This window comes from Erythrobacter rubeus, assembly GCF_014705715.1.
In the GTDB taxonomy this organism is placed as follows: Bacteria; Pseudomonadota; Alphaproteobacteria; order Sphingomonadales; family Sphingomonadaceae; genus Erythrobacter; species Erythrobacter rubeus.
This window is the reverse complement of sequence record NZ_JACXLC010000001.1, coordinates 1967196-2024288: the sequence shown is the minus strand read 5'-3', so window position 1 is coordinate 2024288 and position 57093 is coordinate 1967196. Positions and strand designations below refer to the sequence as shown.

49 protein-coding genes (2 of these 49 running past the window's edge) are annotated in these 57093 nt (G+C 61.0%); 28 read left to right on the top strand and 21 right to left on the bottom strand.

Translation table 11 applies throughout. From position 1 onward, the window contains the following. The 3 genes from gatA to gatB form a co-directional block, all read left to right on the top strand. On the top strand, nucleotides 1-1437 hold the 3' portion of the coding sequence (gene gatA / locus IB285_RS09950) for an Asp-tRNA(Asn)/Glu-tRNA(Gln) amidotransferase subunit GatA (protein WP_190788027.1). It extends 45 nt beyond the left edge of the window; the window shows 1437 of its 1482 coding nt (coding positions 46-1482); its start codon lies off the left edge, out of view; its stop codon occupies nucleotides 1435-1437. Beyond that, nucleotides 1438-1638 carry a hypothetical protein gene (locus tag IB285_RS09945; RefSeq protein ID WP_190788026.1) on the top strand — a complete coding sequence of 67 codons (201 nt, stop codon included), beginning with the start codon at nucleotides 1438-1440 and terminating at the stop codon, nucleotides 1636-1638. 92 nt (nucleotides 1639-1730) lie between these two features. After that, on the top strand, nucleotides 1731-3230 hold the full coding sequence (gene gatB, locus IB285_RS09940; RefSeq protein WP_190788025.1) for an Asp-tRNA(Asn)/Glu-tRNA(Gln) amidotransferase subunit GatB: 1500 nt from the start codon (nucleotides 1731-1733) through the stop codon (nucleotides 3228-3230). Nucleotides 3231-3254: 24 nt separating this feature from the next. Here gatB and IB285_RS09935 read toward each other — a convergent pair whose 3' ends face one another. Continuing rightward, on the bottom strand, nucleotides 3255-4823 hold the full coding sequence (locus IB285_RS09935; RefSeq protein ID WP_190788024.1) for a winged helix-turn-helix domain-containing protein: 1569 nt from the start codon (nucleotides 4821-4823) through the stop codon (nucleotides 3255-3257). Nucleotides 4824-5024: 201 nt separating this feature from the next. On the opposite strand from IB285_RS09935, the gene IB285_RS09930 reads away from it, so the two are divergent. Beyond that, entirely contained in the window at nucleotides 5025-5420 is a 396-nt protein-coding gene (locus IB285_RS09930; RefSeq protein ID WP_190788023.1) for a UrcA family protein, read from the top strand. Nucleotides 5421-5519: 99 nt separating this feature from the next. Here the strand turns inward: IB285_RS09930 and IB285_RS09925 are convergent, their stop codons facing one another. The 3 genes from IB285_RS09925 to IB285_RS09915 all read right to left on the bottom strand — a co-directional run bounded on the left by IB285_RS09925 (nucleotide 5520) and on the right by IB285_RS09915 (nucleotide 11223). Next, nucleotides 5520-5825, bottom strand: a complete 306-nt coding sequence (locus tag IB285_RS09925) for a hypothetical protein (protein WP_190788022.1) — start codon at nucleotides 5823-5825, stop codon at nucleotides 5520-5522. A 224-nt stretch (nucleotides 5826-6049) separates the two neighbouring features. Beyond that, a complete protein-coding gene (locus IB285_RS09920; RefSeq protein WP_407925607.1) occupies nucleotides 6050-8926 on the bottom strand; it encodes a M16 family metallopeptidase in 2877 nt (958 codons plus the stop codon). Between the two features lie 74 nt (nucleotides 8927-9000). Further along, nucleotides 9001-11223 (bottom strand): acylase, encoded by a 2223-nt coding sequence (locus IB285_RS09915; RefSeq protein ID WP_407925621.1) that lies wholly within the window; start codon nucleotides 11221-11223, stop codon nucleotides 9001-9003. Nucleotides 11224-11356: 133 nt separating this feature from the next. Between IB285_RS09915 and IB285_RS09910 the strand changes: the two genes are divergently transcribed. Then, a complete protein-coding gene (locus IB285_RS09910) occupies nucleotides 11357-12799 on the top strand; it encodes a helicase HerA domain-containing protein (RefSeq protein WP_190789069.1) in 1443 nt (480 codons plus the stop codon). Nucleotides 12800-12975: 176 nt separating this feature from the next. Further along, nucleotides 12976-15564, top strand: a complete 2589-nt coding sequence (gene clpB, locus IB285_RS09905; RefSeq protein WP_190788020.1) for an ATP-dependent chaperone ClpB — start codon at nucleotides 12976-12978, stop codon at nucleotides 15562-15564. A gap of 89 nt (nucleotides 15565-15653) precedes the next feature. Here clpB and IB285_RS09900 read toward each other — a convergent pair whose 3' ends face one another. Together IB285_RS09900 and IB285_RS09895 are read right to left on the bottom strand one after the other, a co-directional pair. Beyond that, nucleotides 15654-18803, bottom strand: a complete 3150-nt coding sequence (locus IB285_RS09900; protein WP_190788019.1) for a TonB-dependent receptor domain-containing protein — start codon at nucleotides 18801-18803, stop codon at nucleotides 15654-15656. Nucleotides 18804-19106: 303 nt separating this feature from the next. Further along, nucleotides 19107-22157 carry a TonB-dependent receptor domain-containing protein gene (locus IB285_RS09895; protein ID WP_190788018.1) on the bottom strand — a complete coding sequence of 1017 codons (3051 nt, stop codon included), beginning with the start codon at nucleotides 22155-22157 and terminating at the stop codon, nucleotides 19107-19109. Between the two features lie 396 nt (nucleotides 22158-22553). Between IB285_RS09895 and IB285_RS09890 the strand changes: the two genes are divergently transcribed. Further along, nucleotides 22554-23135 carry a hypothetical protein gene (locus IB285_RS09890; protein WP_190788017.1) on the top strand — a complete coding sequence of 194 codons (582 nt, stop codon included), beginning with the start codon at nucleotides 22554-22556 and terminating at the stop codon, nucleotides 23133-23135. On the opposite strand, the gene IB285_RS09885 is transcribed toward IB285_RS09890, so the two are convergent. Then, complete coding sequence (locus tag IB285_RS09885) at nucleotides 23128-24402, bottom strand: 2OG-Fe(II) oxygenase family protein (RefSeq protein WP_234033113.1); 1275 nt, start codon at nucleotides 24400-24402, stop codon at nucleotides 23128-23130. The two genes, IB285_RS09890 and IB285_RS09885, sit on opposite strands and share 8 nt — an antisense overlap. A 159-nt stretch (nucleotides 24403-24561) precedes the next feature. Between IB285_RS09885 and IB285_RS09880 the strand changes: the two genes are divergently transcribed. Further along, complete coding sequence (locus IB285_RS09880; RefSeq protein WP_190788015.1) at nucleotides 24562-25734, top strand: acetyl-CoA C-acetyltransferase; 1173 nt, start codon at nucleotides 24562-24564, stop codon at nucleotides 25732-25734. Between the two features lie 27 nt (nucleotides 25735-25761). Further along, complete coding sequence (locus tag IB285_RS09875; RefSeq protein WP_190788014.1) at nucleotides 25762-26547, top strand: SDR family NAD(P)-dependent oxidoreductase; 786 nt, start codon at nucleotides 25762-25764, stop codon at nucleotides 26545-26547. An 88-nt stretch (nucleotides 26548-26635) separates the two neighbouring features. Here IB285_RS09875 and IB285_RS09870 read toward each other — a convergent pair whose 3' ends face one another. Then, the gene (locus IB285_RS09870; RefSeq protein ID WP_328705878.1) at nucleotides 26636-27442 is read right to left on the bottom strand and encodes an SDR family NAD(P)-dependent oxidoreductase; all 807 of its coding nucleotides are present in this window, start codon (nucleotides 27440-27442) and stop codon (nucleotides 26636-26638) included. Between the two features lie 99 nt (nucleotides 27443-27541). Between IB285_RS09870 and IB285_RS09865 the strand changes: the two genes are divergently transcribed. Further along, entirely contained in the window at nucleotides 27542-28453 is a 912-nt protein-coding gene (locus IB285_RS09865) for a LysR family transcriptional regulator (protein WP_190788013.1), read from the top strand. A gap of 65 nt (nucleotides 28454-28518) precedes the next feature. Here the strand turns inward: IB285_RS09865 and IB285_RS09860 are convergent, their stop codons facing one another. After that, nucleotides 28519-28983, bottom strand: coding sequence for a PaaI family thioesterase (locus IB285_RS09860; protein WP_190788012.1), 465 nt, complete (start codon nucleotides 28981-28983; stop codon nucleotides 28519-28521). Between the two features lie 79 nt (nucleotides 28984-29062). On the opposite strand from IB285_RS09860, the gene IB285_RS09855 reads away from it, so the two are divergent. The 3 genes from IB285_RS09855 (at nucleotide 29063) to IB285_RS09845 (ending at nucleotide 31055) form a co-directional block, all read left to right on the top strand. Next, on the top strand, nucleotides 29063-29401 hold the full coding sequence (locus IB285_RS09855) for a winged helix-turn-helix transcriptional regulator (RefSeq protein ID WP_190788011.1): 339 nt from the start codon (nucleotides 29063-29065) through the stop codon (nucleotides 29399-29401). Between the two features lie 237 nt (nucleotides 29402-29638). Next, entirely contained in the window at nucleotides 29639-30511 is an 873-nt protein-coding gene (locus tag IB285_RS09850) for a crotonase/enoyl-CoA hydratase family protein (protein WP_190788010.1), read from the top strand. A 58-nt stretch (nucleotides 30512-30569) separates the two neighbouring features. Continuing rightward, nucleotides 30570-31055: a MarR family winged helix-turn-helix transcriptional regulator gene (locus IB285_RS09845; protein ID WP_190788009.1), complete on the top strand. Its 486-nt coding sequence runs from the start codon at nucleotides 30570-30572 to the stop codon at nucleotides 31053-31055. A 78-nt stretch (nucleotides 31056-31133) separates the two neighbouring features. Here IB285_RS09845 and IB285_RS09840 read toward each other — a convergent pair whose 3' ends face one another. From IB285_RS09840 to IB285_RS09810, 7 genes are all read right to left on the bottom strand, one after another. Beyond that, nucleotides 31134-32129 (bottom strand): type II secretion system F family protein, encoded by a 996-nt coding sequence (locus tag IB285_RS09840; protein ID WP_190788008.1) that lies wholly within the window; start codon nucleotides 32127-32129, stop codon nucleotides 31134-31136. Nucleotides 32130-32147: 18 nt separating this feature from the next. Beyond that, nucleotides 32148-33119 (bottom strand): type II secretion system F family protein, encoded by a 972-nt coding sequence (locus tag IB285_RS09835; protein WP_190788007.1) that lies wholly within the window; start codon nucleotides 33117-33119, stop codon nucleotides 32148-32150. Between the two features lie 130 nt (nucleotides 33120-33249). Beyond that, nucleotides 33250-34533, bottom strand: coding sequence for a P-loop NTPase family protein (locus IB285_RS09830; protein WP_190788006.1), 1284 nt, complete (start codon nucleotides 34531-34533; stop codon nucleotides 33250-33252). Next, entirely contained in the window at nucleotides 34533-35189 is a 657-nt protein-coding gene (locus tag IB285_RS09825; RefSeq protein WP_190788005.1) for a CpaD family pilus assembly protein, read from the bottom strand. The genes IB285_RS09830 and IB285_RS09825 overlap by 1 nt, the downstream gene beginning before the upstream one ends. Before the next feature lie 19 nt (nucleotides 35190-35208). After that, nucleotides 35209-36864 carry a type II and III secretion system protein family protein gene (locus IB285_RS09820; RefSeq protein ID WP_190788004.1) on the bottom strand — a complete coding sequence of 552 codons (1656 nt, stop codon included), beginning with the start codon at nucleotides 36862-36864 and terminating at the stop codon, nucleotides 35209-35211. 80 nt (nucleotides 36865-36944) lie between these two features. Then, nucleotides 36945-37976, bottom strand: a complete 1032-nt coding sequence (gene cpaB, locus IB285_RS09815; protein WP_190788003.1) for a Flp pilus assembly protein CpaB — start codon at nucleotides 37974-37976, stop codon at nucleotides 36945-36947. A gap of 88 nt (nucleotides 37977-38064) precedes the next feature. Beyond that, nucleotides 38065-38547: an A24 family peptidase gene (locus tag IB285_RS09810; protein WP_190788002.1), complete on the bottom strand. Its 483-nt coding sequence runs from the start codon at nucleotides 38545-38547 to the stop codon at nucleotides 38065-38067. Between the two features lie 110 nt (nucleotides 38548-38657). Between IB285_RS09810 and IB285_RS09805 the strand changes: the two genes are divergently transcribed. From IB285_RS09805 to IB285_RS09795, 3 genes are all read left to right on the top strand, one after another. Further along, the gene (locus tag IB285_RS09805; protein ID WP_190788001.1) at nucleotides 38658-39650 is read left to right on the top strand and encodes an alpha/beta fold hydrolase; all 993 of its coding nucleotides are present in this window, start codon (nucleotides 38658-38660) and stop codon (nucleotides 39648-39650) included. Between the two features lie 5 nt (nucleotides 39651-39655). Then, nucleotides 39656-40780, top strand: a complete 1125-nt coding sequence (locus IB285_RS09800) for an NAD(P)/FAD-dependent oxidoreductase (RefSeq protein ID WP_190788000.1) — start codon at nucleotides 39656-39658, stop codon at nucleotides 40778-40780. Between the two features lie 64 nt (nucleotides 40781-40844). Continuing rightward, nucleotides 40845-41021 (top strand): YegP family protein, encoded by a 177-nt coding sequence (locus tag IB285_RS09795; RefSeq protein ID WP_190787999.1) that lies wholly within the window; start codon nucleotides 40845-40847, stop codon nucleotides 41019-41021. Nucleotides 41022-41074: 53 nt separating this feature from the next. On the opposite strand, the gene rnhA is transcribed toward IB285_RS09795, so the two are convergent. From rnhA to ispH, 3 genes are read right to left on the bottom strand one after another with little or no spacing between them, the layout of a single operon-like run. Further along, a complete protein-coding gene (gene rnhA / locus IB285_RS09790) occupies nucleotides 41075-41539 on the bottom strand; it encodes a ribonuclease HI (protein ID WP_190787998.1) in 465 nt (154 codons plus the stop codon). Nucleotides 41540-41561: 22 nt separating this feature from the next. Continuing rightward, the gene (thrB, locus tag IB285_RS09785; RefSeq protein ID WP_190787997.1) at nucleotides 41562-42536 is read right to left on the bottom strand and encodes a homoserine kinase; all 975 of its coding nucleotides are present in this window, start codon (nucleotides 42534-42536) and stop codon (nucleotides 41562-41564) included. Between the two features lie 19 nt (nucleotides 42537-42555). Next, a complete protein-coding gene (gene ispH / locus IB285_RS09780) occupies nucleotides 42556-43545 on the bottom strand; it encodes a 4-hydroxy-3-methylbut-2-enyl diphosphate reductase (protein ID WP_190787996.1) in 990 nt (329 codons plus the stop codon). 105 nt (nucleotides 43546-43650) lie between these two features. Here ispH and IB285_RS09775 point away from each other — a divergent pair, with 105 nt between their 5' ends. From IB285_RS09775 to tatC, 9 genes are all read left to right on the top strand, one after another. After that, the gene (locus IB285_RS09775; RefSeq protein WP_190787995.1) at nucleotides 43651-44301 is read left to right on the top strand and encodes a hypothetical protein; all 651 of its coding nucleotides are present in this window, start codon (nucleotides 43651-43653) and stop codon (nucleotides 44299-44301) included. A gap of 151 nt (nucleotides 44302-44452) precedes the next feature. Continuing rightward, complete coding sequence (gene argS, locus IB285_RS09770) at nucleotides 44453-46201, top strand: arginine--tRNA ligase (protein ID WP_190787994.1); 1749 nt, start codon at nucleotides 44453-44455, stop codon at nucleotides 46199-46201. 51 nt (nucleotides 46202-46252) lie between these two features. Then, nucleotides 46253-46957 (top strand): SPOR domain-containing protein, encoded by a 705-nt coding sequence (locus IB285_RS09765; protein WP_190787993.1) that lies wholly within the window; start codon nucleotides 46253-46255, stop codon nucleotides 46955-46957. 105 nt (nucleotides 46958-47062) lie between these two features. After that, the gene (nagZ, locus tag IB285_RS09760) at nucleotides 47063-48085 is read left to right on the top strand and encodes a beta-N-acetylhexosaminidase (RefSeq protein ID WP_190787992.1); all 1023 of its coding nucleotides are present in this window, start codon (nucleotides 47063-47065) and stop codon (nucleotides 48083-48085) included. Next, the gene (locus IB285_RS09755; RefSeq protein ID WP_190787991.1) at nucleotides 48082-48942 is read left to right on the top strand and encodes a segregation and condensation protein A; all 861 of its coding nucleotides are present in this window, start codon (nucleotides 48082-48084) and stop codon (nucleotides 48940-48942) included. The genes nagZ and IB285_RS09755 overlap by 4 nt, the downstream gene beginning before the upstream one ends. A 110-nt stretch (nucleotides 48943-49052) precedes the next feature. Beyond that, the gene (gene scpB, locus IB285_RS09750; protein ID WP_190789067.1) at nucleotides 49053-49637 is read left to right on the top strand and encodes an SMC-Scp complex subunit ScpB; all 585 of its coding nucleotides are present in this window, start codon (nucleotides 49053-49055) and stop codon (nucleotides 49635-49637) included. A 91-nt stretch (nucleotides 49638-49728) separates the two neighbouring features. Continuing rightward, a complete protein-coding gene (locus IB285_RS09745) occupies nucleotides 49729-49968 on the top strand; it encodes a twin-arginine translocase TatA/TatE family subunit (protein ID WP_190787990.1) in 240 nt (79 codons plus the stop codon). Between the two features lie 41 nt (nucleotides 49969-50009). Further along, nucleotides 50010-50465, top strand: a complete 456-nt coding sequence (tatB, locus tag IB285_RS09740; protein WP_190787989.1) for a Sec-independent protein translocase protein TatB — start codon at nucleotides 50010-50012, stop codon at nucleotides 50463-50465. A gap of 9 nt (nucleotides 50466-50474) precedes the next feature. Next, the gene (tatC, locus tag IB285_RS09735) at nucleotides 50475-51290 is read left to right on the top strand and encodes a twin-arginine translocase subunit TatC (protein WP_190787988.1); all 816 of its coding nucleotides are present in this window, start codon (nucleotides 50475-50477) and stop codon (nucleotides 51288-51290) included. A 6-nt stretch (nucleotides 51291-51296) separates the two neighbouring features. On the opposite strand, the gene IB285_RS09730 is transcribed toward tatC, so the two are convergent. Next, nucleotides 51297-52943 (bottom strand): amidohydrolase, encoded by a 1647-nt coding sequence (locus IB285_RS09730; RefSeq protein ID WP_190787987.1) that lies wholly within the window; start codon nucleotides 52941-52943, stop codon nucleotides 51297-51299. A 5-nt stretch (nucleotides 52944-52948) separates the two neighbouring features. Next, nucleotides 52949-53881 carry an NAD(P)-dependent oxidoreductase gene (locus tag IB285_RS09725; RefSeq protein WP_190787986.1) on the bottom strand — a complete coding sequence of 311 codons (933 nt, stop codon included), beginning with the start codon at nucleotides 53879-53881 and terminating at the stop codon, nucleotides 52949-52951. 160 nt (nucleotides 53882-54041) lie between these two features. On the opposite strand from IB285_RS09725, the gene IB285_RS09720 reads away from it, so the two are divergent. From IB285_RS09720 to IB285_RS09710, 3 genes are all read left to right on the top strand, one after another. After that, complete coding sequence (locus IB285_RS09720) at nucleotides 54042-55307, top strand: threonine ammonia-lyase (protein ID WP_190787985.1); 1266 nt, start codon at nucleotides 54042-54044, stop codon at nucleotides 55305-55307. Between the two features lie 180 nt (nucleotides 55308-55487). Continuing rightward, the gene (locus IB285_RS09715; protein WP_190787984.1) at nucleotides 55488-56333 is read left to right on the top strand and encodes an arginyltransferase; all 846 of its coding nucleotides are present in this window, start codon (nucleotides 55488-55490) and stop codon (nucleotides 56331-56333) included. A gap of 18 nt (nucleotides 56334-56351) precedes the next feature. Further along, nucleotides 56352-57093, top strand: partial view of a BamA/TamA family outer membrane protein gene (locus IB285_RS09710; RefSeq protein WP_234033112.1) — the start only. The gene runs 1481 nt beyond the window's last position; the window shows 742 of its 2223 coding nt (coding positions 1-742); it begins with the start codon at nucleotides 56352-56354; its stop codon lies beyond the right edge, outside the window.

Here is a 57093-nt window from a genome sequence, read left to right as displayed (position 1 = left end):
GTGCGTGCAGGAGATTTTACCGCACGCGAAGTCGCGGAAAGCTTCAACAGCGCGGTGGCCGCCGCTGCCGAACTGAACGCGTTCATCGTGACCACACCCGACCACGCGCTCGCCGCTGCCGACGCCGCCGACAAAGCGCGCGCCGATGGCAAGAAGCTGGGCGCGATGGCCGGGGTGCCGATCGGCATGAAGGACCTGTTCGCCACCCACGGCGTCCAGACGACCGCTGCGAGCCACATCCTCGAAGGGTTCGAACCGCAGTACGAAAGCACCGTGTCCCAGAACCTGTGGGATGCAGGAGCGGGCATGTTGGGCAAGCTCAATCTCGATCAGTTCGCGATGGGCTCGTCCAACGAGACCTCGTATTTCGGCAATGTTGCCTCGCCGTGGCGCAAGGATGGCACCAACGCAGCGATGAGCCCGGGCGGCTCTTCGGGCGGTTCGTCCAGCGCTGTCGCTGCTCGCATCGCGCCCGCCGCCACTGGAACCGATACCGGCGGTTCGATCCGTCAGCCCGCGGCCTTTACCGGGATATGCGGGATCAAGCCGACCTACGGCCGCTGTTCGCGCTGGGGCGTGGTGGCGTTTGCTTCCTCGCTTGATCAGGCCGGGCCGATGGCGCGCAGCGTCGAGGATTGCGCGATCATGCTCGGCGCGATGGCAGGCTTCGATCCCAAGGATGCGACCAGCCTTCAGATGGACGTGCCCGACTGGGAAGGCGCTTTATCGGCAGACCTGAAGGGCAAGAAGGTCGGCATTCCCAAGGAATACCGGATGGAGGGAACCGATCAGGCGATCCTCGATAGCTGGGAGCAGGGCAAGGCATGGCTCAAGGATGCAGGCGCCGAAATCGTCGACATCTCGCTGCCGCACACCAAATACGCGCTGCCCGCCTATTACATCATCGCGCCTGCCGAAGCTTCCTCGAACCTCGCGCGCTATGACGGTGTTCGCTACGGCCTCCGCGACCTGCCGGAAGGCGCTGGATTGCAGGACATGTACGCCGAGACCCGCGCCGCCGGGTTCGGGGACGAGGTGAAGCGCCGCATCCTGATCGGCACCTATGTGCTGAGCGCAGGCTTTTACGATGCCTATTACAACCAGGCGCAAAAGGTCCGCGCACTGGTCGCGCGCGATTTCGAGCAGGCCTGGGCGGAGTGCGACGTCATCCTCGCGCCCACCACGCCGACGGCAAGCTTCCCGCTGGGATCGCTCGAGGACGATCCGCTGACGATGTATCTGAACGACGTCTTCGCGGTCCCCGCATCGCTCGCTGGCCTGCCCGCAATGAGCGTGCCTGCGATGCTGAATAGCGACGGCCTGCCGCTCGGCCTGCAACTGGTCGGCAAGCCCTTCGATGAGCAGACCGTGCTCGATGCAGGTCTTGCGATCCAACAGCGCGCCGCATTCGATCACGCGCCGGAGAAGTGGTGGTAGATGACCTTCACCGTCGTCTTCGCGACCATCTTTCTCGTCGCCTTTGTCATCATTGGCGGCGTCGTGATGTACCTTTCGAAGACGATCGACCACGGCGAAGCGCGCTTTGACAGCAGCGGTCAAGAGATCAAGGATGAGCCGGAGCGCGACCGGCCTGTGCGGCCAGCGCGGCGGCTCGGCGATGAAGATGAGCGCCAGTGAGCTCCGGGCTTGACCCGGAGCCCAGCGAGGCAAGAGGCTAAGAATGGAACTGGACTCCTGCTTTCGCAAGAGATCACGAAGGTAGACGAAAGATGAGTAATTACCGCATTCAGGGACAGACCGGCGATTGGGAGGTCGTGATCGGCCTTGAGGTGCACGCGCAGGTCACCTCCAGTGCCAAGCTGTTTTCGGGCGCCTCGACCGCGTTCGGCGCGGAGCCGAATTCGCAGGTCAGCCTCGTCGATGCGGCGATGCCGGGGATGCTGCCGGTGCCGAACCGCGAATGCATTCGTCAGGCGGTGCGCACCGGCATGGCGATCGAGGCGGAGATCCACAAATGGAGCCGGTTCGACCGCAAGAATTACTTCTATGCCGATCTGCCGCAGGGTTACCAGATCAGCCAGCTCTACCACCCGATCGTCGGCGAAGGGCAGCTGACGATCGAAGCGGATGACAAGAGCGGCATCCCAGAGGACAAGGTGATCGGGATCGAGCGCATCCATGTCGAGCAGGATGCGGGCAAACTGATGCACGATCAGCATCCGACCATGTCCTATGTCGATCTAAATCGCAGCGGCGTCGCGCTGATGGAAATCGTGTCGAAGCCCGACATGACCTCGCCTGCCGAGGCCGGGGCCTATGTCCGCAAACTGCGGTCGATCCTGCGCTATGTCGGAAGCTGCGACGGCAACATGGAAGAAGGCTCGATGCGCGCCGATGTCAACGTCTCGGTGCGCAAGGTTGGGGCGGAAGAGCTTGGCACGCGGACCGAAACGAAAAACGTGAACTCGGTGCGCTTCGTCATGCAGGTCATCGAATACGAGGCGAACCGCCAGGTCGATGTGCTCGAAAGCGGCGGGACGGTCGACCAGGAAACGCGGCTGTTTGACGTTGCAACCGGCACGACCCGCACGATGCGTTCGAAGGAAGACGCGCACGATTACCGATACTTCCCCGATCCCGACCTGCTGCCGCTGGTGCTGGAAGACGACTTTCTGGCCGATTGCCGCGCCAGCCTGCCGGAACTGCCCGATGCCAAGCGCACGCGGTATGAGCAGGAATTGGGCCTCACGCCGTACAATGCGCGCGAGCTCACCGCAGAGGTCGAAACTTTCGGCCGATTCGAGACTTTGCTGGCGGTCACGGCAGCGAAGATCGGCAAGCCCGAAGCCAAGGTCGCAACGCAAGTCGCCAACTGGGCGCTTTCGGTCGCGCCAGGCGTGGTGAAGGGGCTGGGCGAAGAAGCGAACCTCGCAAACTCGACGCCCGAGGCGCAGGCGACGATCCTCGCAATGCAGGACAAAGGCGAGATCAGCGGCGGTCAGGCCAAGGAAATCTACGAGATCGTGCTGCGCGAAGGCGGCGACCCTGAAACAATCGCCGATGAAAAGGGCTTGAAGCAGGTCAGCGACACGGGCGCGATCGAAGCCGCGATCGATGAAATCCTCGCGAACAATCAGGACAAGGTCGAGCAGTACAAGGGCGGAAAGGACAAGCTGTTCGGCTTCTTCGTCGGCCAGACCATGAAGGCGATGCAGGGCAAGGCGAACCCGGCGGTCGTGAACCAGATCCTGAAAGACAAGCTCGGCTAGAGCGCGTGCAGTCCGCGCCTCGCGCTATCCCAGCGCGGCGAGGATGACCGGCCAGCGATCAGGCGTCGTCCCGGTCTGCTCCCAATAATCGGTGAGACCGATTTCGCCGAGGATTTCCATGTAACGCGGATTTGCGAACATCGGCCTGCATGCCGGGGCGAGCAGGAACCCGGTACGCGGCGCGGAGACATAGACGCTGGAATGCTTGCCGGCACGGCTGGCATCCATGAAGAAGCGCGGATCGAAGAAGTAGGACTCCGCCAAATCGAACGCGGTCGAAGTCTGGCCGAGTTCACACGCGACTTCGATGGCGGACTCGCAGAATCTGCGGCCTTGCCTTGCCGCGGCCAGATTGGCCGCCATCGCAGCCTCGATCGCCCCCGGCGTGCGCTCGGCATAGGCGGTGGCGGTCGCGCGCAATCGCTCGAACTCGCTATCGGGAATACCCAGAGGGCGGGCGCTTTCATCGGAGATCAGGGCGAGCGCGCGCGCTTCCTGACCTGATCTCAGGAAGATCCAGAACTGCCTGAACCACGTGGCCGTGTCGCGCGGGCGGTCGGCGAGCGCCTGCTCTATCACCATTTGCGCTTCGTCGGTCCGGCCCGCATCCCAATACAATTGCGCGAGCGTGTGCGGACGATTGACGGCGGCGGCATAGGGCGCGAGCTCCTCCGCCGCGTCGCGCGTCCGCCCGACTTCATAAAGCACCCAGGCCAGCCCCCAGCGGGCCACAGCGAGCTCATCGAAATGGGCGATCAGCGCGCGCCATTTCTCCTCGGCATCGGCCCAGTTGCGAAACACCGGTTCGCGCCAGGCAAGCGCGGCGCTGGCCGCAGGATTGTCGGTATCGAGCGCGAATGCGCGGTCGGCAGCGGAGCGGATGCGCATTTCGGCAGCGTCCTGCTCCTCGTCGGGCTGGTACGAGCTGCCGAACTGGTATGCGAGCGCGAGCATGCCCCACCCGTCTGCATATTCGGGCGCGACCCTTACCGCTTCGCGAAACTGGCTGGCGGCGTAGGGATATTGCGGGCCGTCATCCTCCCGCATCGCCTGCATTCCGCGTTCGAAGAATTGCTGCGCCTCGCGCGGGACAGAGCGATTGCCGAACGCCGCATACCCGGCGCCTGCCAGCCCGACGGCGCACACTGCCGCGATGCCGCCGATCAAGGCCTTGCGGCGGTCGATTGCGCCATTGCCCGCGCCCACACCGCCAGCGCCGCTTTCATCCGCCGTGTTCGTCTCCGCGACGAGGCGATAGCCGACCTTGGGCACGGTCTCGATCGAGAACGCCGCATGCGGCATGTCGCCTGCGAGCGCGCGCAGCAACGAGATGGCGCGGTTGATGGCACCGTCCCCGACAACCTGGCCGCCCCAGCACCTCGCGATCAAATCATCGCGCGAGACGATCGAGCCGCGCGCTTTCGCCAGTTCGACCAGCACCTGCATTACCCGCGGCTCAAGCACGACCTCTTCGCCCGTTTCGGACGTGACGACCCGCAGGGACGGGCGGACTTCCATCGCTCCGATACGGAAATCGGGCTCGTGCGCCAGATCGGTCGGGCGCGGGCTGCCGGTTACCTGATCCTGATACATCCTGTGACCCCTCCACATAATGTGAGTCGCACCAAGAATAGCGGGCAGGGGCTCGCAATCCAGCCACATAACCGAGCCGTAAGCATAACATCGCAGCTCGATCATGCCTCCATCACATCGAGGCTGTGTTGCGTAAGGCCCCGTGGGCGCACTCTTTTTCCGGCGGCGCGATCAGGCGTCGACACGAAAAGGAGAGGTTTGATGAAGAGCAGCATATGGACCGGCAATCGGCGTTTTCCTGCGATATGCGCGGCTTTCGTGCTGCTGGCCGGCGTGGGCGCCGTGCAGGCGGAAGCTCCCGCCAGTGCGGGCGAGCCGCAGCAGATGGCCATCGCCTACGATGATCTCGACCTTACGAATGCAGAGGGCAGGGCGGCGCTCCAATCGCGTGTCGATCGCGGGATCGACAAAGCATGCCTGATGAACCGCAGCGCGCCGAGCCTGCGCCAATATATCGAGCAGAAGCGCGCAGCCCAGCGGTGCAAGGAGCGCGCGCAGATGCAGGCGAAGGCGCATATGCGGCTCGCTGTCGAAGCTTCGCAGGCCAAGGCGCGCCTCGCCTCGGCAGATGCCATCAAGGTCGATCTGCCCGAATAAGCCAACCGAATTGAGCTCGCCGTCTAGTGGAAGCGGCGTAAAAGAAAGGCCGCCGGAAGGAGCCCCTCCGGCGGCCTTTCGATGTCTTGGAAAGAAGCCTTAGGCTTTCTTAGTGCCCGTCAGCGGCATGGCGCCGAACGCGCCTGCATTGACGTTACCGGCCAGCGTGTCGCCTTCTACGGTGGCTTCGCAATCGAGCGTCATCGGCATCGGGACGGTCATGTTCATCTTCCAGGTAAGGGTGTTGCCATCGACCTTGCCTTCCTCGACGTCCATCGAGCCCATTCCGCCTTCCATCTTGCCGGAAAAGCTGCCGTCGCCGTTGTCGACCACGGTGAAGGTGCCGCTCTGGTCGCCCATCGGGCTTTTGACGGTGGTGTCGTAGGAACCGGAAATATCAGACATTCAAGATCTCCATGTTGCGCAGGACATTGAACCGTCCCGCATTGGTTTTCGAGCGTGGTCGGCCCGCGTGGCCGCGAAACTCTTGGCGCCGTTGTTTACACGTGTGTCAGTGCCATTCAACCTCAATCCGGCGCTGGAATGCGAAGGGCGGAAGCAGGTCATGCCCGCTCCCGCCCCCCTGATTTGCACCAGGGCTTTGCAGCCCTAGCGTCAATCGTTGTTGCTCACTCGTCTTCTGGCAGTTCGCGCACTTCGACCGGCATGCCGAGACCTTCGAGCTGGCTTTGCACCTGGCTCGCATCGCCGACGACAACCCAGACGAAATTGTCCACGTTGAGAGCGCCGCGCGCTGCGGCATCGAGGCTTTCGGCGGTCTGCGCTTCGTATTTGGCGACGAGCCCTTCGTAATAGTCATCCGAACGGCCATAGAGCGCGTTGCTCTGCATCGCCCTCAGGACCGCCGGCGAGGTTTCGAAGCGTCCGGGCAATTCGCCGATTTCAGCCGCCACGTTGCGGGAGAGTTCTTCCGCGGTCACGCCGTTCGTGCTCAGGAATTCGCCGGTTTCACGGATGAGTTCCGCAACCGAGTCGCCCGTGCGATCGGCCTGGACGCCGCCTGAGATGGTGTAGACCACCGCATTTTCGCGCTCCTGCGGAGCGCCGCGGACGCCATAGCTCCAGCCCTTTGTCTCGCGCAGGTTCATGTTGAGCCGTGCGAGGAAGTTGCCGCCGAGCGAATTGTTGGCGTTGGCGAAGTCGATATAGCTGTCATCGCTGGCATTGAGCGGCGTCAGCTGCGCGCCGAGGATAAAGCTCTGCGGGCTGTTCGGACGGTTGATCAGGATGATGCGGTTGCCGTTATCCGGGGCTCCGTCGAGCGAGAAGCTCTTGGTTCCCTTATCCGCAGCGGGTGCCTCCCAATCGCCGAAGACGCCGTTCAGCGCGGCCACGATTTCGGCCATCGGACGGTCGGAGATTACGAACACTTCGCCATTGTCCGGACGGATCCAGGTGTCCTTGAAGGCGACCAGATCATCGCGGCTGATCGCGCTGACGCTTTCGACGGTGCTGCTGCCGCCATAGGGGCTTGCAGAGCCGAACACTTCGGGCGCGATCGAGCGGAAAGCGATGCCTTGCGGCGTCGTCATCTGCTGCTTGATCCCGGTGATCGTCTGAGCGCGGACACGCTCCAGATCGGCGGGGTTGAAAGCCGGTTCGCGCACGACGCTGCTGAGCAGTTCGAGCGACGGCGTCAGGTTCGATGACAGCGCCGAAAGCGTGAAAGTCGAACGGTCAGCGCCGCCGCCTGTCGCAATCGTTGCGCCCAGACGCTCACGCTCCTCGGCGATTTCCTGGCTGGTCATGTCGGCCGTGCCTTCATCGAACAGCGCCAGGGTGAGGTCTTCGAGACCGCGCATATCGACCGGATCTGCTGCGCTGCCTGCGTCGAACGACATCGTCACATAGGTCGCGGGCACGGCGTCGCGCTGCGCGTAGGTCAGCTGCATGCCATTGGCGAGCATGGCGCGCTCGATATCAGGGAAATCGAGCGATGCGATCGTGTCGATCGGCGGCGCGGGCCGGACTTCGGAGACGGTGATCTCTTCCGGCTCTGCAGCGGACGCATCGGCTTCGGCTGCGCCGCCTGTTGCGACCGACGAGGCCTCTTCGTATTCGCCATCGCGCTCACCCGGTTCGAGAACGAGCGTGAAACTGGGGCGAGTGAGCCAGCGCTCCATCGCGGCCTTCACGTCGGCAGCGGTGAGGGTGGCGAGCGTGTCGAACTGCTTCTTGAACAGCCCTGGATCGCCTGCAAGCACTTCGCCGCGGGCCAGCGTCACCGCCTTGCCGCCGAAGCCGCCAACCTGTTCGAGCCCGCGGATGGTGGACGCCAGCTGGCTGGTGGCGGCGCGGCGTACCTCGTCCTCGGTCGGGCCTTCGGCGATGTATTCGGCGATCAGCTCGTCAAGACGCGCTTCGAGCGTCGCGAGCTCGACGCCGGGTCTCAGCGTCGCGTTCACGAGCAGGATGCCCATGCGTTGGAAATCGAAATTGCCAGCGCCGACACCGACCGCAAGCTGTTCATCGCGCACGAGTATTTCGTCAAGACGGCTGGATGCGAGGCCGCCGAATATGCTCGTGCCGATATTGAGCGCGGTGAGTTCCTCGCTGGTGATCCCCGGTGCGGGCCAGTATTTCGTGACCGTGGTCGCGGCGACCTTGTCACGCATGACGCTGCGAATGTCCTCTTCAAGAACGGGTATCGCTGCCTCTGCCGGATTGTTCACCGGACCGCGGGCAATGGGACCGAAATAGCGCTCGACCAAGGGACGCGCTTCGGCAGCGGAGATATCGCCGGCGAGCACAATGGTCGCGTTGTTCGGGCCGTATTTGTCACGGAACCAGTTTCGCACATCTTCCATCGAGGCGCTGTCGAGATCGGCCATCGATCCGATCGGCGTGTGGCCGTACGGGTGGCCTTCCGGGAACATCTTGTCGAGGATTTCATAGAAAACGAGGCCGCCCGGCTGGTTATCGCCCTGACGCTTTTCGTTCTGGACGACGCCGCGCTGGTTATCGAGCTTTTCCTGCGTGACCGCGCCAAGAAGATAGCCCATCCGGTCGCTTTCGAGCCAGAGAGCACGCTCCAGCGCGGGACGCGGGACGGTCTGGAAATAGTTCGTCCGGTCGAAATTGGTGGTGCCGTTGTAATCCGTGGCGCCCATTTCCTGCAGGTACTGGAAGTAGTCGTTTGGCGCATTTTCGCTGCCGTTGAACATCAGGTGTTCGAACAGGTGAGCGAAGCCGGTCTTGCCTTCCGGCTCGTCCTTCGATCCGACATTGTACCATACGGCGACGCCGACGACTGGTGCCTTGCGGTCTTCATGCACGATCACTGTCAGGCCATTGTCGAGCTGGAATTCCTCATACGGAATGGCGACCTGTGCAACGAGCTCGGTCAAATCGCCCGCTTCGGCTGATGCACTGGCCGAAGTGTCGTCCTGAGCGGCGAAGGCCGGGATCGCCGGAGCGACGGTGGCCAGCGCGATTGCGGCAAAACTTGTGGTGGCGAGGCGGATGCCCGCTTTCATCTGCGACATGAAACTCTCTCTCTTTTTGAAACCCTTGAAGTGCGATACGCTGCGGCAAAACCCGGCGGAATTCAAGGGATCAATCAGGGCGCGTTGGTGACGGTGTAGCGCCGTTTGGCGTTGGCGATCACGTCTTCGCGCCAGAAATGCACCGGCTTCAATTCATGATCGACGAACAGCTGCATCTGATCGGTGTGATGCGGGCTGTCAGGCCGGGTGATTGCTGCTCCGAACGGCTGGATCGAGCGGGACGTCACGCGCTCGCCCTCTTTCCATTCGACCCATTGGATGAAGCTGTCACCGTGGACGAGGCCCAACCGGCCATCCTCATCGACCTGCCAGGTCGTCGAAGCGTGCAGAGTGTCGGACCCGCCATCGAGCGGCAGGTCGACATCGCCCTGACGCAGGCGGAGAAGTTCGCTCATCGGCGGATCGATCCGCCCGAAATGCTCATTAAGGTGGCTGACCGCATCGCTCAGCTTTTCCTCGACATCGGGCGTGGCGCGGTTCTGGTACTCCGCGGACATGAAATCGCGGATCATCAGCAGGGCGAGCGCGTCTGCGCGGCCTTCATTGTCGGCCTTGAAATCCCATGTCAGCAGCAGGTCGCGCGCCTCTGCCAGCTCGCCGTCCACCTCGAGCGTTTCGAGCGCGTCGAACAGATCATCGACATAGCCCACGCGCTCATAGGCGGTATCGTACTTGATCCGCTCCAGCGTCTCCCGGTCGAGCAGAGCGGCTTCGGAAAGCAGCTTGTACGCGCGGCGCGAGCGATTGGTCTGTTTGCGCTCGACCCCCAGCACCGGCGAGAAATCGGCGGGATCAAGATCGCTGCCCGCGCCAGCCGCTGTGAAGGGCTCGTTATTGGCATTGTAGAGCCACCCGCTGTCGGGATTGATCAGCTTGGGAATCTCGTCGAATTCGACCGTCCCCTCCCAGATCAGATCGCTGCGATTGCCTGGCAGGATGCCGCGCCAATTGGCTTTCACTTCGTCCTGTTCGGGCCGGTCTGGAAAGGCGGCGTTGTAGATGTAGGCGATGTTGCCTTCGGCATCGGCGTAGACCGCGTTGAAGTTCGGTATGTCGAGCCGCTCATAAACGCCGAGCCACTCCTCCAGGCTCTGCGATTTGCCGAGCCGGTAAAACGCATCCATCGGCCTGACGCTATCCATCCCGCCATAACGGATCGCGAAATAGCCGTTGTCGTTCTTGATCACCGGTCCGTGAACGCTGCGATAGACCGTCCGGCGGATGGGCAGGGTGACCGGGCCCATCTTCACCGGCAGCGTGACCGTCTTCGCCTCGAGCTTCAGCCATTCATCGTCCAGTCTGTACATTATGTCATCGCCATCGATGCCGGGCGATGTCGTCACTTCAAGCTCATAGACATCGACAAGGTCAGGACGGTTGACGGTATAGGTCCAGCCGAGGTTCCGGTTATGGCCGAGGACGGGGTAGGGCGTGCCTGGCAGGTTCGCTCCGGCATAATGCCAGCCTTCGCCGCTTTCGACGACGAGTTCATACCATGCGACGCTGCCGCGCAGCGGCTGGTGCGAATTGGAGATCAGCGTGGTCGGCCCGCCGGATTTCTCCGGAGCGATGGCCCAGGCATTCGACCCGAGCAATTGTGCATCGTCGCCGATAGGTAGCGGGTGGAGCAGACCAGCCTGTTCCTTCCGGTCCACGACCTTCCCGCTTTCATCGCGCGGGAAGCCGGGAATGTCCGGTCCGAACTCGCGCCGCAGCGGCTCGCCTGCGACCAGCGGCTGGATAACATTGGCCAGACCGAAGAAAAACGGCTGGCGCAGGACGAAGCCAGCGGCGACGTCCTCTCCGTTCACGGGAAACAGGTTCGCCAGCTTCACCTCGTCGGGATTGTTCTTGGCAAACTGGTTCAGCCCGGCAGCATAACCTTCGAACAGAGCGCGCGTATCCTCCGGCAGGGTCGGATATTTGCGCTCCGCCGTGCCGCGCGCATCGAGCAGGTGGTAGACGTAATCGAAGGTCGCTCCGTCCTCGCCCGCAATCGCGCCGTAGCGCCCGCGCGACATCGCAATCACGTCCTGCAGGGTGAAGAAATCGTCCTCGGACTGCGCGATGGCGACGCCGAATGCGACATCGGGATCGGTTTCGCCGTAGATATGCGGCACGCCGTATTCGCTGCGGATGATCTCCGCCGAGTAAACCCGCTCGGGCGGGGCCTCTGCTTGATGCGCATAGAATGGCTCCCACGTCATCAAACCGATGAGCACTGCCAACACCGCTACAAGGGCCGTAACGCCGCCCCCGATCAACCATTTCCGCATCATGATCCCTTCTGCTTGCCCTATTGCTAGCGGCCGATGGCGCGGCGGAAAAGGGGGCGGCTGGCGAAGCGATTGGGGATTAGCGGCTCTTGCGCCCTTCCGCTGCTTGGATTCGGCTGGCTACCCAAGCGGGGTGAAAGCGCAAATCACCATCGGGCACGAAGCCTCCGGCACGCCGGTCGAGTTCGACATCGAAGAATTGCTCGCGACCCGCCTGCTGGTGCAGGGCAATTCGGGCAGCGGCAAATCGCATCTGCTGCGCCGCCTGCTCGAAGAGAGCGCGCAAATGGTGCAGCAGGTGGTGATCGATCCCGAAGGCGACTTCACTTCGCTCGCTGAGGAATTCGGCCATATCGTGATCGACGGCGCGGCCTATTCCCCGCCTGAGATAGAAGCGCTTGCGCGCCGTATCCGCGAACACCGGGCCAGCGTGGTGCTGGCGCTGGAGGCGCTGGAAGTTGAGCAACAAATCCGCTGCGCCGCGCAGTTCATCACCGCGCTGTTCGATGCCCCCCGCGAACACTGGTTTCCAGCTCTTGTCGTGGTGGACGAAGCGCAGATGTTCGCGCCCTCGGTCGCGGGCGAGATTGCCGAAGACACCCGCCGCATGACCCTTGGCGCGATGACCAACCTTATGTGCCGCGGCCGGAAGCGCGGCCTCGCCGGGATCGTCGCTACGCAGCGGCTGGCCAAACTTGCAAAGAATGTCGCGGCGGAAGCTTCGAACTTCCTGATGGGGCGCACCTTTCTCGACATCGATATGGTGCGCGCCGCCGACCTGCTGGGGATGGAGCGGCGCCAGGCCGAGCGTATCCGCGAGCTTGAGCGCGGCTATTTCCTGGCGCTGGGCCCGGCGATCACTCGCCGCCCGGTCGCGGTGAAGATCGGTCCGGTAAAGTCCGGCAAGAAAGACGAGGTGGGCGGCCTGATGCCGATGCCGTCCGAAGCGCCGGAGGATATGGAAGCGCTGCTGACGCGCGACCTGGCGGCAGAGGCGGCGCAGACGCCTCCCGCCCCGCCTCCGCCCGCTGCTCCGCCGATCGAAGCGGTCGAGCAGAGCATCGCGGCGAGCGAAGACGCGGATGAGGTTGACGTTGGCCTGGCCGCGCAAACCGATGTGCAGGCGCGGATCGGCGAGATCATCGAGGAGCTCGCGAGCTCGAGCGAAGCGGCCTTCCAGTCCGCGAGCGCACAATACCAGACATTCCTGATGCATTGTCGCCGGGAGCGGATCATCGGGCCGATGCCGGACATGCAGGCGTTTCGCCGAGCCTTCGCCATCGCCGGAGCTGGGCTCAACGACCTCGAAGAGGCGACCCGCATCCGCATTCTCGATCTTGCCTCGCATGTGGAGGAAGATTTGCTCGCGCCATGGCTCGTGATCGCCCGCGCGGCGCATGCGGGCGAAACCGAAGTGGATGAGGATGCGCTGGCGAGGGCGTATGGCACCAGTTCGCCGGGACGCATCCGCCGCCTGCTCGACCACCTCGAGAAGCAGGGCGTGATCGTCGTCCGCGAAGATTTCGGCGGCGCGCGCACGGTGATGGTCCCCGGCCTGGAAGACGCCTCGGCATAGGAATCCTGCTGCGATCGGCGCATCGGTGGCGCGCAAATTGCGCGTCACCCCTCGCAAGAACAGGACCGACCCCTATATGCGGGTAATACACCTGCAATTTCTGCGAGACAGGTCCTTGTGTTGCTTATTTGCAACGCTATATCGAGGCGGTAAAATCCATTGAGGGGAACACCCAGATGAATCTCGAAAAGTTCACAGACCGCGCGAAGGGCTTTCTGCAGAGCGCACAAACGGTTGCGATCCGCATGAACCACCAGCGGATCACGCCGCTGCACTTGCTCAAGGCGCTGCTCGAAGACGAAGAAGGCATGGCCGCCGGGCTGATCCAGCGCGCGGGCGGCGAAGCTGCGCTTGCGGTCAGCGCGGTCGATGCTTCGCTTGCAAAAATCCCGGCAGTGACCGGGGGCGGGGCGCAGCAGACGCCCGGCCTCGATAACGATGCCGTGCGCGTGCTCGATTCTGCCGAGCAGGTCGCCGAGAAAGCAGGCGACAGCTACGTTACGGTCGAGATGCTGCTGGTCGCACTCTCGCTCGCGCCGGGGGGGACCGGCGAAGCGATGAAGGCCGCTAGCGTCACGCCGCAGGCTCTCAATTCCGCGATCGATCAGCTGCGCGGCGGAAAGAAGGCCGACAGCGCCAATGCCGAGGCGAATTACGACGCGATGGAGAAATATGCGCGCGACCTGACGCAGGCGGCGCGCGACGGGAAGCTCGATCCGGTCATCGGCCGCGACGAGGAAATCCGCCGGACGGTCCAGATCCTCGCTCGCCGGACCAAGAATAACCCTGCGCTGATCGGCGAACCCGGCACCGGTAAGACTGCCATCGCAGAGGGCCTCGCGCTGCGCATTGCCAATGGCGACGTGCCCGACAGCCTAAAGGGTCGCACGCTGATGTCGCTCGACATGGGCGCGCTCATCGCGGGCGCGAAATATCGCGGAGAGTTCGAAGAGCGGCTGAAATCGGTGCTCGACGAGGTCAAGAACGCCGACGGCCAGATCATCCTTTTCATCGACGAGATGCATACGCTGATCGGGGCGGGCGCGAGTGAAGGCTCGATGGATGCCTCCAATCTGCTCAAGCCAGCCCTTTCTCGCGGAGAGCTGCACTGTATTGGCGCGACCACGCTCGATGAATATCAGAAATATGTCGAGAAGGACCCGGCGCTGCAGCGGCGGTTCCAGCCGGTCTATATCGAAGAGCCGAGCGTCGAGGATACGATATCGATACTGCGCGGTATCAAGGACAAGTACGAGCTGCATCACGGCGTACGCATCACCGATGGCAGCATTGTCGCCGCTGCGCGCCTTTCCGACCGCTATATCCAGAACCGGTTCCTGCCCGACAAGGCGATCGACCTTATGGACGAGGCCGCTTCGCGTATTCGCATGGAAGTCGAATCCAAGCCCGAGGAGATTGACGAACTCGACCGGCGCATCATCCAGCTCAAAATCGAGGAATCCGCGCTCGAGAAGGAAGACGACCAGGGTTCGAAAGACCGGCTCGAGAACCTGCGCAAGGAGCTCGCCGAGCTCGAACAGGAATCATCCGAGCTGACCACGCGCTGGCAGAACGAGCGCGACAAGATCGCCGCCGAGGGCGAGATCAAGGAGCAGCTCGACCATGCCCGGCTGGAGCTGGAACAAGCGCAGCGCGAAGGCGATCTCGCGAAGGCGGGTGAGCTTTCGTACGGGAAAATTCCCGAGCTTGAGAAACGTCTGGAAGCCGCGGAAGAGCTTAGCGAGGACGCGCTTCTTCGCGAAGAAGTGACCGAAGAGGACATCGCAGGCGTTGTCGCGCGCTGGACCGGCATCCCGATGGAACGGATGATGGAAGGCGAGCGCGAGAAACTGCTTCAGATGGAGAGCATCCTCGGCAAGCGCGTGATCGGTCAGGAAGCCGCGATTGAATCCGTGTCGAAGGCAGTGCGCCGAGCGCGTGCCGGCCTGCAGGATCCGAACCGCCCGCTCGGCAGCTTCCTGTTTCTCGGCCCGACCGGCGTCGGCAAGACCGAGCTGACCAAGGCGCTCGCGGGTTTCCTGTTCGATGATGACAGCGCGATGGTGCGCATCGACATGAGCGAGTTCATGGAGAAGCACTCGGTTGCCCGCCTGATCGGCGCGCCTCCGGGTTATGTTGGCTATGACGAGGGCGGGGTGCTCACCGAAGCCGTCCGCCGCCGGCCGTATCAGGTGGTTCTGTTCGACGAGGTAGAGAAAGCGCATGGCGACGTGTTCAACGTGCTGCTGCAAGTGCTCGACGATGGCCGTCTGACCGACGGGCAGGGGAGGGTGGTCGATTTCTCGAACACGCTCATCATCCTCACGTCGAACCTCGGCAGCCAGTTCCTCTCCAATTTGGGCGACGATCAGAAGGTCGCCGAGGTCGAGGATCAGGTGATGGACGTGGTGCGCGGTCACTTCCGTCCGGAATTCCTCAACCGGCTGGACGAAATCATCCTGTTCCACCGTCTGGCGATGGAGCACATGGCCCCGATCGTGGCGATCCAGGTGAAGCGCGTTCAGCGGCTGCTGGACGATCGGAAGATCACGATCGACCTTACCGACGCCGCTCTCCGCTGGCTCGGGCGGGTCGGCTACGACCCGGTCTATGGCGCGCGTCCTCTGAAACGCGCCGTGCAGCGGTATTTGCAGGATCCGCTGGCCGAAATGCTGCTTGAAGGCAGCGTCAGCGACGGGATGATTGTGACGGTAGATGAGGGCGATGGCGAACTGACCATCACGGCTGGCGAGAAGCAGGAATAGCCCCGCCTCGCTGCTACGCGAAACACTACACTGCCAATAAAAAAGGCCCCGGTTTCCCGGGGCCTTTTCATTTTCTCAATGGGGCTCGATTAGAATGTGAAGCGAGCGCCCGCGTAGAGGAAGCGTCCGATATTGTCGTAAATACCGCTACCAGCTCCCGTACCGGTCACACCAAGAGGCGGGATGGTATTGAGCAGGTTATCCGCACCAACATAGAATGCGTAACCGTTGTCAAGTTCGAAATCGACACGGAGATTGTGGTAGAACGTTTCGGGATACTCGCTCGGGAACGAGAAATCGGCATCTTCAGGCGGACGACCTTGGAGACTGTTGAACGTCTCGAATTCGTCCACGAACTGCTCGCCAATGTAACGCAGATTGTAGGTTACCCGCGGCAAACCAAAGTCCAGTCCGACAATCATGTTCCCCGCGAACTCCGGATCACCCAACTCGAGAAGCTGCTGATCGATGAAGGTCGGATCCTCGATGTTGGTGAAGTTGTCGCGCTCGATCACGTATGACAGCAAACCGCGGAACGTAAAGCCAACACCGCCGATGTCACGGCTGTAGTTCAAGTCCAAATCGATACCCGACGTCTGCTGACGAGCAAAGTTGAACGGACCAGATAGGAACGACGAATCATCCGGGCCCACATCGAAGGATTCAATCGAGTTATCTGGCAAACGCCGATCAGACTGACCCTGAAACGTGCCATCTGGTCGACGATTGATCGCTGCACAGAACGGGTTATCGATGCCGGTCGTGCTATCATAGCACTGGTCAATAATCGTTTGCGGCAACAGCGAGAAGATCACGTTGTCGATCTCAATATTGTAGTAGTCCACCGACAACGAAAGCCCTGGGACAAACGTCGGCTGGAAAATGAAACCAGCTGTGAAGCTGTCCGAAACCTCAGCTTCGAGGTTCGGGTTGCTTCCGTTCAAACCGCGGATACCCGAGTTAGGCGTGTTCTCGAATGGGACCTCGATGCCGCCTACCGTAATCGTGGTTGGAACACCGTCGGCAGCACAGTTCGCGCGCCGGTTGGGGTTCGCATCGATGAACTGGGCTCCGCATGGGTCCTGAAGACCATTCAGGAACGTCTGACTTGGCTCTGCAAAGAGGTCGTTCTGCGTTGGGATCCGTACCGAACGAGCGTAACTGCCGCGGAGACGGAGACTGTCGATCGGCTGCCAGATAAGGCCCGCGTTGTAAGTCTCTGCCGTGCCAACGTTGCCGATATTATAATCAGAAACTCGGAAAGCACCTTCGAAAGTGAGCTCTTGGAAGCCTGGAACATCAGCAAGAAGCGGTACGCGAATTTCACCGTAAGCTTCCCATGCCTCAAGGTTCGGAGGATCGAAGATCGGGATCGCGTTGAGGAAGGTAGCGCCCGAACGGGTCACTTCGTCGAACGCTGAGAAAGCCGTTTCTTCGCGATATTCACCTCCGATAGCGAACTGCACGGCACCCGCCGGAAGCTCGAAAAAGTCCGAAGTATCGCCTGCAATGTATGCAGTCACCTGGTACTGTTCTGCTTCCTGCTCACGACTGGAGTCGATGACGAAATAATTAAGCGCGGCAGCCGAAGGAGCCCCGTTGCCGAACAGGTTCACCGGAACACAAGCTGCGTCATCGTTTGAAGGATCGGCATCGGCGTTGATGCCGCAAACGATGTTACCAGCACCATCCAAAACTGCGTCTTGCGAGTTGAAGTATTCCGCAATCAACACATTGCCGGCGGTGGTGTAATCGGTTTCCAAACGACCATAGTTGAAAGCAACTTCGTAGGTCCAGTCGTCATTGAACGTGCCGTCGACACCGACCACTGCGCGATAGGTTTCACGACGGTGGTCCTCACCGCGACCGCCGAAGTCGACGTTGAAACGGAAGGCGCGAAATGCTGTGTCGACACCTGCTTCTAACAGCGTTGCGCGCGCCTGATCGTTCAGAAACGGGTTATCGATTGAGAAGGTGTTATTGAAGAAGGTTGGCTGACCCTCCTGAATAGCATCGATACGTGCGTACTTTGCCTCGACAAACGGACGGAAAGCCTCAGTGACCTCGAAGCTTGCGAGTACGTTCACCACGGAACGCTCAATCTCAGGAGCAAGCTGCCCGGTGAGACGGAGAGTCGAGCCGAGTCCACCGATCGCGTTACCCGTCACAGCATTTTCGCGTAGGTCGGCGATGATTGGGTTCGGGATCAGATTTCCGTCAGGCAAAAACACGAACGTTTGCGACAACGGATTGCCGCGGAAGTCGAGGGCGCCTGTGCAAGAGAACGGAACGGGATCGCCCGAGCCCGCTTCTGGCAACCCGGGGCAGCTCGCAGTAAAGAGGCCGCCTTCGGAGATGTTATTGTTGCGAATGCCGCCCAGAAACACCCGGTCTGGGATGCCGTCGAACGCGTTAGGACCCTCGCCCGAAGCGTCTTCTATCAACTGAAGCTGGCGCCGACCTGAGAAGGCTCCAGAAACGCTATCACGGTCTGTGTTGAACAGCGCACGTTGACGGCTGTACTCACCGGCGACCGCGATATTACCACGATTGTCAGCAAAGTTTGTGCCGGCTGTGAGCGATGCGAAGAAAGTGTCGCGCTCACCTTCGTCAGTAATACCACCTTGAATCTGGCCTTCGATGCCCTCGAAGTCACGCCTTGTGATAAAGTTGACAACACCTGCGACCGCGTCAGCACCGTAAATTGCACTGTTGCCGCCAGTGGAGATGTCGACGCGCTCGAGAAGCGAGTTCGGAATAGTATTGACGTCAACGCTGGTAGGCACACCGGGCTGCGAAGTGATGTGACGGCGCCCGTTTACGAGCACGAGAGTCCGGTTAGTGCCGAGACCGCGAAGGTCTAGCAGGTTAAGGCCGGCCGTGCCGATAAAGCGCGTAGAGTTCGCCTGGCTGAATGTGGAGCGAAGCGACGGAAGGTCATTCAGCACGTCGCCGATATTAACTTCACCGGTCGACTGAATTTCTTCTAGCGACAGTGACACGATCGGACTGGTGCTTTCGACGTTTGGGCGCAGAATGCGCGAACCTGTAACGGTGATGACGTTGTCAGCCGCAACGGTGTCTGTTCCCAATTCTTCCGAATCGGTAGCTTCAACGTCGGCTTCCTGATCTTGCGCAGCAAGGGGCGACCCGGCTGCTGTAAGTGCCAAGGCTGCGACCCCGACGCCCGCATAGAAACGAGCACGACCGGCAAAGCCGGCAGAGTTCACTTTGTTCATTGGTTTAGTCCCCAGTGGTATGCTGAAAAATTCAACAGAGTTCCAAAGAGCAATCCCGAAAGATGTGCGCAAGATGGGAGATGGGACTCGGCGACCTTTTTTTGAAATCACACTGATGAGCGTAGCGAAAATGCAACAATCAGGCATTCATCGCGGCGGTCGGAAGCCAGTTCAGACGAAAGAAGCATAGTTGACCCTTGCGAGCGCAGCACTTGGGCTGAAGTGATTCTCATACGCTTCACTTGAACAAAAAAGCCGCGGACCGAAGTCCGCGGCTTTCGCTGTTTTAGTTCTTTGGGAAGATCAGAACCGGAAGTTAAGACCCGCGAAGAACTGCCGGCCGGTGTCGTAGACCGTCGGGAAGGTGTTCCCGTTGCCGAGCGGCGGACCACCAGCGGCAGAGATCGGCGGGTTGTCGTTGAAGAGGTTGATAATACCAGCTCGCAAGGTGATATCATCGGTCACTCCATAAAGGAACGACAGGTCGAAGTAGTTGACCGACTCCAGGTTGTTATCGATCTGCTCCGGAACCTCTGCAGCATCAGCAAACGCATCGACCGAGCTAAAGTGACGCCAGGTCAACGTGGTATCGAGATTGAAGTTCGACTGCCACGTCACCGTCGCACGGTGGCGATATTCGGAGTTGACCGGGTTCAAACATGCATTGTCCGAGAAACCCGCACATTCAACGACAGCAGCATCCGGGAATGGCGTGAAGTCGAATGTGTCAAGATAGGTCGCTGCATAGATGAAGTTCAAACCACCAAGGCTACCGATATCGGTGTTGTAAGTGATCTGCGCATCGATACCCGATGTCTCTAGTTCGGCGATGTTGATATTGGTCTGGTCAAAGCCAGTGCCCGGGAAGCCAGACGCCAGCGTACCGCCAGGACCACGAGTGATGAGGTCGCAGAACAGCGCTTCGCCAGTTTCGAGACAGTTATCCAGAGCAAACTGGGCTGCGATGCCGGCGTTGATGAAATCCTCAACCGTGATATCGAAATAATCGACCGATATCTGAAGACCGGGAACAAAGCTCGGTTCAAACACCACGCCAAACGTGTAGGTGTCTGAGCTTTCCGGCTGGAGATCCGGGTTACCGCTAGTGATCGACTGGGTTTGCCCCGAGATCACGTCGTTAATGCCTCCAAACTGATCGGCAGTTACGCCTGTGTTTGCGCACTGCTCGAACGTCGCGGTAGGAGCCGACGTGGCGCACGGATCAAAGATCGTGTCACCATTAGCATTCGTCCCGGAGTTGAGGTTCGGCAGGTTGGTGCCGATGCCGGTAAACAGTTCGACGACGTTCGGTGCGCGAACGGCACGCTGAAACTGCCCTCTAAACCGAATGTCTTCTACCGGAGCCCAGACAAGCTGCACACCGAAAGCATCGGTGCTGAAGCCATTTGAAGTGCCGTTACCGTCAGTCGTGTAATCCGAATAACGATACTGACCCGATAGTGTCAGTTCCTCGAAGAACGGACGATTGGTTGCGAGCGGGATCTGGAGTTCGCCGAACAGCTCGTAGACATCGACCGAACCCTCGACCGGAAGCGTCGGGCCGCCGACGCCGGTGAAGCCGCCACCGGGAACCTGACTGATTTCGTCGGGGATCCGCTCGAGTGTATCTTCACGATACTCGACGCCCACGAGGAACGCGATGCCTTCTTCACTGAATGGAGACTTAAATCCGTATTCGCCCAGATCGGCCTGGACGTTCGCACCGGCCACCAACTGAGTGGTTTCACCGATCACAATGCCGACGCCCTGGATGAAGTCGAGCTGATCCTGGGTGATCAGGGTTGTACCATCCGGGTTGCGCTGGAACGGGTTATAAGGAACGCAGCCACCCGACGGATCAGAGCAAACGACGTTGCCGTCACCATCATCGACAGCGAGGAATGCCTGCTGCAGATTGGAAACGATAAAGTCGTTGGTTGAAACCGAAGTGTCGGAAGCTTCGGAGTACTGTCCGAAAACCTCGTAAGACCAGACCCCGTCACCGAAATCGCCGCGAAGCCCGCCAACGATACGGAACGTGGAGTTTTCGAGACGTGAGTTACGCGGACCACCTTCAACGTTACGGTGCGTGGCGGTGGCGATCGGAATCAACGTTCCATCGGCAATATCCGCGCCCGTACAACCATATAGAGCAGCCAGGTCGAGACCTGGTGTTCCCTGAATGAAGGGGTTGTCGCAATTGATCGTAAACGCACCGAAGGATGCCGTTTCAGCAATCTGTGCATCTGAGATATTGTCGACGTAGGACAAGTCTGCGAAAATTTCGACATTGTCGGAAATCTCGTAGTGCCCGCGAGCATAAATGTTGAATCGCTCCGACGGACGCTGGAAGAAGTTCTGAGCGCCAAAGTTAAAGGTCTGAGCAGGGCCGCCTGCGAAAGGCACAATCGTGCCGTCCAGTTCCTGGAAGGCAGCATTGATAGGATCACCATCGGCATCGAGTATCAGCGAGTCGCGAAGGCCTTCATTATTGAAGAAGGCTCTGAAGTTCGCCGATCCGACGCAGCCAACACCCTCGAAACCCGACCCCGAAGAGCCTAGCGTACATGCCGAAAAGACGCGATCGGCCTGAAGCACTTGTTCACGCCGTTCATAGTTGGCGAAAAGTGTCACGTTGCCGCGTCCGTCGGCCGTGTTCGCGCCGATGATACCGGTGAAGGAGTATTCAGCCCCATCCGTGGTGTCGCCCGGAATTGGTTGCTGGGCGGTCTCAAGCACATTTTCGAAGAAGTCGATGTTGTTGCCGTGCTGCTGGAAACCGCCTTGTATGTCGAGTTCCACGCCTTCGAAATCGCGGCGCAGAATGAAGTTTGCAACGCCTGCGACTGCATCCGAACCGTAAACGGCCGACGCGCCGCCGGTCAGAACGTCGATGCGCTCGATCAGCTGCGTCGGGATGACATCGAGGTTCGCGGAGGATCCGCCAGCGGCTGATGAACCGAATGGCAGGCGACGGCCATCAATCAGAACCAGCGTACGCTCAGGCCCAAGACCGCGAAGATCAAGTGTCGATGTACCGGTGGCACTGTTGGAGACTTCGCCAGCCTGGCCGGCGAACACCTGAGGAATCTGGTTCACAAGGTCTTCGATGCGAACCGTACCTTGTTGCACGATCTGCTCGCTCGAAAGGCTCAGAACAGGGTTTGCACCTTCGAGGTTGGGGTTAACATTGAGACGCGAACCGGTAACCAGGATCTGGTTATCTTCGGCGGTTGCCGATTCATCACCATCGGAGGTGATGTCAGCGTCCTGTGCGAAGGCCGGAGCCGACGACAGAACCAAACCAACCGCCAGCGATCCGGCGCTCAGTCGGAGCTGCTTGGAAAATTTCATATGGTTTCTACCCTCATGACAGATGCCTTCCCTAAATATTGAAAGGCACGTTTAAGACGGTTCCAGTCACTCGGCCCGGTAAGACCTTGCGGTGTCGCCATCCATTCGTCGGGATATCCGTTCACGGCCCACGCATACCCTGCGCGGAATCCGCCCGTCCGGTCCCTGCACTATGGGTTACGCCCCTTGGTCGGCGAATGAAAAGCGATTACAAGCGTTTTCGCCAAATTGAAATCGCGGTGTAGCAGTGGTGCAACACTCCTAGACAGCGCGAATTAACCATCGGTTTGCACGAAATTGCGTGTGTTCTTGCAATCCGGCCCAGGACCCCGGTAACACATTGCCACACCCGGTAATGGCATTATCGTCGCACCTGGCTTCCGGAGAAATTCAATCATGAACGCGTTTTGCTCGCTGCCAACCAACCCCGCCGCCATCGCAGTGGTGGCCGGGATTTCAGTCTTGGCGTTGTCCGCGCCCTTGTCCGCGCCGTTGTCGGCGCAGACGCCGTCAGACCCGGCCGATGCCCTCGAAACGCCCGAAGTGATCGGCAAGATGTTCGATTGCCGCGAAATCGCCGATCCGACCGAGCGCCTCGCGTGTTTCGACCGCGAAGTCGCCAAGGTGTTCGAAGCGCAGGAATCGAAAGAGCTTGTTCTCGCCGAGCGTGAGCAGATCGTCGAGGCCAAGCGCGGGCTGTTCGGATTGAACCTGCCGAAGATCCGGTTGTTCGGCGGCAGCGATGGCGACGATGACGTGAACGAAATCACGGCGACGCTCGCCAACGCCGAAAAGCTCGGCAATGGCCGGCATATCTTCGAGCTGGAAGACGGCGCCCGCTGGATCGAGACCGAAAGCACGACCGGGTTTCGCAGGTTCGGTGCGGGCGACACTATCGTCATCAAAAAAGCCGCGCTGGGCAGCTTCAAGGCGAAGGTGAATAACAAACGCGCGGTAAAGGTCCGCCGCCTCAACTAACCTTTACATCGAACGCGACCGTCATGCGCTCACTCTGGCCGACAGCGCCGAACGGGGTCGTGCCGTGGTACATCGTTGAGGGGAATAGCGCGAGATGGCCGGGTTTCGGCTTGATAGTCGCCAGCGCGGGTAGCTCGAGCCCGAGATCGCGAGGAGGGCGGCCGAGCTCCAGCCATCCTTGGCGCGCTGTCTCGTCTGCGGCGGCTTCAGGTACGACGAGGTAGAGCGCGCTGGAGACGATGCCCGCCGGGTGAATGTGCGATGCATGGTGATCGTCGCCGCCGGCCAGCCGCACGGACCAAGATCCTGCAAGCGACCACGGGGTTTCGCGGTGCCGCAGGAGCGGGTGGGTTTCGTCGAGGGGAGGGAGGTCTGCGCGGTACTCCTTCAACGTCGCGAGGATCGCATCTCGCAGTTCGGCAAAGATCGGCTCCGCACGGTCGAACAGGATGCCGCGGGTCTGGCTGCCTCCGCGCAACGATTGTCCAATAGGCATCGCCGAATTGTCATGCAGCTTGCGCAATTCGCTGGCGGCATCGCTGACTAGGCCTTCTCGTCCGGCGAGGGGGCGGATTTGCACCAGCCCTTCTTGACCATGAAGCCAGTCCGCCCGTGCGTCACCGCTTATGCGCCACACGATGTCCAGCAGCGCCCATGCCGCGATGTTCCATGGGTCTTTTGCCAGTGCCTGATCAAGCAGGGTCTGCGCTTTGCCGGAGTCTTCAGCGCGCAGCCTGTGCCGCGCTTCCTGTATTAGGCGCTGCGGTGTCGAGCTTGCGAGCGAGGCAAAGATCGCTTCGGCGCGGTCCCACTCGCCCCCTGCTCCCGCATGCATAGCTTCCAGAAGCGTGAAGTGCGGCTCGTCCGGGAAGCGGCTTCGCGCCTGCGCTGCAATGTCCGCCGCCTCGCCTGAGCGATCCACCGCCCCGAGCGCATTGCACCATGCGGCAAGGATGTTGGGATCGCGCGGCTGCCTGGAGGCAGCCTTGGCGTAATGCGAGGCGAAATCAGGCTCGCCCGCCGCCAATCTCATCTCCGCCAGTTTGTCCTGCGCGTCGATAAAGCCCGGAGCCTGGTCCGCGATCTGTTGCGCCACGATCCGCGCGCCTTTCCTGTCGTCTACCAGTTCGAGCGCGCGCGCCTTACCGAGCCACAGCCGTGCATTGCCCGGATCACCCTTTATCGCGCGGTCGAACATCGCCAAAGCGGCAGGATCGCCGCGCTCGAGCGCTCTTTGTGCGTTGGTGGCGAGATCGCTGATGGACATGTCCGGGCCAGCGCTAACCACGCTTGCCGTAGCGACACAAGAGCCAGCGGACGCAAGGCGCGCAGCGCCCACCATTTTGCGTCCTTGATTCCGCGCCGCCCCTCCCATAGGCGAGTGGCAAACAGCAACGTTTACGTAAACGAGAGGACACCCCCGATCATGCCCACAGCCTATATCGTCGATGCCGTCCGCACCGCCGGCGGCAAGCGCGGCGGCCGCCTTGCCGGTGTACACCCCGTCGATCTCCTCGCCAAATCGCTCGACGCGGTTGTCGAGCGCAGCGGCATCGATCCGAAAGCGGTCGACGATGTCGTGACCGGCTGCGTCAGCCAAGCGGGCGAGCAGGCGGGCCAGGTCGGGCGCATGGGCGTGCTCGCATCGAAGCTTCTCCCGCAATCCACCCCGGCGGTTTCGATCGACCGCCAGTGCGGTTCTTCGCAGCAGGCGATCCAGTTCGCCGCGCAGGCCGTTATGAGCGGGACGCAGGACGTCGTCATCGCCAGCGGCGTCGAAAGCATGACTCGCGTGCCGATGGGTTCGAACATGACGCTTCACATGAAAGAGGGGCTGGGCAATTACATGTCGCCCGGCGTTCAGGAGAAATATCCGGGCGTGCAGTTCAGCCAATTCATGGGCGCACAGATGATTGCGGACAAGCACGACTTCTCGAAGGAGCAGCTCGATAGCTTCGCGCTCGAAAGTCACATGCGCGCGATCAAGGCGACCGAAACCGGTGCATTCGAAAACGAGATCGTGCCGGTCCAGATCGAAACGCCGGAGGGCGAGGAGATGCACACGGTCGATGAAGGCATCCGGTTCGACGCGACGCTTGAGGGTATTGCCGGGGTCAAGCTGCTCGCGCCCGATGGCAAGATCACGGCGGCTTCGGCGAGCCAGATTTGCGACGGCTCGTCGGCGGTGATGGTCGTGTCGGAAGAGGCTTTGAAGCAGCACGGCCTGACGCCCATGGCGCGCATCCACAACCTGACCGTGACGGCCGGCGATCCGGTGATCATGCTCGAAGAACCGCTCTTCGCGACCGACCGCGCGCTGGAACGCGCCGGCATGAAGATCGACGATATCGACCTTTATGAAGTGAACGAGGCGTTCGCGCCGGTCCCGCTCGCCTGGCTCAAGCATACCGGTGCCGACCCCGACCGGCTCAATGTCCATGGCGGTGCAATCGCGCTCGGCCACCCGCTCGGTGCGAGCGGTACGAAGCTGATGGCGACGCTCGTCCATGCGCTGAAGCGTCACGACAAGAAATACGGCCTCCAGACGATGTGCGAAGGCGGCGGCGTCGCCAATGTCACCATCGTTGAGGCAGTTTAAGTCAAACCCCAGAGAGGAAAGAGAATAATGGAAGTTTCAGCCAATACCCCAGCTGTCGTCACCGGCGGTGCATCCGGTCTCGGCGCAGCCACCGCGCGTGCGCTCGCCGCGAAAGGCGCAAAGGTCGCGATCTTCGACATGAACGAGGAAAAGGGCAACGCCATGGCCGAGGAAATCGGCGGCGTGTTCTGCAAGGTCAATGTGACCAGCGACGAAGACGTCGATGCAGGCTTTGCCAAGGCGCGCGAAGCGCACGGGCAGGAGCGCATCCTCGTCAATTGCGCAGGCATCGGCAACGCGATTAAGACCGCCAGCCGCGACAAGCAGACGGGCGAGATCAAGCACTTCCCCGTGTCGGCATTCGATTTCGTGATCCAGGTGAACCTCATCGGCACCTTCCGCTGCATCGCCAAGTCGGCGGCAGGCATGATGACGCTCGATCCCATCAATGAAGACGGTGCGCGCGGCGCGATGGTCAACACCGCGTCGGTCGCCGCAGAGGATGGCCAGATTGGCCAGGCCGCCTATTCCGCATCGAAGGGCGGCGTCGTCGGCATGACCCTGCCGATCGCGCGCGACCTTATGCGCGAAGGCATCCGCGTGAACACGATCCTGCCGGGCATTTTCGAAACCCCGCTGATGAACGCAGCCCCGCCGCAGGTGAAAGAAGCGCTCGCCGCGAGCGTCCCGTTCCCGAAACGCCTTGGCAATCCGGAGGAATATGCCAAGCTCGCCATGACCATGATCGAAACCGGCTATTTCAACGGCGAAGACGTGCGCCTCGATGGCGGCATCCGGATGGCTCCGCGGTAAACACCCGGCTGGCCCAACCAATCGAAAGCCCCGCTGCGATCCTCTCGCAGCGGGGCTTTTTCGTGTCGGGTGAGGGACCGGCGTCAGATCAGAGTCCCTGACCGCCTGAAATTTCGATCCGTTCGCCCGACATCCAGCGCATATCGCTCGACAGGATCGCTGCCACCGCATCGCCGATCTCCTGCGGCAGACCAGGGCGGCCAAGCGCCGTCATCGCGGAAACGTGCGCGTTCACTTCCGGGTTGTCGCGCACGGCGCCTCCGCCGAAGTCGGTTTCGATCGCTCCGGGTGCGATGGTGTTCACCCGGATGCCGCGCTCGCCCAATTCCTTGGCTGCGTAGCGGGCCATCACTTCGACGGCACCCTTCATCGCCGCATAGGCCCCGTATCCCGGAAGTGCGAAGCGGGCGAGACCGGTGGACAGGAACAGCACCCGTCCTCCGTCGGTCAGCAGCGGAAGAGCGGCCTGTGTCAGGGCGAGCGGAGCGCGGACGTGAAGCCGGTACATCGCGTCGAGATCGTCCAGATCGGTGTCGGCAATCGGCGCATGGTGCGCAGAGCCTGCATTGTTGACCAGAGCGTCGATCGTCTCGCTTCCGAGATTGGAGAGGGCTTCTTGTACCTTGGCCATGAATTCCGCCAGGTCCGTCGTTTCGGCATCGAATGGCAGCATGGCCGCGCGGCCACCACGTTCGCTGACTTCCTGCGCAACCGTCTCGGCCTCTTCGGCGCGGCTGCGATAGGTGCCAATCACGTTCCAGCCGCTCGCTGAAAGAGCCAGCGCCATGGCGCGTCCGAGTCCGCGGCTCGCCCCGGTGATGAGCGCAGTCTTGCCTGCTTCGTCAAGGGTGTTGTTGCGCGCTGTTGCCGGGGCTGCGTTCGTGGGGTTGGTCACCGTTCTTCTCCTTTTCAAAAAAGCCAGTCTCGCTGGCGACGAAAAGAGAGATGGCAGATGCAGCCTTATGATCGTAGACACATTATCTGCATGTGCTAAATGCAAATAGTGCACGAAGTGAATGCGCCCGATCAGATATTCATCCGCGTCGTGGAAGCGGGCAGCCTGCGCGCGGTCGCCGAGGAAATGGGCGTCGATCCGTCCTCGGTCAGTCGGAAGGTCTCTGCGCTCGAGGATCGCCTGCAGGCCAAACTGCTCCGCCGATCGACCAAGCGCAGCGTGCCCACCGAAGCGGGTCTGCGTTATTACGAAGGCGTACGACGCCTTCTGGATGAGCGGGCCGCGCTCGAAGCGGATGTTGCAGGTCTGATCGATGAACCGCGCGGACGCTTGCGGATCGGCGCACCCGTCGATTTCGGAGCGCGCTTTGTCGCCCCGGTCATCGCAGACCTGATGCGCGATGCGCCCGATCTGGATGTCGAGCTGGTCCTCGGTAGCGGTTTCGACGACCTGACGCAGGGCGGGCTCGACGCAGTCGTCCGGATCGGCACACTAACGGATTCCAGCCTCGTCGCACGTAAAGTCGCGGTCGTGCCCAGGGTAATCGTGGGAGCGGCATCCTATTTCGAGAAGCACGGTATGCCATCGACCCCCGCCGATCTGTCCGGCCATCCCTTCGTGTTCTACAGGGGAGGGCAGCGCCGCCTAGTGCTCGATCTGCAAAGCAATGGCCGGAAGAAACGTGCCGAAGTAACCGGGCGGGTGGCGGCGAACAGCGTCACTGCCATTCGCCAGCTGGTCCTGGGAGGCGCAGGTCTGCATCACGGGCCGCTCTGGGCCCTTGAGGAGGATATCGCGGTAGGCCGGGTGCGGATAGCCTTGCCCGATTGGCACACGCCTGCTTTCCCGGTCCATGTGGTCAGGCTCGCGTCGAGCTATGTTCCTGCAAAGGTGCGCGAGTTTTCAGACCGTTTTGCAGCAGCGATGGCGCAAGAGGATACGCTGCGATAAGCCCGATCGATTTCCAAAAAAAGAAACGCCGCCCGGCCTTCGTATCCGGGCAGCGCTTTTCCGTTTTATGCTGCAGCCTTCTGGGGCGCGGTGTCGATGCCGGTGGGAACGATTGTCCCTTGTGCCACGGCCACCAGAACGGGATCGGCATCTTCGCTTTCCGACCAAACATCGGCGCGGACCACGACCTGTCGCTTTCCCGCCTTGACCACGGTCCCCTTTGATCGGAGCCGTTTACCTTTGGCGGGCGCGAGGAAGTTAATCGTATAGCTGCCCGTTACCACATCTCCGACTGCCGAGCTCGCCGCCCAGGCGCACGCATTGTCGGCCATCAGACCCACGATCGCGCCATGCGCGAAACCATGATGCTGGGTCATTTCCGGCCTCACTTCCATCAATATCTCCGCTTCGCCCTCCCAACATCTGACAGGTTCAAGTGCGAGGAAATTGCTGAAACCGGATCGGCCGACGGCGATCTTTTTCATATAATCGAGGACTTGGGCCTCATTGTCGAAACCTGGGCGGGGCATAGGCTATTCCTTTAGTCTGGAAACAAGACTTATATTGATTGCTCTTGCGGATTTCGCCGTCAAGTCTAGGTTTCAGACTATGGAGAGATTCAAGCGTTCTCATTCGCCGTGCCCTGTCGGGAGAGCGTCCCGAATTCTGGGGGACCGCTGGGTCATCCTGATCCTGCGCGAAGCGTTTCTGGGAGCGACGCGGTTCGAAGAATTTCTCCCGAACACGGGCATCAATCGCGCAGCACTCACTTCGCGACTTGCCGCATTGGTCGATCACGGCATCATGGAACGTGATCCGCCCGACGCGCGCAAAGCACAATATCGCCTGACCGAGGCAGGTCGGGAACTTGCGCCGGTCATGGCTGCGATGCGCGACTGGGGCGATCGGTGGATGTTCGCTGAACGCGGTGACGAGCGCCTGCCCTAGATCCGCTTTCCTACTCTGCGCCTCGCTCCTATCGAAAAAAGCGATGAAAACTTGCCAGTCTTCTCATAATGCTTGCTGCGAAATGGAAACTGACACTCGTCCGCCCGGAAAGTCACACTTTGGGCTTGCCGAAAGCGCAGATGTGCGCGGAATTGCGCGGATTGCCGGCGGTTTCCGGTTTTTTCGAAAAGCCCCGCTTGCGCGGTCCATGTCTTACATTCGGAGAGCAGCGATACGATGACCGACTACACCCAGATCCTCGTTGACAAGGACGATGGCATTGCCACGATCACACTCAATCGCCCGGACAAAATGAATGCCTACACCCGCACGATGGGCGCGGAGATCATCGCGGCGATGGACGATATCGACGCCGATAACGACGTTCGCGCTGTGATCTTCACCGGATCGGGCGACCGCGCTTTCTGCGCCGGCGCGGACCTGACGCCGGACGGGGGAGGGCAAGTGTTCGCCAGCGGAGAGGAGGTCACCGACCTGTCCGATGAGCGTGTGCGCGATGGCGGCGGATTGCTCACGTTGCGCTTGTTCGAAAGCAAGAAGCCGCTGATCTCGGCCTGCAACGGCGTGGCGGTGGGCGTGGGCGCGACGATGCAGCTTGCGATGGATATCCGGCTGGCGAGCGAGACCGCGCGGTTCGGCTTTGTCTTCGCGCGGCGCGGGATCGTGCCCGAGGCCGCCTCCAGCTGGTTCCTGCCGCGGATCGTCGGGATCAGCCAGGCGCTCGAATGGTGCTATTCGGGCCGGGTCTTTGGCGCAGAAGAAGCTCAGCAGGGCGGGCTGGTGCGCTCGGTCCATTCGCCGCAAGTGCTGATGAACGAAGCGCGCGAACTGGCGCGGGAGATCGCGCAGAACACCTCCGCCGTCTCGGTCGCGATGACCCGCGCGATGATGTGGCGCCTGATGAGCGCGGACCATCCGATGGAGGCGCACAAGATTGACAGCCGGGCGATCTATCGCCTGTCGCGCGGGGCGGATGCGAAGGAGGGGATTGCGAGCTTCCTCGAAAAACGCCCTCCGCGATACCCGGCGAAGGTCAGCGAGGACATGCCCGATTTCTACCCCTGGTGGGACGAGCGCCCTTACAAATAGCGCGCGGCCGGGCGGGAGGTCTTGCCAATCGCGATGGTTTCATGAGAAACCACTTGGGATGAATGACAAGACCCTAGCAACCGGCGACGAGTGGAGCCTTTCGGGCTTTCTGCCATATCAGCTCTCGATCGCATCCAACGCCGTCAGCGACCTGATCGCCGAGCGTTATCGCAAGCGTTTCGGGCTGAAGGTCACCGAATGGCGGATCATGGCGGTGCTCGGCGACGGCTCGCAGCGCGCGTGCACGCAGCAGGCGCTGACGCAAGTGACGCGGATGGACAAGGTCGCGGTCAACCGGGCGTGCAAGGTGCTGGAAGAGCGCGGATTGATCCAGCGCGTGCCGAACGAGGCGGATGGCCGCTCGCACTTGCTGGAGCTGACGGAGGAGGGCAGCTCGATCCACCGCGAGGTCATGCCGCTGGCGCTGGCGACCGAGCGCGAACTGTTCGATGGCTTCGCTCCGAAAGAGCGCGCGCAGTTCCGCGAATTGCTCGACCGGATGCATGTGCGCGCGGCCTCGCTTGCAGATGATCGGACAAAGTAGGAAGGGGCCGGGCAGGCGAACCTGACCGACCCCTTTTGTCAAGCGAGCATCGTGCGTCGATGCACTCGCATTTCGTTATTAGTTGATGAGCGAGTCCGAGATCGAGCAGGCCGCTGGGCCAAGGATCACGATGAACAGAACCGGAAGAATGAACAAGATGAGAGGCACCGTCATAATAGCCGGCAGACGCGCGGCTTTCTCTTCGGCGCGCATCATGCGTTCATTACGGAACTCAGCCGACAGGACACGCAGCGCGCTGGCAAGCGGAGTACCGTAGCGCTCGGTCTGGACCATGGTCGTCACCACACCTTTGACTGCGTCTAGATCGACACGGTAGGCAAGATTATTGAACGCGTCGCGGCGCTCGTTGAGGAACGACAGCTCGATCGCGGTCAGAGCGAATTCATCACCCAATTCGGGATAGGCCTGGCCTAGTTCCTTAGCGACTCGATTGAATGCCGCATCCACTGTAAGACCAGCCTCCGCGCAGATCACCAGCAGATCGAGCGCGTCGGGCAGGCCCTTCTGGATTTCCTTCGTACGCTTGTCGGCCTTGTTTTTGAGGAACAGTTCTGGGCCTTTGTAGGACAGGAAGAAAACCATCGCGATCGCGCCAAGCCGCGTGAACGGTCCCCAGTCAGGGAACATTTCGGTGACGTAGATTGCGATGAAACCGATGGTCCCGAACACGATCGGGAGGATCGCGCGGGCACCGATGATGTATACTGCGAGTTCCTTGTTTCGATAACCGGCATGGGCCAGCTTTTGCTGGACCGCCTCGAGCTGGCTTTGCTGCAGCACTTTCATGCTGTTCAGCTTTTCTTTGACCTTGTCGGTCTTGTCGGTCTTGCGAACCAGACTGGCGCGCTTTTTCGACCCTTGCGTTACGATTCCGGCTTTCAATTCGTCCCGGCGATCGTTGAGCGATTTGACGCGCTTGGCCATCGGGTCCCTGATCGTGACCGCGGCATAAATCGCCATGACCACCGCGAAAGCGGCCAGACCGGCTAGCACCGTTCCGACGAGAATAACGTCGAAACCTAGCAGTGTTGGTCCTGCGGGTTGTTCGAGCATGGCTGTTTTCCTTCCCGCTTAGATTTCGAAATTGACCATTTTGGCCATGATGAAGACGCCGATGCTCATCCAGACGAGCCCGCCGAGACCGGCGATGATCAGACGGTCTTCGTAAAAGAAGCCCGCGAGGTAACTCGGGTTCACCATGTAAACCATAATAAAGACCACGAATGGAAGCGAGCCGACGATGTAGGCGGAAGCTTTGGATTCCGAGCTCATCGCCCTGATTTTGAGCTTCATTTGGGCGCGCTTGCGCAGTACATCTGCAAGGTTTGACAGCGTCTCGGCAAGGTTGCCGCCGGTCTCACGTTGGATGGCGAGCGTGATGCAGAAGAAGTTGAACTCTGGAATGCCGAGCCGGGTAGCGGTGTCCTGGAGCGAGTCCTCCATTGTTTTACCGATTTTGATCCGTTCGACGACGCCCTTGAATTCTTCACCCACCGGGCCGGGAATCTCTTGCGCAACGACGGCGAGCGTTTCGGTGACTGGAAGGCCTGATCTCAGGCCGCGGACCAGCAATTCGATCGCGTCTGGAAACTTCTCATTGAATTCGCCCGTACGCTTCTTGATGAAGAAACCGAGCACCAGGTGCGGAAGACCTGCTCCGATGAATAACCCAACGCCAAGCGAAAGCAGAAGCGCTCCCGATTGGAGGAAGACCGCCATCGCCACGACTATTGCCAAGCCAGCTGAAGCATAGGCATACTGGGTGAGCGTCCACTTTTTGCCGCTGCGATCGAGGCGGATCTCGAGCGCTTCGAGACGTGAGCTCGAACCGGCAATCCGGTGGGCCTTTGGTTTACGCGCAGCGATGGCTTTCTTTAGCTGGGATTCGACCTTGGTATCGGTGCTTTCGGAATGGCGATAGCGCAGTGCATCAAGCCGGCGCTTCTGCGCCTTGCCGGCTCCGGAACCAGTGACGAGCAGATAGCCCACAACGATCACGGCGAATATCACGCCAGTAACGAGCAGAGTTTGGGTAAAGTCCATGCTAATGCTTCCCGCCAAGTTCCTACGTTGCGCCGCTTTTTTCGCGGCTTAGCCTGTGAACCCCATATAGGGCTCGCCGCGCCATCCGTATTCTTGCGTCAAATTACGAATAGCGCAGTGAAAAAGCCGTCTATTCAGCCGGTTCTTTCGCTTCAGCCTTGTCCTTTTTCGCCAAGAGCGACTTGAGGTCGAATGCGCCAAGTAGCGATTTCTTTTCTTCGGTGATGGACGCCAAGTCTTCCTCGCTCGCGCCCATGATCCGTTCGCCGATCTGGCGGATCACCGAGCTTGCCTTGCTCGACCGGCTGGCATCGGCAAACACTTGACCCAACTTGGCTGCGTTTGCAGCGGCCTTGGCGTCGTAAGGAATTACGAAATCGATCTTGCGTTCGATTGAGGCTTCGAAATCTGCCTTGCTGATCTCGGCAACACTCGACTGCACCTTGTTAGCGACGATCATTGGATGAGCGTGTGCGGCGTTTGTCTTGAGCCACGACAGCACCCGAATGGTGTCACGCGCCGATGCAAGCGTGAGTTCGCAGGTCAGCACGACCAAGTTCACGTCCGCAAGCAGGTGCGGGAAGTTGATCAGCATGTTGCGCGGCATGTCGATGACAGTCATTTCGAACGCCTGGCGGAATTCTTCCTCCAGCTGAACGAAAGCTGCCCCGTCGGTCATCAGCGGCTGGCTGATCGGAGCTTCCGCTGAGAGGATCGAGAGCTTTTCATTGGCGCGCGTCATGGCACGTTCGATGAAAAGCCCGTCGATACGGCTCGGATTGTCGATTGCATCGGTCAGACCGCGACCCGGTTCCAGATCGAGTGCGAGCGCACCGGTCCCGAAGTGGATGTCGAGATCGAGCAGCGCAGTCGGCGCATCGTGCTCGCTGCTGAACAGCCACGCAAGAGAGGTTGCCAGCGTCGAGGCACCGGCCCCGCCGCGTGTGCCCACGATTGCAGTCGAGATATGTTTCTTGACCGCTTCGCCATCACCCGCTTTTGGCGAGGTAAAGACAGCAAGCGCCTGATTGAGTGCATCGTGGACTTGCTGGGCGTTCAGCGGCTTCAGCAAGTAGTCGTGAATGCCGCTCGCGATGAGATCGCGATAAAGACGGACATCGTTGACCTGGCCGATCGCGATAACCACGGTTCCGGGCTCGCAGACCTCTGCCAAGGCATTGATGTCATTCAGCGGATCTCCGCTTTCCGACAGGTCGACCACGAGGATTGCAGGGCTCGCGCTGACCGATAGCGACTGGATCGCGTTGCGGAGGCCGCCCTTGTTGCACTTCTCGGTTTGCCAGCCCATCTCGATAACGACCGGACGAAGAACGTCGAGGGCCGCATCATCGCAGATATAGGCTGCAAATGCGTCACGATTTCCGGGGAGACCCGATTTCCATGGAGCGTTCATTACTGCTGTCCTCCTTGAGCGTTCTGAAGACCGCCAGCACCCGATGGCGGCGCTTCGCGATAGGTGTCGATCGCTTTTGTTCCTGTGGCGATCACGGTCTCGCCGGTGCCTTCCTGGCCTTTCAGCAGGTCTTCTGGATTTGCGACCATTGCAGCCAGATTGCTGTTGTTAGCGCAGCCGAAATTGGGGCTCATACCGTTGGTGTAATTCATGTCCGAGTGCGCGGACCACTCTGGGCAGCCCGGTACCGAGGCGGTCGAGCGGGTGATAACAACGCGCGCCTGGCCCGGCTGAAGAAAGCCAGCCGTGGTCGGAGCGACCGGTTCGACGATCAGTCCGTACCGTCCTGCGAGCTCACTGACCGCATCGGTGACAGCAGGGCTGTTCGATGGATCCTCAATCGTGACCCTGTCGCCATAGCGAAGGTCCATGGTCTCGAACCAGCCATTGAGACGCGTCTGTTCCGAGACTGTCAGTCCTTGGGCAGTGGTGTTTACGTCGAGTGTATAGTTGGTGCGTTCGACCACCGGTTGCTTTGTGCTGTACAGCGACGTGTTGCTTGGCATTCCCCCGCAGCCAGCAACAGCCAGCCCGATCGAGAGTGCAAGAGCATGGAGCGGCGCTTTGGCCAGTTTGCTTTTGAATGCTGTGTGCATTGTTCTTACCTTTCTCGAATTAGAGGCTGAAGCCGGGAGCCGCAGCGTCTGCCGAGCGGTCCTTCTTGCGGTTCTTCTTGTCTGCCCGGCGCGGATCTTTCGGCGCATTGTTAGGCACGATCGCAGCTGGATCGACATTGCCGACATCCGGGTTCGGTGCATCCTGATCCTTGGCGGTGGGCATTGGGCGTTGTTCGCCCGACACGCCGGCATTGTCCCGATACCCGATGAACTGCTCTAGCTCGTTGGCAGTACGGAAACCGTCCGTTGGCAGCTTGATGTCAGATGCGTCGACCGGTTTCACGAGATACGGCGTGACCACGATCACAAGCTCTGTCTCGCCCTTGCGGAAGTCTCTTGACCGGAACAGGTTGCCCAAGATTGGAATATCGCCGAGGCCTGGGGCCTTATCCAAAAGATTCTGAGAATTGCCACTCATCAGACCGGCGATCATGAAGCTTTGGCCCGAACCAAGCTCCACAGTCGTTTCGGTCCGGCGAACAGTAAGCGCTGGCACCTGGAAACCATTGAGTGTAACCGCGCCTTGCGACGACAACTCGGATACCTCAGGGCGAACTCGCAGAGAAATCCGACCGTTGGCCAGCACTGTTGGCGTGTAAGCGAGGCTCACGCCGAAATCGCGATATTCAATAGCAACGTTGCCGAGGCCCTGGCTGATCGGGATCGGGAATTCACCGCCCGCTAGGAATGTGGCCGTTTCGCCCGAGAGCGCAGTCAGGTTTGGCTCGGAGAGCGTAGTTATAAGACCTAGGGTTTCCGATAGGTCGAGCGCGCCAAGCACGTCGAGCCCGAAAAGACGTCCCAGACCGCTGATTGTTGTGCCGTCAGTCGAGTCGATCGCAGTCCCAGGCGTCGTGATTTCTTCGAACAGGATTGCGCCAGTCTGCGGGTCTGTCGCAAAAGTCCCATCCGGTCTTAGCTGTGGCACTCTGTTTACTAGACTTGCGGCCGCCGCGCCGCTTCCAGTTGTTAGAGGACCGCTAAAGTTTACGTCACCATTTGTGAAGTTACGGCCTGTGCCGATTCCGCCTCGGAAACCGCCGGTGCCTGCATCGAAGGTTGCAAGGTTGCCCCCGATCTGACGAACGAGGCTGCGGCTGACTTCGGCGAATTTGACCTGTAAGTTAACCTGCAATGGCGTAGCTGTTTTCAGGCGTGTGATGACGTTCGCCTCTTCACCCAGGAAAGCCTGCACGAGGCGTTGCGCCTCAGCTGCATCTTCAGGAGCCGCGACAGTGCCGGTCAGCAGCACTGTGTTGGTGCCCATTGTGGCGATGTTCACCTTTGCCTCTGGCATGGCGAGGGCCATCATCTGGTCAACGCTGCCGATATTCGAACCGACCCGGATATTTGCCGAGAAAATCACGTCGCCCCGAGCGTTGCTCGCATAGAGAGTAGTTTCACCGCCAGCCTTACCGAAGACGTAGAGCTGGCGCTGAGATTTCACCTGAACGTCCGCGATGCCATCATTGGCGACGAAGACATCTGCCATCGATCCTGGGATCGTTATGAGCTCGCCCCTGCCGATCGACAGAACGATGTCTTGCGACGGGCTCACGACCTGCTGCGCGATCGCAGTGTTCATCGGGACAGCTGCCAGAGGCGCTGCGGCGATGGAGGCCAAAAGCAATTTGGCGGTAAGTTGGCGTGTCATTTTCCGACCCCCCCTGGGATTCCCTGTTTCCGCAAAAGCGGTTTTCAAGCGGTGTTTGTGACGAAGCATCAGAGTTCTCCTTAGCGCACGAGCGGCGCGCCGGACCGGCTAGATACCGGTACCTCGGTCGTCGTCTTGCCGCGCGTCACGCGCACTGTCGGACCGGTGTGAATGACGATGCCTCCCCCATCACCCGTGCCAGCATTGCTGCGAGCGATTGCTGCGGCTGTGCGCGCTTTCAACTCTTCCTGTTGACGGAATTTCGACACATCGAGTGCGGTCTGCCAGGTCTGCTTGCCATCGACCGGGCGAGCCAGCGCGCTGCGCAGGATACGCTCTTCTTCTTCAGGTGTTGCGTCTTGAGGGATGTTGATGTCGCCATTGGCGATGGCGCGGTCCAGTTCAGCCTGGTTGTCCGCAATCGAGCGCAGGACCAGGCTAAGCGTGCCCATGGTTTGGGCGACGGCTACTTGCTCGGCCAGTTTCGGAGTGACTTCAAGCGTTACTGTGCTGAAAGCGCGGACAACGGTCTTGCCTTCTTCATCCTGACCCGTCTCCGTCGATTGGTCAGTTGCGAGTACGCGAAGGTTTTGCAGAATTGTTTCCGCGCCTTCGAGCGAGCCTTCGGCGACAGCATTGTCAACCGCTTGCGTCAGGACCAGGTCGACTCGGTCACCCGGGAAGACGAAGCCTCCAACACCGGTGCGTGCCGAAACAGGAACAGTGACAGCGCGCATGCCTGGGCCGAGAGCCGCAGCAAGAAAGCCGCGGTCACCGGGGCTGACGAGCGAGCCCTGCGTGACCGGCTCACCGGCGGTGACCGGGAAGCGCACGACAGTACCGAGCAGCTGGTTCACATCGGACTCGCCATCGATGAAATAGGCGTCCTGAACCAGCTCTTCGGGCCATTGCTGATAACCGAGTGCTTCTGCGGTAACGATAGTACCCGCAGGCAGAGCGCGGTTGGCAACAAGAACTTTCGGTCCTGTCGGTTCGGGGGCCGCGACGGCCTCCGGTGCAGAACCTTCGGCAAACATGCTCCGCGCAGCAAAAGCAGTGCCGACCGCGATGATCAGCGCTCCAAGCAGCAGAACCAGCTTCTTCCTATCCATGGCTATTCTAGCCCCCTCGTTTCGGCCCGACAGAATGATCGGGCAGGTATGGTTTCAGTGCGTACGTCTGAATTGGTTAAAATGAAGTTCACGCGACCGGGATGTCGCTTGGAAGATAGTTTACGGCGAGCGCCCAAAGGCCGCCGACTGCGATCGCCACCCCGTAAGGAATCGCAAGCTTCTCCTTTTGGCGGCGCAGAAAATGCCAGCCGCCCATCACGATGGTCAGAACGCCCCCAACAAGCGCCATGACGATCAGCAACTGCATGAACGCTGTCGGCTCAATCCAGAGAGCGAGCGCGGTGAGCAGTTTCACATCGCCGCCGCCCATCATTCCAAGCGCGAACAATCCCGCCAGGATCGCGAAGGCTACAAATGCGATACCGATCTGCCACGCTACATCGGGCCAGATCGACAGGCCGCTGGTCCACCAGAACAGCGGAGCGCCGAACGCGATTGCAAGATTAAGTTTATTGCTGATCTGCCGGCTGCGGATATCGGTGAATGCGGCAACGAGCAGCGCAATTGCCAAGGCAATCACCAGTCCGTAGTGAAGATACGTCGTAAGCATGTGCCCCCCGAGATTAACTGCCGGACTATCCCGCAGATCCTCTTGATCGGTGTGCTACAGGTGAGTGCTTACCAAATAGTAACCACGACAAACGGTCAGGCATTAGGCACGTGAGCAAAGCTTCTTCAGTTACCAGCAAGCCCGCTGCGAAAACGGTCATCGACCGGCGTATAATTCCGCCGACTGCCAATGAGGCGATCTGGGAGACTCGCGACGGCCACAGGCTTCGCCGCATTGACTGGCCAGGAGGTGCCGAGCGGGTTCGCGGGTCGATCCTGTTCCTTCCCGGACGCGGGGACAATTACGAAAAGTATCTCGAAAGCCTGGAGGAATGGCACCGCGCCGGCTGGCGTGTGACCGCCGCCGATTGGCGCGGACAGGCGGGCAGCGGAAGGCTGGGCAAGGACGCAGTCACCGGGCACATCGAGGACTTTGGCATCTGGATCGAGGATCTGGGTGAATTTTGGGAGTCGTGGAAAGCGGAGACGCCGGGCCCCCATGTGCTTGCAGCGCATTCGATGGGCGGGCACCTGGTCATGCGCGCGCTTGTCGATAAACGAGTGGATCCGCAGGCCGTGTTCCTGAGCGCGCCGATGCTCGGCATGAACGGGCCGCCGCTTCCCTTGCCGATGCTCCACGGCGTCGCGACCATGATGACCAAGGTCGGTGATCCAACCCGGCAGGCGTGGAAGTGGAGCGAGAAGCCGGGTGAACTTCCGACCGGGCGGGCAACGCTGCTCACCCACGATCCGGATCGCTATGACGACGAGCAATGGTGGCGCGACCACCGCCCGGAGCTGGTGATGGGTCCTGCAAGCTGGCGCTGGGTGGAGCGTGCCTATGCGTCCTGGCGCGAGCTTGAAAAACCGGGCGCGCTCGAAAGCGTGGCCACACCGGTGCTGATCGTGTCGACCAGCGCGGACAAACTCGTCAGCCATCCTGCCAATGTACGCGCTGCCAAGCGCCTTCTTGGCGGGGAGCTCGTGGAGTTCGGGGACGAGGCGGCGCACGAAATCCTGCGCGAGGTTGACGAGGTGCGCGGCGCGGCGATGCAGGCGATTGCCGAGTTCCTCGACAAGCACGCCCCGGCGAGCCCTGCCTGATAGCAATGGCGCGCGCTCACTACGATTTTGCCGTGATCGGTGCTGGCATGGCCGGCGCAAGCATCGCGGCCGAGCTGGCGCCGCATGCAAGTGTGCTCGTGCTCGAAGCAGAAGATGCACCCGGATATCATTCGACCGGCCGCTCGGCCGCTTTCTGGGAGGAATGCTATGGCGGCCCGGGTGTCGTTCCCCTGACGCTCGCATCCGGAAACTACCTGCGCGAGCACGGCTTTCTTTCGCCGCGCGGCGCGCTCTATGTCGGCAGGCATCAGGACCGCGGCAAGCTCGACGCATTTGTCGAATCCTTTTCCGGCACCGGCGTGACCATTCAGCGTCTGGGGCGGGAGGAATTGACGCAGCGGGTACCCCACATGCGCGAAGAGTGGTGCGATGCGATCTGGGAACCGGCTTGCGCCGATATCGATGTCGCGGGGCTGCACCAACACTACTTGAAAGCGGTGAAGCAGGTGGGTGCAAAGATCGTCTGCCGCGCCCGCGTGGCGTTGCTCAACCGGACCGCCGAAGGCTGGGAAGCCATCACCGAGCGCGGCGATAGCTACTCTGCCACCACCATCGTCAACGCTGCCGGCGCGTGGGCGGACAGTGTGGCAAGGCTGGCAGGAGCACGTCCGCTCGGTATCGATCCGAAGCGCAGGACAGTTGTACAGCTCCGCGTTTCTCCGGAAGCTGTGTCCGACCAGCCGCTGGTGCTCGACATCAATGGCGCGTTCTATTTCAAGCCCGACAATGGCCGCCTCTGGCTGAGCCCGCACGATGAGGTCCCAACCGAAGCATGCGATGCCTCGCCCGAAGAAATCGACGTCGCCCGGGTTATCGACCGGTTCCAGCAAGTGACCGATTGGGACATCGAGGCGGTGGAGCGTCGCTGGGCGGGTTTGCGCAGTTTCGCCCCCGACCGTCTGCCGGTCTATGGGCCCGATCCTGAGATGAGCGGCTTCGCGTGGTTCGCAGGGCAGGGCGGTTTCGGAATTCAGACCGCGCCAGCAGCTGCCCGGCTGGGCGCGCAGATTATGCTGGGGCAAGGGGCGGATGAGCTGACATCACAGATCGACCGCGCGGTTTACAGCCCTTCGCGCTTTCATGAGGCAGCAATTCTTGCGGGCGGCTAGTCAAACCTTTTCGAATCTGTAAGGTGAGGCGCGAGTTTCGATAACCAAGAGAGGGAATGTCAGAATGGCTCACAAGTTCGAGATCTATAAGGACAAAGCAGGCGAGTTCCGTGTGCGCTTCAAATACAATTCGGAAATCATGTTTTCGACCGAAGGTTATTCGAGCAAGGACAGCGCGAAGAACGCGATCGCTTCCATCCAGAAGAACGGTCCGGGTGCGCCTGTCGAAGACAACAGCTGAGCCTTGGCCTGATCACTGAAACGGGCGCGCTCTTTGCGGGGTAGCGCCCGTTTTTATTGCGATGCTTGTTCTTCGCCTTCTGCGATGGCGGCACGCTCCGCCTCATCGCTCGCAAGTTGATCGACGCGCTCGTTTTCCGGGTGACCGTTGTGGCCCTTCACCCAGTGCCAGTCCACCTCGTGGCGAGCGGACACATCGATGAGTTCGTGCCATAGATCGGCATTGCGCACCGGCTTCTTGCTGGCCGTCACCCAGCCGCGTTTCTGCCAGCCATCGACCCATTTCGTAATGCCGTCGAGGACGTATTTGCTGTCCGAATAGAGATCGACCTTGCACGGCTCGATCAGCGCGCCGAGCCCCTTGATGACGGCGGTCATTTCCATGCGATTGTTGGTCGTGTCACTTTCGCCGCCGGACAGCTCTTTTTCGTGCGCGCCCATGCGCAGCAGCGCGCCCCAGCCGCCCGGGCCGGGATTGCCCTTGCAGGCTCCGTCAGTGAAAATCTCGACTTGCTTCATCGGGCGCTTCATCTGTTCGTCTCTAGGTTCGGTCAAACAGCTTTTCGCCTAGATCGTCATAGACGTGCCATCTTGCAACAAATTGCATCGGATCCTTCCTCGTCACAAGCGCATCGTCCGGCGTGTCGAGCCAATCTTCGGCACGGCTCGCGACGAAGCGCAAGGCGGCGCCCTTGGCAATTTCCGGAAGCAGTTCGCGCTCTTGAGCGCCGAGCGGCCGCACGCTCTCGTATCCCGCGATTAGCGCCGCACCGAGGTCGGCGCGGTAGCGGTTCTCGCGGTCGAAGCACCATGCTGCGTGCGTGGTCGCGAGATCGAGCGCCATGGAGCCGGTGCAGGCGAAGTAGAAATCGATCAGGCCGGTGACCTGCTCGCCCAGCATCAGCACATTGTCCGGGAAGAGGTCGGCGTGGATGCTGGCGTGAGGCAACCGAGACAGATCGAGCTCCGCCGCAGCGCGGGCAGGCCCGAGCATGGAAGGCAGACCGGGATCGATCCGGGCCAACCGATCCGCGCCGCATCGCTCGAGCAAGACAAGGTTGTCGGGAAAGCTCATCGTATTGGTGCGGCTGCGTGCGAAGTCCCTGCTTGCAAGATGCATGTCGGCGAGCACTCGCCCTACCGCGCCAGCCTGCTCGGGGCTCGGCTGTGTGGGCGAAACGCCCGGCAGGAATTCTATTAGAGCGACGGCCTTGCCCCGCTTCATCCGGTACGCAGATCCATCGCGGTCGTGGATCGTGCGCGGCACCGGACAGCCTTTTTCGGACAAGTGATCGAGCAGACCGAGGAAATAAGGGAGATCGGAAAGCTCGATGCGCCGCTCATACATCGTCAGGATGTAGCGCGCGCCCGTTCCCTCCGGGCCCGTCGTTTCGATGAGCCAATTGGAATTGGACACGCCTTCCGCGATACCTTTGGCGGAGACCAGCGCGCCGACATCGTATTGGGAAATGAGTGCGGAAAGCTCCTCAGCGCCAAGATGCGTGTAGACCGCCATGAGCGCGTGCTTTTCCCTCTTATTCGGTCAGTTGCCGTGGGAGTTTGAACACCATCTTCTCTTCCGCGGCGGTAATGGTCTGCTCCTCTATCGGTCGCAATTTGCCCAGGGCATCGACCACTTCGCGAACGAGGACTTCGGGTGCCGATGCGCCTGCCGTAAGGCCCAGGGTCTTCACACCGTCCAGCCATGACGGTTCGATCTCATCGGCGCGCTGGATCAGCTTGGCGGGTGTCCCCAGCCGCTCCGACACTTCGACGAGGCGCAGCGAGTTCGAAGAATTGGGCGCGCCGATCACAAGCACGAGATCGCAATCCGGCGCGAGGTCCTTGACTGCCGCCTGCCGGTTGGAGGTGGCGTAGCAGATGTCCTCCGCTTTCGGGCCGCTGATATTGGGAAAGCGCCATTCGAGCGCGGCAATCACTTCTGCGGTGTCGTCCACCGAGAGCGTCGTTTGGGTAAGATAGGCCAGCTCGTCGTCGCTATCGAAAGGAAGCTTTTCGACATCCTCGATCGTTTCCACCAGCGTCATCTGACCGGGTTCTACCTGGCCCATGGTGCCAATGACCTCAGGGTGCCCTTCGTGGCCGACGAAGATGATGTGGCGGTTCTTCTCGATCTGGCGTTCGGCCTGACGATGCACTTTCGAAACCAACGGGCAGGTCGCGTCGAGATAGATCATGTTGCGCCGCTCCGCCTCTGCGGGCACCGATTTTGGCACGCCATGCGCGCTGAAAACGACCGGTGCATCGGCTGGAACCTCGTCCAGTTCCTCGACAAAAATGGCGCCTTTGGCTTTCAGCCCTTCGACGACATATTTGTTGTGGACGATTTCGTGCCGGACATAGACCGGAGCTCCATAGCGCTCGAGCGACTTTTCGACGATTTCGATCGCCCTATCCACCCCGGCGCAAAAGCCGCGCGGCGCAGCGATGAGCAGGTTGAGCGGTTCGTCGGCGGAGGTATCCTTACCGCCGGCGGTGTCGGAAGTGGGAAAGGGCGCGTTCATGTCCCACCCTCTAGCGCTTTGCTGCGCGCACCGCTAGGGCGAGAGCGATTGCCGCGCCGATTGTGCAGCGGCTCACAGGATCGATAATTCAAGGACGTGTTTTTCATGGCATTTCGCACCCGTGTTTTTGGCGCTGCTGCGCTGGCTGCTGCATTGGCAGGATGCGCCGGTGAAGGCGACCTGGTGATCGACCAGGGCGTGGGTATTACCGCGGTGCTATCGTCTTGCCCGGCTGTCGGGATTCCCGATTACACCGGCGACGTGACCGTGTTCCGCACTGCGGGCAGCCCGACCGTCGACAATCTCGACATGACTGCTTCGATGACGAACTTGCGTTCGAGCTGTGATGAGTCCGGCGAGCGCGTCTATAGCGAGGCCACGTTCGACGTGAACGCCCGCCGCGCCGATGTGAGTGGTGCCCGCACGGTTACGCTACCTTATTTCGTTACCGTGCTTCGCGGCGGCAGCGCCGTGGTGACGAAGCGGGTTGGGCAGGTCACGTTGAACTTCGCCGACGGTCAGGAACGCGCGAGCGCTTCGGCCAAGGCCGGCTCCTTCGTGGATCGCGCTGCGGCGACCCTCCCGGCGGATATCCGCGAGAAGATTACGCGTCGCCGCCGCCCCGGAGATGTCGATGCCGCGCTCGATCCCCTGTCAGCGCCTGAAGTCAGGACGGCGATTCAGCGAACCAGCTTCGACATGCTGATCGGTTTCCAGCTGACCGAGGATCAACTGGCTTACAACGCTACGCGCTAAGCTCTTTCGCATGCCACGCGGCATGTGAAATCCTCAACCAGACAAACCGGATAAGCTGGTGTCGAACCGCTGCGCGGTCTTTCGTGCCCGACGCGCCGATCGATTTTCGGCCTTTGTCCCCTTTTCACTTTCCGCTAACTGCGCCGATGAAATGACCGAGAACAAAACTCTTTACGCTGCCTATGCAGCCAAAATCGAAGCTGTGCTTGCCGCATTGGCGGCCGAAGGCGCGCTTCCCGCCGATACGAGCTTTGCCAATGTTGCGGTGGAGCCGCCCCGAGATCCTTCGCATGGCGATCTGGCGACCAATGCCGCGATGGTGCTCGCGAAACCGGCGAAGACAAATCCGCGCGCGCTTGCCGAGCAGATCGTTGCAAAACTGGAAGCCGAGCCAAGCGTGACCAGCGCACAGATTGCCGGTCCGGGTTTCATCAATCTGCGGCTGGAGCATTCGGAATGGCTGGCGGAACTTACCACCATTCAAAGCTCGGGCGATGATTACGGGCGCTCCTCGATGGGCGAGGGACGGGTTGTCAATGTCGAGTACGTCTCGGCGAACCCCACCGGTCCTATGCATATGGGTCATTGCCGCGGCGCGGTGGTGGGGGATGCCCTCGCCAGCCTCCTCGAATTTGCAGGTCACAAGGTGACGCGCGAGTATTACATTAACGATGCGGGCGGACAGGTCGATGTGCTCGCCCGCTCGGCGCACCTTCGTTACCGCGAAGCGCTGGGCGAGGATATCGGCGAGATTCCCGAAGGCCTTTATCCCGGAGACTACCTCAAACCGATCGGCGAATACCTCGCGAAGGAGCTGGGGGACAAGCAGCTGGGGGAGCCGGAAGAGGAATGGCTGCCGTATTTCCGCGCAGAGGCGGTCGAAAAGATGATGGACCTCATCAAGTCCGATCTCGCCATGCTTGGGATCCATCACGATGTGTTTTCGTCCGAGGCGGCGCTGCATCTCGCCGGAAAGCCGGACGAAGCCGAAGCGTGGCTGCGCGCGCACGATCTCGTCTATGACGGTGTGCTTGAAGCGCCCAAGGGCAAGGCTCCGCCAGACGATTGGGAGCCGGTCGAGCTTCCCCTGTTCCGTTCGACCCGGTTCGGCGACGATCAGGATCGCCCGATCAAGAAATCGAACGGCACGTGGACCTATTTCGGTGCGGATCTCGCCTATCACATGCAGAAGGCGGAGAACGCCGACGAATTGATCGACATCTGGGGCGCGGATCATGCGGGAACGGTCAAGCGGATCAAGGCTGCCGTTGCGGCGCTTTCCGAAGGGCAGGGCACTCCGATCCCGTTCGACGTAAAGCTGGTCCAGATGGTTCAGCTGATGCGCGGCGGCGAGCCGGTGAAAATGTCCAAACGCTCGGGCAATTTCATCACTATCGCCGACATGATCGAGGAAGTCGGGCGCGACGTCGTGCGCTTCACCATGCTGAGCAGAAAACCCGAAGCGCAAATGGAATTCGACTTTGCCAAGGTGGTTGAGGCGTCGAAGGACAATCCGGTTTTCTACGTCCAATACGCGCACGCACGTGTCCGCTCGACTTTGCGAAAAGCGAAAGATGCAGGTTTCGAACCCTCGGCGGAATCGCTCGACCTTTTGGGGGACGAGGAGCTGGCTCTGATCCGCACCGCCGCGCAATTCCCGCGTATAATCGAATCCGCAGCGAAAGCGCGCGAGGCGCACCGGATTGCTTTCTATCTCTATGATCTCGCTGCCGAACTGCACGCGTTCTGGAATTTAGGTAACGACGATCCGCAGAAGCGGTTCATCGTGGAACACGACAAAGCTTTGACGCAGGCGAGGCTTTTCCTCGCGCAGGCAATCGGGCAGGTGATCCGCAATGGACTGGATGTGCTGGGTGTGGAAGCCGTTGAATCTCTCTGACGGTTAGCTAACCTCATCCCGCAATCAGGGTTGATGGAAAGGTCATGATCGATGTCGGTCGAAGCTGAGTTCGATAACAGGGACAACACCGAGGGCGAGCTTGACCTGTCGGAAGCCGACAGCCTGCCCTGGCTTGAGGCCGACGAGGAAGACGAAGCCGCAGGCGGCGTCGACAAGGGACAGATCATCGGGTTCACCCTCGTCCTGGTCGCTCTGGCGATCGGCATCGTCGGCACGATCTATTTGCTCACGAACGCCGCCAGCGACGACGAGCTCATTGCGGATGGCAGCATCATTGAGGCGCCCGAAGGCCCGATCAAGGAGCGTCCGGAGGATCCTGGCGGCAAGGAATTTGCCGGAACCGGCAATGTCGCGCCTGCCGTGGGAGAAGGGCAGGTGCGCGAGGGGCAGGTGCGCAACACGGAGGTGGCGGATGCCGCTACCGACGATGCTTCCTCCGGCACCGAGAGTGTCGCTGTTGCAGATACTCCGACCGAAAGCGCGGGACAGAGCGAGCTACAAGGCGTCGGCGTACAGTTGGCAGCCTACAACACCCGGTCGCGGGCGCGGACCGGATGGCAGACCTTGACCCGGCAGACCGACGTGCTCGATGGGCTAAAATATCGTGTGGTCGAAGCCGTGGTGGACGGCAGCACGGTCTATCGTCTTCAGGCGGTGATGCCCGATCGCGCTTCGGCGGTGGAGCTGTGCCGCAAGGTCAAAGAGGACGGGCTGGACTGCGCCGTAAAGTCGTAAGCCAACCCGCCAATCGTCGCTCAAAGAGCACATCGGCACTTAGTTTCCCCATTTTAGAAGGTTAGCGTGCTTGCCTGACCGTGTGCCTCCTGCAAGTCTTCGCGCATGATTCCGGCGATATTCGGATGTTCCGGGCCCAAGCTGACGGCCGATGAGCGCGCGTTCTTCCGCGAGGCGGATCCTGCGGGCTACATCCTGTTCGGGCGCAATTGTGAGACAGCAGAGCAGCTTCGCGCTCTCACCGACGAATTGCGCGCGATTCATGGCCGTGAGCACCTGCTGGTTTCGATCGACCAGGAAGGCGGACGCGTGGCCAGGCTTCGCCCACCTCACTGGTCCGCCTATCCGGCGGGAGAGGCTTTCGACCTTCTGTACAAGGTCGCCCCTGCAAGCGCGATCGAAGCCGCTAGGGCGAATGCCCAGGCCATGGCACTCGAATTGTCGGCGATGGGGATCACGGTCGATTTCCACTCACCGTTCGACGTCCGCCGGCCCGAAACAGACAAAGCCATCGGTGACCGCTCGCTTGGCAGCGATCCGATGCAGGTTGCCGCGCTTGGCCGCGCGGTGCTTGGCGGGATGGCGATGGGCGGGGTGGCGGGTTGCCTCAAGCATATGCCCGGTCATGGCCGGGCCACGGTGGACAGCCACCACGAAATGCCCAGAGTGACCGCAGGCGCCGAGGAATTGGAGACCGATATCGCTCCGTTCAGGACGCTCAACAAAGCGCCTATCGGGATGACCGCGCACCTGCTCTTCACCGCTTGGGACGCGGAGAACCCGGCGACTTTATCGGAGACCATCATCCGCGACATCATTCGCGGCGAAATTGGATTCGATGGGTTGCTGCTTACCGACGACATAGACATGCAGGCGCTCGAAGGCACGATCCCGGAGCGTTCCGCCCGTGCGCATGCTGCAGGGTGCGATGTTGTGCTCAATTGCTGGGCGAAGATGGACGACATGGTCGGTATTTGCGAGGCGCTCCCCTCGATGTCCGATAAGACCGCCGCACGGCTGGAGCGCGCGCTCGCCGAAACCCGGGTTTCTGATGGTCTCAGCGATGAGCAAACCGAATTGCTCGCCAAGCGTGATGCGCTACTCGCGCTGACGGGAGAGGCGGCATGACCGATAAGAGCGAAGACGGCTTCATGTTCGATGGCGACACGTCGGGCTCGGAAGAGCCGACTGCGCTCATGCCGGAGGGCTGGGCCGACGATGACGCGGCCCGGCAAAGCGCCAAGTCGGGCGACGCGGCGCTCTATCTCGAGCTTGACGGGTGGGAAGGGCCGCTCGATCTGCTGCTCGACCTCGCGCGGCGGCAGAAGGTGGATCTGCGCCAGATTTCGATCCTCGCTCTCGTCGATCAGTATCTGACCTATATCGAGCGAGCCGAAGAGCTCAGGCTGGAACTGGCTGCCGATTATCTCGTCATGGCGGCGTGGCTTGCATATCTAAAGTCTTCGCTGCTGCTGCCCAAGGAGGAGCAGGAAGACCCGAGCCCCGAAGCGCTCGCGCTCCGCCTGCAATTGCGGCTTCAGCGACTGGGCGCCATGCGAGAGGCTGCCGCGCGCCTGATGGGGCGCGACCGGATTGGGCGCGACACTTTCCTGCGCGGCTCACCCGAAGGCTTGCGGATCGATCGCAAGACCCTGTGGAAGAGCGATGCCTATTCGCTCATCCAGGCTTACGGGCAGGTCAAGGCTCGCACCGCTCCGCGCATTTATCACGTTGCGGACCGCCCGGTTATGACACTCGACAGCGCTCTGGACCGGGTTTCGGCGATGCTCGGCGTAACGCTCGAATGGATGGAAATCCGGGATTTTCTCCCGCGCCATGCCGAACCGGAGCTGCGCAAATCGGCGCTCGCTTCCAGCTTTGTGGCGGCGCTGGAACTGGCGCGTCTGGGGCGCGCGGAGATCGAACAGGAAGCCGCGTTTTCACCGCTGCGCATCCGCCGCCTTAAAGAGAAGGTCTCGGCGTGAGCGACGAAATATCTGAAGACAATGTACCCAGCGGCGATGTGACACCGGAACGCTCCGCTGAGGAGATCGAGCGGGCTTTGGAAGCTACACTTTTTGCTGCCGAGGAACCAATGAGCGTGGAGGCGCTGTCGTCACATCTCGGCGGACTCGGGAACGCGGCGATCCGGTCGGGGTTGCAGACGCTTGAGGAGCATTATTCAGAGCGCGGGGTTCATCTGGTGGAGCGCGGGAAGCGCTGGCATTTCGAGACCGCGCCCGATCTGGCGCACCTGCTCAGGCGCGAGCGTGAACAGGTCCGGCGGCTGAGCCGCGCCGCGACGGAGGTGCTCGCGATTATCGCCTATCACGAACCGGTTAGCCGCGCGGAAATCGAATCGATCCGGGGCGTCCAGACTGCCAAGGGTACGCTCGATGTTCTGATGGAAGCGGGCTGGATCAAGCTGGCGGGGCGGCGTGAGGTTCCGGGGCGGCCCGTTATCTATGCTACGACGCCTGAATTCCTCGATCATTTCGGCCTGTCCTCCCGCCGCGATCTGCCAGGCATGGACGAACTGCGCGCGGCCGGCTTGCTCGATCCGGTCGATGACGCTCTGGAAGAGGCAATGGAAAGCGCCGGTTCCGGCTCCACCGATGAAGAAGAAGCATCCGGTGACCCCGATGAGGAAAGCTCTGAAGACGCAGGGATCACTAGTTGACCCGCGCATTTGCGCGCTCGACGCAACGCCGACTAGCGCGAGCGCCTGATCACGCCTATATTGGCGTTACACACTATTAGAGAGAGTTCGCATGGGCGGTATCGGCATCTGGCAAATTGTAATCGTGGCGCTTGTCGTCCTGATCCTGTTCGGACGCGGTCGCATTTCCGAAATGATGGGTGATTTCGGCAAGGGCATTTCCAGCTTCAAGAAGGGCATGACCGAGGAAGACGAGGCAAAACCCGCTTCCAAGGCGCAGATCGAGGCTCCGGCGAAGGACGTGCCCGCCCAGGACACCAAAACGAGCGAGCGGAGCGATTCCGCGAGCTGACCTCACCGGCAGCGCATCATTTGCGCGCTTGAAAGCTTCCAATGTTCGATATCGGCGCGGCTGAACTTCTTGTCATCGTCATCGTGGCGATCCTCGTGATCGGCCCAAAGGAAATGCCGCGCGCGATGCGCACCGCCGGACGTTGGATCGGCCAGGTTCGCAAGGTTTCGGCTCATTTCCGCACCGGCATCGATGCCATGGTGCGCGAGGCCGAACTCGAGGACATGGAGAAGAAGTGGAAGGCGCAGAATGAGGAGATCATGAAGCGCACCTCTAAGGCGGCTGAGGATGACGCAGGTGAAACTGTCATGACCGGGCCTCCGCCTGTCGCTCAAGATACGAGTATCGATCCGGATGCAGACGATCCCGCGCCGGTTGCGCCTCCGAAGAAGATGAAGCCGAAGTCGGACCATGCGGCCCCTGAATTGCCGCTATCCCCACAAGACCCGCTGCCTCCGAAAGGTGGTACCGCCAGCGGCAAGAAATCCGCAGGGTAGGCGGCGGCGATGGCTTTCAAGATCCAAGACATAGACGAAACGCGCGCGCCGCTGCTCGATCACCTGGTCGAACTGCGATCACGCCTGATGCGGTCGGTTTTCGCGCTGATGATCGGCTTTGCGATCTGTTTCTATTTTGCCGATCCGATCCTCGCATTTCTGGTTCAGCCGCTCAAAGACGCCTTTCCCAATGGCGAGGGGCAGCTGATCTTCACCCGGCTTCCGGAACTCTTCTTCGTGGACCTGAAGGTGGGGCTGTTCGCTGGCTTCATGGTCAGTTTCCCCATAATCGCCAACCAGCTGTGGGCCTTCGTCGCGCCGGGCCTTTATGCGCGGGAAAAAAGAGCGTTCCTGCCCTTCCTGATAGCCACACCGATCCTCTTCACTGGCGGCGCATCGCTCGCTTATTTCGTGGTCATGCCGACCGCGTTTCGGTGGTTTCTCGGCTTTGGCGGAGACGCCGGGGGACTGGCGGTCGAGGCGCTTCCAGCGGCGGGCGATTACCTCGATCTCGTCATGCAGTTCATCCTGGCATTCGGGCTTACATTTCTGCTGCCTGTGCTGCTGATGCTGCTTCACCGAGCAGGGATTGTCACGCGTGCGCAGATGGCAGGCGCGCGACGCTATGTGATCGTCGGCGTTGTCGCGCTCGCTGCGATCGTGACCCCGCCGGATCCCGGCTCGCAGGTCATCCTTGCGCTCCCGCTGCTCGTTCTGTTCGAAGGGTCACTCTTGCTGATGCGCCTGCAAGAGCGCGCCGCCGCGAAAAACGCCGATACGCCCGATGAGGGGGCGGCAGACGACAAACCGCAGGCCGAAACCTGATATCGATCAATTGGCGCGTTTGCCGCCAACCCACACTTCATAGATAGTTGTCTCGCGAATATCGGCGGGCGAAGCCAGCATCGGATCACGGTCGACCAGGATGAAGTCCGCCCGCTCTCCGGGGACCAGTCTGCCGAACCTGCCATCCGCAAATCCGGCATAGGCGGCGTCGGAAGTGAAGGCTTTCAGCGCAGCTTCGCGGCTGACGGTTTCACTCGGCAACCACCCGCCAAACGGCTCACCGTTTTCATCGGTGCGACTGATCGCGACAGCGATCCCGGCGAACGCATCCGCCGGTTCGACCGGCGCGTCGGAGCCAAAGGCTAGCTTGCCGCCGACCTTGAGCACGCTGCGCCAGGCATAGGCGCCATCCAGGCGATCGGGACCAAGGCGCGCCTCCGCCATCGTCCGGTCAGAGGTTTGGTGCAGCGGCTGCATCGAGGCGATGACGCCGTGCGCGCCAAATTGTTCGAGATCGGCAGGGTCTACGATCTGCGCGTGCTCAATGCGCCAGCGCCGATCGCCCTCGTATGTCTCGGACAATTCCTCAATCGCGTTCAGAACCTCGGCGTTGGCAGCATCGCCGATGGCGTGGATCGCAGTCTGGAAATTGTCGAGCGCGGCGCGGCTCATCAGGTTGCGCAATTGTGCAGGCGTCAGCAGAGGGAGCCCGGTCGTCTGCGGTTCGTCTTCGTAAGGTTCCTTCAGCACCGCCCCGCGCGAACCGAGCGCTCCGTCGACGTACAGCTTGATACCGCCCATGCGCAGCTTGTCTTCGTAGAGCCAAGGCGTCGGGCCGGCGCCCGCGATCAGGTTCATCGTATCTGCATCGGTCGCATAGGACATAATGCGGATATTCAACCTGCCGGTGTCGCCCGCGCGGCGGAATGTCTGCCAATCCTCTATGCTGGTGCCCATGTCGGCGACGGCGGTGATGCCGTTCTCGAGCAGGATCCTCTGCGCTTCGAACAGCGCAGCATCGCGGTCTTCGGGGCGAGGGGCGGGGACCACGGCGTTCACCAGCGCTTCTGCCGCATCGACGAACACGCCCGCCGGTTCGCGGCTGCCGGCCTTGCGAATGATGCGGCCTCCGGCCGGGTCCGCGTTCGCGCTCGTCACGCCAGCGGTTTCCATCGCAAGCGTGTTGGCCCAGCTCGCATGGCCATCCACGCGCTGCAGCCAGACGGGGCGATCCGAGACAACCGCGTCGAGCTCTTCAGCCGTGGGAAACCGGCCAAGGCCCCATTTTTCTTGGTTCCAGCCACGTCCCAGGATCCAGGGGCGCCCGGGGTTCTCTTCTGCGAAGGCTGCAATTTTTGCCAGCGCATCTTCCAGAGACGATGTGTCCGAGAGATCGAGGAGCAGGGCGCCGAAGCCGATACCCATCACATGCACATGCGCGTCGATCATCCCGGGCAGCATGACGCGGCCCTTGCCGTCCACGCCGAATTCGACATCGTCCGGTCTGTCCTCGCCGCGCTCCAGAACCTGCGTGATGAGGCCGTGGTCGTCGAACACCAGGCCGGTGAAGCGCACCACTTCGCCATCCTCGTTCACGGTCACGCCGTCGACATTGTCGATCAGCGTGTCAGCGGATGCCGGCACCGCCAGAATTGCTGCAGTCGCGACTAGCGCCCGCTTGAATAATTGCATCGCGTCTATCCCTGAGTGTCAGCCTGAATGCCGGTTTTCGTCGGTGAACCTTTTGCCAGGCGCGTGATGAGGGCGCTGGTATCCTGCCTGCCGCCTCCTGCCGCCTGCACATCGGCGTAAAATTGATCGACCAGGGCGGTGACGGGCGAGGACAGGCCGAGCCGCTTCGCTTCGTCGAGCGCGTAGCCCAGATCTTTGCGCATCCAGTCGATCGCAAAACCGAAATCGAACTCATCTGCCGTCATCGTCCGCCAGCGATTGTCCATTTGCCAGCTTTGCGCCGCGCCGCCGGAAATCGCTTCGTAGGTCTTGTCCAGATCAAGGCCTGCCGCTTTGGCCAGCCGGATCGCCTCGGATAGGCCGCCAAGAACGCCAGCGATGCACATCTGATTGGCCATCTTGGCGGTTTGTCCTGCGCCGCTCGGCCCCACATGCACGATAGACTTGGCGTAGCAATCCATGACGTTCCGCGCGCGCTCCATCGCACGGTCACGGCCCCCACACATGATTGCAAGCTGACCATTTACTGCGCCCGCCTCGCCGCCGCTCACCGGGGCATCGAGCGCGTCGATCCCGCGCGCCTCTGCCTCTTTCGCAAGATGGCGAGCCATTTTGGCGGAAACAGTGGTATGATCCGCGAGCAGCGATCCGCTGCGCATGGCGGTGAGCACGCCGTCATCGTCCAGCGTAACCGCGTGCAGATCATCGTCATTGCCCACGCAGACGAAGACGATATCGGCCTCAAGCGCAGCCTCCGCAGGCGTTTTCGCGAAAGCGATATCGAGGCCTTCTTCCGCCCATGTCTTTTGCCAATGCGCGGCGCGCTTTTCGGACCGGTTGAAAGCGGTGACGCGGTGACCCGCGCGCGCCAGGTGCCCGGTCATAGGGCCGCCCATCACGCCAAGCCCGATGAATGCGATTGATAGGGGTGCGGTCATGACCCGCAGCCCTAATCCGTTTCGTCGGATAAGCCAATCGGAGCGCAGGGGTTTTTGGCCTGGATCAAGCGCTATCGGCGAGGGGTAAAGCAATTCTTCGCCGCACTTCGGGCAATTCGAATTGCCCTGCGCCCTTGGAAAGCCTAACCCCGCTCGCATCATGACTGCCAATACCGCATCCGCCGCGCCGCTCGCCGCGAGCACAGCCAGCCCAGACGAGCTGACGATCGATACCATCCGTGCCGCCGCTGAGCGGATCGAAGGCGCAGTCGTGAAGACGCCGATGATGCATTCGATCACCTTGTCCGAAATTACCGGAGCGGAGATCTGGCTGAAGTTCGAGAACCTCCAGTTTACAGCGGCCTACAAAGAGCGCGGGGCGCTCAACGCGCTTCTTCACCTTACAGACGAGCAGAAAAAACGCGGTGTTATTGCGGCGTCTGCTGGCAATCACAGCCAGGGCTTATCCTATCATGGCACGCGGCTCGGCGTGCCGGTCCACATCGTCATGCCGCGCACCACCCCGACGGTGAAGGTGATGCAGACCGAAAGTGTCGGCGGCCAGGTCGTGCTGGAAGGAGAGACTTTCGACGAGGCGCATGCCCACGCGCGCAAGCTTGAAAAGGAAATGGGCCTCACATTTGTGCATCCTTTCGACGATCCCCTGATTGCGGCGGGGCAGGGCACCGTGGCTCTCGAAATGCTGGAAGTTCAGCCGAAGCTCGATTGCCTGGTCACACCGATTGGCGGGGGCGGGTTGATCTCGGGCATGGCGACGGTGGCCCGCGCGACTGATCCCGATATCGAAGTGGTCGGAGTTCAGGCGGCGTTGTTCCCGAGCATGTTCGACAAGATAAAGGGCGAGAGTCACGATTGCGGCGGGGACACGCTGGCTGAAGGGATCGCGGTCAAGAAACCGGGTGAATTCACCAGCAAAGTGATCGCCGAGCGCGTCGACGATATCCTTCTGGTCGATGAGCCATCGCTGGAAAAGGCGGTGTCGCTGTTGCTTCAGATAGAGAAAACCGTCGTCGAGGGAGCGGGCGCGGCGGGACTTGCGGCGGTGCTGAGCAATCCCGAACGCTTTGCTGGCAAGACCATCGGACTGGTTCTGTGCGGCGGCAATATCGACACGCGCCTGCTGGCGAACGTGCTGCTGCGCGATCTCGCCAGGCAGGGAAGGCTCGCGCGTTTGCGGATCACATTGCAGGATCGCCCGGGCGCGCTGTTCAAGGTGATGCGGCTGTTCGACGAGCACAATGTCAATATCATCGAAATATACCATCAGCGCATCTTCACTTCGCTGCCCGCCAAGGGCTTGATTACCGATATTGAATGCGAGGCCCGCGATGCTGAGCAGGTGGAGCGGCTCGTAGCAGCTCTGCGCGCCAAGAATTACGCCGTCCAGTTGGTCGAGCTGAACTAGATATCCCGTCAGCCGCGCGCGTCTTTCGAGGCGCCCATTGCTTGGCCGAATTGTGCAAACTAAGCCTTTATTCACCCTGTTTCATGGTTAAAGGTGTTTTACCGAGGAACCTGAATAGGCATAACATAGTCTTAACGAGCACAGATTCGATTCCCCAGCTAAGAGGGCGCAGCCAATCCCGTGACGGCACCGATCCGCTTTCCCCGTTTCTTCGTGACCAGTCCGGCGCCGTGTCCGTACTTGCCCGATCGGCAGGAGCGGAAGGTTTTCACCGAACTGAAAGGGGCACACTCGGACCAGCTTAACGAAGCGCTTGGCCGGATCGGATTTCGTCGCAGTCAGACCGTTGCGTACCGCCCGAGCTGTTTGGACTGTCAGGCCTGCGTTTCGGTGCGCGTTGTCGCCTGCGAGTTCAAGCCTTCGAGCACACAGAGACGCGAGATCAAGCGGAATTCTGACCTTGTCGTAACCGAATGCCGCCCTTGGGCGACCGACGAGCAATTCGAATTGCTGTCCAAATATCTGAGTGTGCGCCATCCGGATGGCGGCATGTCCGCCATGGATGAGCTCGATTATGCGGACATGATCGAACACACACCCGTGACGAGCACGGTGATCGAATACCGTGAGCCGACGAAAGATGGCGAGCCGGGCAAATTGGTGGGTGCGTGTCTAACCGACCGTCAGGGCGACGGACTGTCGATGATCTATTCGTTCTACGATCCGGATCACGAAGGCCGCGCAGGCCTCGGCAATTACATCATTCTCGACCATATCCAGCGCGCGGCGCATGACCGGCTGCCATATGTTTATCTCGGCTACTGGGTCGAGGGCTCGCCGCGAATGCAGTACAAAGTTCGCTATCGCCCGCTTGAACGACTGACGCGGGATGGCTGGCAGCGGATGGATAGCGAGGAGCAGAGCAGGCTAATCGCCAAGGCGACTGCACCTCGCGGTGAAAAGGCTGGAACCTTAGGCGGCGCAAGGGGTAAAGACGGGCAACCGGTCAAATTTCCCGCGAGCTAATATTTGCCACTTTTACAATTGGATCTTCTCCTGGCGGGCGGGCTCTGCGCAGCAGGCGCGTTCGTTCAGGACGGGACCGATGCGCAGGTACAGCCGGAAGACGCATCCGCTCAGCAGGAGCAGACCGCAGCACCCTCTCAGGAGACCCCGCTGCGCACCGAAATTCCTCCCAGCCGGACGCTCGATGATCTGATCCCCCAGAGCGCCGTGGGCGATGCCGAGGATTGGGCCGCGCAGGGTGTGGATGGACCGCAGCAGCCCGGGCCGCAACCCGAAGCCGTGGCAGAAGCAGCGCAGGATGGCCTCGAAGAAGGTCCCGATCCGGCGATCGCAGCCACGCTTGATGGTTTCGAGATCCCTGAGCCGGAGAGGTTGGAGCCCGACCCTGAAGTTGAGGCGCTGGCCGAAATCGATGCTCCGGATCTGATCGAATTCCCCGAGCTGGAAGAGTTCCAAGTCAGCGACGAACTGATACTCGCTTTTCCAGCCGATAACGATGCGTTCCCGGAGCGTACGAACTTCCTCGAACGGTTTGAAATGCTTTCGACGGTCGAGGCGCTGGAAAGCGGCGATGACACCGTGCCGCAGCTTGCCGCGCGCGCGCGGGCGGATGAGGAACTCCTGCTCGAAATGCTGCGGACCTACGGCTATTACAGCGGCGAGGTGGCGCGTCAGCTTTCAGGCGGGAGGCGGGGCGACAATGGCGATGTCGCAGGGGCCGATATCGATCCGCAGGTCCGCTTCGATATCCTGCCAGGCG

What these genes read in the sequence shown, in the direction of transcription:
- IB285_RS09945 (WP_190788026.1), top strand. Translation starts at nt 1,438, where the DNA reads ATGACCTTCACCGTCGTCTTCGCGACCATCTTTCTCGTCGCCTTTGTC.
- gatB (WP_190788025.1), top strand. Translation starts at nt 1,731, where the DNA reads ATGAGTAATTACCGCATTCAGGGACAGACCGGCGATTGGGAGGTCGTG.
- IB285_RS09935 (WP_190788024.1), bottom strand. Translation starts at nt 4,823, where the DNA reads ATGTATCAGGATCAGGTAACCGGCAGCCCGCGCCCGACCGATCTGGCG.
- IB285_RS09930 (WP_190788023.1), top strand. Translation starts at nt 5,025, where the DNA reads ATGAAGAGCAGCATATGGACCGGCAATCGGCGTTTTCCTGCGATATGC.
- IB285_RS09925 (WP_190788022.1), bottom strand. Translation starts at nt 5,825, where the DNA reads ATGTCTGATATTTCCGGTTCCTACGACACCACCGTCAAAAGCCCGATG.
- IB285_RS09920 (WP_407925607.1), bottom strand. Translation starts at nt 8,926, where the DNA reads ATGTCGCAGATGAAAGCGGGCATCCGCCTCGCCACCACAAGTTTTGCC.
- IB285_RS09915 (WP_407925621.1), bottom strand. Translation starts at nt 11,223, where the DNA reads ATGCGGAAATGGTTGATCGGGGGCGGCGTTACGGCCCTTGTAGCGGTG.
- clpB (WP_190788020.1), top strand. Translation starts at nt 12,976, where the DNA reads ATGAATCTCGAAAAGTTCACAGACCGCGCGAAGGGCTTTCTGCAGAGC.
- IB285_RS09900 (WP_190788019.1), bottom strand. Translation starts at nt 18,803, where the DNA reads ATGAACAAAGTGAACTCTGCCGGCTTTGCCGGTCGTGCTCGTTTCTAT.
- IB285_RS09895 (WP_190788018.1), bottom strand. Translation starts at nt 22,157, where the DNA reads ATGAAATTTTCCAAGCAGCTCCGACTGAGCGCCGGATCGCTGGCGGTT.
- IB285_RS09890 (WP_190788017.1), top strand. Translation starts at nt 22,554, where the DNA reads ATGAACGCGTTTTGCTCGCTGCCAACCAACCCCGCCGCCATCGCAGTG.
- IB285_RS09885 (WP_234033113.1), bottom strand. Translation starts at nt 24,402, where the DNA reads ATGTCCATCAGCGATCTCGCCACCAACGCACAAAGAGCGCTCGAGCGC.
- IB285_RS09880 (WP_190788015.1), top strand. Translation starts at nt 24,562, where the DNA reads ATGCCCACAGCCTATATCGTCGATGCCGTCCGCACCGCCGGCGGCAAG.
- IB285_RS09875 (WP_190788014.1), top strand. Translation starts at nt 25,762, where the DNA reads ATGGAAGTTTCAGCCAATACCCCAGCTGTCGTCACCGGCGGTGCATCC.
- IB285_RS09865 (WP_190788013.1), top strand. Translation starts at nt 27,542, where the DNA reads ATGCAAATAGTGCACGAAGTGAATGCGCCCGATCAGATATTCATCCGC.
- IB285_RS09860 (WP_190788012.1), bottom strand. Translation starts at nt 28,983, where the DNA reads ATGCCCCGCCCAGGTTTCGACAATGAGGCCCAAGTCCTCGATTATATG.
- IB285_RS09855 (WP_190788011.1), top strand. Translation starts at nt 29,063, where the DNA reads ATGGAGAGATTCAAGCGTTCTCATTCGCCGTGCCCTGTCGGGAGAGCG.
- IB285_RS09850 (WP_190788010.1), top strand. Translation starts at nt 29,639, where the DNA reads ATGACCGACTACACCCAGATCCTCGTTGACAAGGACGATGGCATTGCC.
- IB285_RS09845 (WP_190788009.1), top strand. Translation starts at nt 30,570, where the DNA reads ATGAATGACAAGACCCTAGCAACCGGCGACGAGTGGAGCCTTTCGGGC.
- IB285_RS09840 (WP_190788008.1), bottom strand. Translation starts at nt 32,129, where the DNA reads ATGCTCGAACAACCCGCAGGACCAACACTGCTAGGTTTCGACGTTATT.
- IB285_RS09835 (WP_190788007.1), bottom strand. Translation starts at nt 33,119, where the DNA reads ATGGACTTTACCCAAACTCTGCTCGTTACTGGCGTGATATTCGCCGTG.
- IB285_RS09830 (WP_190788006.1), bottom strand. Translation starts at nt 34,533, where the DNA reads ATGAACGCTCCATGGAAATCGGGTCTCCCCGGAAATCGTGACGCATTT.
- IB285_RS09825 (WP_190788005.1), bottom strand. Translation starts at nt 35,189, where the DNA reads ATGCACACAGCATTCAAAAGCAAACTGGCCAAAGCGCCGCTCCATGCT.
- IB285_RS09820 (WP_190788004.1), bottom strand. Translation starts at nt 36,864, where the DNA reads ATGACACGCCAACTTACCGCCAAATTGCTTTTGGCCTCCATCGCCGCA.
- cpaB (WP_190788003.1), bottom strand. Translation starts at nt 37,976, where the DNA reads ATGGATAGGAAGAAGCTGGTTCTGCTGCTTGGAGCGCTGATCATCGCG.
- IB285_RS09810 (WP_190788002.1), bottom strand. Translation starts at nt 38,547, where the DNA reads ATGCTTACGACGTATCTTCACTACGGACTGGTGATTGCCTTGGCAATT.
- IB285_RS09800 (WP_190788000.1), top strand. Translation starts at nt 39,656, where the DNA reads ATGGCGCGCGCTCACTACGATTTTGCCGTGATCGGTGCTGGCATGGCC.
- IB285_RS09795 (WP_190787999.1), top strand. Translation starts at nt 40,845, where the DNA reads ATGGCTCACAAGTTCGAGATCTATAAGGACAAAGCAGGCGAGTTCCGT.
- rnhA (WP_190787998.1), bottom strand. Translation starts at nt 41,539, where the DNA reads ATGAAGCAAGTCGAGATTTTCACTGACGGAGCCTGCAAGGGCAATCCC.
- thrB (WP_190787997.1), bottom strand. Translation starts at nt 42,536, where the DNA reads ATGGCGGTCTACACGCATCTTGGCGCTGAGGAGCTTTCCGCACTCATT.
- ispH (WP_190787996.1), bottom strand. Translation starts at nt 43,545, where the DNA reads ATGAACGCGCCCTTTCCCACTTCCGACACCGCCGGCGGTAAGGATACC.
- IB285_RS09775 (WP_190787995.1), top strand. Translation starts at nt 43,651, where the DNA reads ATGGCATTTCGCACCCGTGTTTTTGGCGCTGCTGCGCTGGCTGCTGCA.
- argS (WP_190787994.1), top strand. Translation starts at nt 44,453, where the DNA reads ATGACCGAGAACAAAACTCTTTACGCTGCCTATGCAGCCAAAATCGAA.
- IB285_RS09765 (WP_190787993.1), top strand. Translation starts at nt 46,253, where the DNA reads ATGTCGGTCGAAGCTGAGTTCGATAACAGGGACAACACCGAGGGCGAG.
- nagZ (WP_190787992.1), top strand. Translation starts at nt 47,063, where the DNA reads ATGATTCCGGCGATATTCGGATGTTCCGGGCCCAAGCTGACGGCCGAT.
- IB285_RS09755 (WP_190787991.1), top strand. Translation starts at nt 48,082, where the DNA reads ATGACCGATAAGAGCGAAGACGGCTTCATGTTCGATGGCGACACGTCG.
- scpB (WP_190789067.1), top strand. Translation starts at nt 49,053, where the DNA reads ATGAGCGTGGAGGCGCTGTCGTCACATCTCGGCGGACTCGGGAACGCG.
- IB285_RS09745 (WP_190787990.1), top strand. Translation starts at nt 49,729, where the DNA reads ATGGGCGGTATCGGCATCTGGCAAATTGTAATCGTGGCGCTTGTCGTC.
- tatB (WP_190787989.1), top strand. Translation starts at nt 50,010, where the DNA reads ATGTTCGATATCGGCGCGGCTGAACTTCTTGTCATCGTCATCGTGGCG.
- tatC (WP_190787988.1), top strand. Translation starts at nt 50,475, where the DNA reads ATGGCTTTCAAGATCCAAGACATAGACGAAACGCGCGCGCCGCTGCTC.
- IB285_RS09730 (WP_190787987.1), bottom strand. Translation starts at nt 52,943, where the DNA reads ATGCAATTATTCAAGCGGGCGCTAGTCGCGACTGCAGCAATTCTGGCG.
- IB285_RS09725 (WP_190787986.1), bottom strand. Translation starts at nt 53,881, where the DNA reads ATGACCGCACCCCTATCAATCGCATTCATCGGGCTTGGCGTGATGGGC.
- IB285_RS09720 (WP_190787985.1), top strand. Translation starts at nt 54,042, where the DNA reads ATGACTGCCAATACCGCATCCGCCGCGCCGCTCGCCGCGAGCACAGCC.